Here is a 55,254-nt window from a genome sequence, read left to right as displayed (position 1 = left end):
GGCGAGACGGCCGAACTCAAGGGCTTTGACCTCAACACCTGGACGGGTCTGTTCGTGCCCGCCAAGACACCTCAGGCCGTGGTCACGCGGCTGGCCACCGAGCTCGATGCCGTGCTCAAGTTGCCCGATGTGCGCAAGCGCCTGGAAGACGGCGGCGCCACGCCCGGCGCCGGCACCCAGGCCAGCTTTGTCCAGTTCCTGAAGAAGGAAAAAGCCGGCTATGCGCAGATCGTGAAGTCGGCCAATATCCAGGCGGAATAAGCCATGGCCGCGCCTTTGAACCCGGTGCATGCCGAGATCCACCCGCCCGTGCTGCCCGAAGTGGCCGCTGTGGCGGCCGAGATGCTGGCCCTGCGCCATGATCTGCACGCCCATCCCGAGCTGGCCTACGAAGAGCACCGCACCGGCGATATCGTGGCCGCCAGGCTGGCCGAATGGGGCTATGAGGTCCATCGTGGCCTGGGTGACACCGGCGTGGTGGGGACGCTGCGCTGCGGCGAGCATGCCCATGGCAAGCACATCGGCAAACGTCTTGGCCTGCGCGCCGACATGGATGCGCTGCCTATCCGCGAAACCACAGGCCTGCCCTATGCCAGCCGTCACGACGGCAAGATGCATGCCTGCGGCCACGACGGACACACGGCCACCTTGCTGGCCGCAGCCAGGGTGCTGGCCGGGCGCAAGGACCAGCTCCAGGGCACGCTGCATCTGATCTTTCAGCCCGCCGAGGAAGGCCATGGCGGCGCGCAGAAGATGGTCGAGCAGGGTCTGTTCGAGCTGTTTCCCTGCGACGCGCTCTATGCGTTTCACAACGAGCCCGGCTACCCGGCCGGGCAGTTCGGCTTTCGCCCGGGCGTGATGTATTCCAGCTCGGACACGGCCATCATCACCATCCGCGGCAAGGGCGGCCATGGCGCCATGCCCCATGTGGCCGTGGACCCCATCGTCGTGGCCTCGCATCTGGTGCTGGCGTTGCAGACCATACGCTCGCGCGAGATCGACCCCAACGATATGGCCGTGGTCACCATCGGTGCCATCCATGCGGGCGATGCGCCCAATGTGATTCCCGAAACCTGCGAGCTGCGCGTGACCATCCGCGCGCGCTGCCCCGAGGTGCGCCAGCAGCTGCGCGAGCGCATCACGGCCATGGCCCATGCCCAGGCCGCCGTGCACCGCGCCACGGCCGAGGTGGACTACAAATGGCGTTATCCGCCCGTCATGAACGACAGGGCTGCGACGGATTTCGCTGTCGGTGTGGCGCGCGAATTCCTGGGCGAGGAATGGCTGATTCCCGATCTGCAGCCGCTGCAGGCCAGCGACGACTTCGCCATCATGCTCAACCAGGTTCCGGGCAACTATTTCATCGTCGGCAACGGCATGGGCGAGGGCGGCTGCATGGTGCATAACGCGGCCTATGACTTCAACGACAACCTGCTGCCCGTCACTGCCTCGTACTGGGTCAAGCTGGCCGAGAGCTATCTGCGCCGCGACTGAGTTTTGTATGAGTGAAATTGCATCCGTGGCCGACCTCTGCGGCCAGAACCTGCCCGGCTTCGATGCCACGACCGACTACTGGCAAGCCACCGTCACCGAGGCCGAGCTGACCCAGTCGCCGCTGCCGCCCTATGCCAGGAGCTACCCGGCCCGATTGCCCGACGGCCGCTATCTGCTGCTGCCGCTGCGCGGCATGCCCACGGCCGATGGCTCGGCTCCGGATCGCTGCGTGGCCTCCCTGATTGCCAATCAGGCATCGATGGAGGTGGTGGAGGAGCTGGCGCTGCACATGGCGCAAGCCGCCGGGGCGCATGACTTTGATGCGGTCATCGGCCTGCCCACGCTGGGTCTGGCCTTTGCCCCGCTGGTTGCCAAGCATCTGGGCCACAGCCGCTATGTGCCCCTGGGTTATTCGCGCAAATACTGGTATCGCGACGAGCTCTGCGAGCCCGTCAGCTCCATCACCACGCCGGGCAAGGGCAAGCTGCTCTATATCGACCCGAATCAGCTTGGCCTGATTGCCGGCAAGCGCGTGCTGGTGGTCGACGATGCCGTGAGTTCGGGCACGACCATGGTCTCGGGCCTCAAGCTGCTGGAGCGCTGCGGCGCCCACGTGGCCGCCATTGCCGTGGCCATGCGCCAGGGCACGCAATGGCAGCAAAAGCTGGTGCGCGCCGATGGCAGCGCCATCCCCGTGGTTGCGGCCTACGACTGCCCGCGCATGGAGCGCCGTGCCGACGGCTGGTGGCCTGAAGGTCTGTAAAAAAGAGAGCTGTTGACGCCTATCAGGCATGAATTTCAGACTGTTTATGCCTTGAAATCATTGCATGAAAGGCGCTGAATGCTATTATTTATATAGCATTCAAAGACCGATGCAAGAGCGCATCAGGTCAGCGCACCGCGCCCGTCGACCGTGAAGATGCGCTCGACCACGCCCTTGAGCCGCCCGCCGCGCACGCCGATCAGGTGGTCGTGCAGATTCACGGTGGGGTCGCAGTGGCCGGGAATCAGCCACAGGCTCTCGCCCAGCGCGGGCAGCCAGCCGCTGTGGTTGCCGGCGTCGGCATCGGGGTGCAGCACGCCATGCTCGTCGCCGCCGTTGGCAAAGCGCAGCGCGTTTTCGGGCGCCAGCGCATGCAGCCTGGGCAGGCCGGAGTCTATGGCATGGGCCTTGTGCCCGGCGTCGCAGACGGCGTGATCGGAGCTGAGCGACATGACCTGGGTCTTGACGTAAAGCGCATGCTCGAACAGGGGCTGGGCCGCATCGCGCTGGTTGGCGGCGTAGTCGGCGTCCATGAAGAGGAAGGAGCCGGGCTGGATTTCGCCATAGATGCCGCTGGCGGCCTCGTTGACCATGGTGCCCGTGCCGGCACCCGTGATCAGCGGGATGACCAGGCCGGCGCGATCGAACTCGTGGCGCGTGCGGTTGACGAGCTTGAGCACCTGGTCGATGGCTGTCTTGCGCTCCTCGGCGCTGCGCAGATGCTGGGCGCCGCCGTGATAGGCCTGCAGACCCGCAAAGCGCAGCGTGGGCTGGGCGGCAATGGCCTGTGCCAGGCGCAGGGCGGCTTCGCCGGGCTCTGCGCCGCAGCGGTTCTGGCCGACATTGATCTCCACCAGCACATCCATGGCCGCGTCGCCGGCCTGCGCATCCTGCAGGGCACGCGCCAGCCGCGTGATGCCTTCCTCGCAATCCACGGCCAGGGCCAGCCGTCCGCCCTGGGCATTCAGTGCCTTGGCCAGAGCTGCCACGCGCGCCAGCTTGGTCAGGGCAATGACTTCGTTGCTGATGAAGATATTGGTGATGCCGCCCTCGGCCAGCGCCTCGGCCTCGCTGACTTTTTGCACGCAGTGGCCGCAGGCACCGGCATGCTCGAGCAGATGGGCGATATGCGCGCTCTTGTGCAGCTTGGCATGCGGGCGCCAGAGCACGCCATGCTGCTGGGCAAAGCGGGCCATGCGCTCGATATTGCGGTCCATGGCGTCCAGGTCGATGACCAGGGCGGGCGTGTCTATGCGTTTGACGGCCTGGCCGACAAGGGTCTGCAAATGCTCAGGAATGTGCTTCATCTCGGCTGCCTTGCTGAAGGTGTGCGGTATCTGCCCAGCCTACCAAAGACAGGCCGTCAGGCGTCCAGAGCAGGCGATTGATGGCGCAGTTGCTCAGCTCCCAGGTGCGTGGCGTCTGGAAGTCCTGGCGCGTGGCCAGGCGGTAGAGCACATCCATCACGCCGCCATGGGCGACCAGCACGATCTGCTCGCCCTCGTGATGGCGCGCAATCCGGTCCACGGTGGCGAAGATGCGTTCGCGCAAGGCCTGCAGCGAGTCGCCGCCGCCGGGCGGGGCATAGGCCGGGTTGCGCGTGCGCCAGAGCTGCGCGTCCTCGGGCTGGGTGGCTTCCACATCCTTGAAGGTGCGGCCCTGAAAATCACCGAAGCAGCGCTCGCGCAGGCCGGTGGTGGTGTGCAGAGGTGCACCGGATCTCTGGGCGATCGCCTGCGCCGTGACATGGGCACGCTGCAGGTCGCTGCTGTAGATGGCGGCAATGCTCTCGTCGGCCAGCGCCTGGGCCGCCTGCTCGGCCTGCCACAGGCCGGTGTCGTTCAAGGGGATATCCAGATGCCCCTGGATGCGTCCATCGACATTCCAGGTTGTCTCTCCGTGCCGGATGGCAATGATGCGCGTGGCGTGCATGTCTTGGCTCGTTCAGCGTAGGTTGTTTTATTGAGCAGTCATTGTCTTGCAAACAAAGTGTGCCTGTACCCCGGTCTGTTGTTACAGACCTTTTGAGACTCGGCATTCACCCGCCAGGCGCAGCGGGCTATGGTGCGCGAATCACCAGCTTGCAAAGCGCAGCCTGGCAGGGCGGACCAGGGGCATGGACGGCAGTGCTCAGTTCGGGAGGCGTGATGATTTCGGTGCAAAGCCTTGCTTCTTCCTGGGCAAATGGTGCTGCAGCCAAGAAAAAAGGCCTGCAACCATGGTTGCAGGCCTTTGGACATTGCAGCACTTGCGCTTCAAGCGCCGGCTGCCATGTCTTTCGGTGTCAGATCAGTGACTTGGCATTGTCCAGCACAAAGTCGCAGGCCTTTTCCTTGAGGTTGCTCTTGACCTTGTCCAGGCTGAAGCTCTTGCCGTCGGCGCCCGTGACCATGCCCATCAGACCGTTCTTGTAGCCCTGGTCCTTGGGCTCTTCCTTCTGGCCCAGGCCCAGCTTGCCCAGCAGCTGATTCTTGACCTGGGCGGCCTTGTCGGCGTTGAGGTAGTTGTTCTTCATGCAGTAGGTGAGGACGCCGGCGGCATTGCTGGCCGTGCCGGAGCTCAGGTTGCCCAGGCCCAGGGCCGACAGTGCCGAAGAGCCTCCGGAGCCGCCGAGCATGCCGCCCAGGCCCGAGGCGCTGGAGCTGCTCTCGGCTGCGCCGCCGCCCAGCTGGCCGCGCAAGGCGTCACCGAGGCCGCTGGCATGGGCGCTGAAGGAACCCGCAGCCACTGTGGCGCAAAGCAGGGTGGAGAGAGCAAATTTCTTCATGACAGTCATCCTTTTCATAGCGGGGCCCAGGCAGGAGGCCCCGGTTCAAGCCGAGCTGCACGTTAGCACGCGCCAGGCCCGGCAACTGTTGAAGATTGCAAATCAACGTGCCGGCGCCACGGCGGCCGGTGCTGCTGGCGCAACCGATGCGGCGGGCTGTGCAGGTGTTGCCGGCGTGCCGCTGGCAGGCTGGGCCCCGGGCGGCTGGATGACGGTGCGCACGTTGCGCTGGCCCTGCGGCGGCTTGGGAAAGCCCGTCAGCGCCGCATCGAACAAAATGCCGAAGATGGCCGGGTCGTCGGTCCATACATCCTGGCGCTGGGCCGAGGTTTCGTAGACGATCTGCTGGGTCTTGATATCGCGCATGACGATGCTCACGGCGCGGTAATACTCCAGCGGCGGCTCGTTGAACATCATGCCGCCGCCAAAGCCCCAGCCAAAGCCGCGGCCGTAGCTCATGCCCCAGCCCCAGCGCGGGCCCCAGTAGGGGTCGTAGTAGGGCCAGCTGGCCCAGTCGCGCGCATAGCGCGCCATGGCGCTGATCTGCACCACCAGGCTGGCGTGCGAGTCATCGCGCGTCAGGCCGACGCGGGCCAGCGCATGCTGGGCCTGGGCTTCCACGGCCGCGAAGTTCACCTGGCCCTGCTGCGAGGGCAGGGTCTCCAGCCGGTAGGTGGCCGGCACGGGAATGGTGTTCAGTGCGGAAAAGCTCTGCACCGTGCTGTTGACCTCGCGCACCGTGCTGCAGCCGGCCAGCAGAGCCGTCGCAGTCAGGGCCGCAAGGCCGATCCAGCGTAAGGAGGTTTTGCGCAGGTTCATGATGATTTCTCTGAAAACGACAAAGGCCCATGAGATGGGCCTTTGATAGGACTGCAGGGTCCGGCTTTAGTTCAAAAGTCCGCTCAGGACAGTTGTACCACTTGCACTCCGCCGGGCAGGGCGGCCATGGTTGGCAGCTCTTCATGGTCAAAGGCCATGTCGCCGTTGGGATCGGCAATGCCCGTGGCCTTGGCGTTCCTGAAGTCGTGCAGCTGGGGGTCCATCATGTGCGTGGTCACGATGTTGCCCATGGCGCGGAACATGCTCTCGATGCGGCCGGGGAACTTCTTGTCCCACTCGCGCAGCATATTGCCCACGGCCACGCGCTGCAGGCCGTCCTGGCTGCCGCAGAGGTTGCAGGGAATGATGGGGAAGTTCTGGTACTGGGCCCAGCGTGTCGTGTCCTTCTCGGGCACATAGCACAGCGGGCGGATCACCACATGCTTGCCGTCGTCGCTGACCAGCTTGGGCGGCATGCCCTTCATGCGGCCGCCGTAGAACATGTTGAGCATCATGGTCTGCACGATGTCGTCGCGGTGATGGCCCAGGGCCACCTTGGTGCAGCCCAGCTGGTCGGCCACCTTGTACAGGATGGCGCGGCGCAGGCGCGAGCACAGGCCGCAGGTGGTCTTGCCTTCGGGCACGACGCGCTTGACGACGCTGTAGGTGTCCTGGTTCTCGATGTGGTAGTCCACACCGATGCTCTGGAAGTACTCGGGCAGCACATGCTCGGGGAAGCCGGGCTGCTTCTGGTCCAGGTTCACGGCCACGATGTCGAACTTCACGGGCGCACGCTTTTGCAGCTTGCGCAGAATGTCGAGCAGGGTGTAGCTGTCCTTGCCGCCGGACATGCAGACCATGACACGATCGCCTTCCTCGATCATATTGTAGTCGAGGATGGCCTTGCCCACTTCGCGGCACAGGCGCTTTTCGAGCTTGATCTGTTCGCGCTCGATCTTGATCTTGCCGGGCTTGGCGGCTTCTTCGCCGTTGGCGTTCTCTGCGGCCGCAGCATCGGCGGCTTCTGCCTCTTCGGCAATCCAGGGGTTGTCGTTTACTGCATTCATGGGGTTCACCATTGTCCGGTTTCGATGCGAATGGCTACTTCGCAGTCGTCAAAAATTTCCAGCTTCGCAATTTTCACACGCACGCCGCGCACGCCGGGCAGCTGCAGCAGGCGCTGGGCCAGCTTGCCGATCAGGCTCTCGAGCAGGTTCACATGCTCGGAGGTGCATTCGTCGATGATGATCTGGCGCACCTTGCGGTAGTCCAGTACGTGGAGGATGTCGTCATCGCGCGGAGCCAGGGGCTGGGGGCCGAGGTTGAGTTCGGCGTCGACCTGGATCGGCTGAGGCTCTTGTTTCTCATGCGCGAGAATCCCGAGGCTGGCGTCAAAGCGCAGGCCGGTGAGCGTGAGAATTTGTTGTCCGGAAGTGGAAGTCATGAGAGAAGGTGCGGCCTCGGTGGGCTCACATCATCGAAAAATCGCGCTCGAAGCGCTGTAAATGTTGGCCGCCGTCCACCAGCATGGTGGTGCCCGTCATGGAGCGGTTCTCCAGTGCAAAGCACACGGCGGCGGCAATGTCCTCGGGCGAGGAGGAGCGGCCCAGCGGGCTCATGGCGTGCAGGGCCTCGAACTTTTCCTGACTCAGCATATGGCTGGTCAGTGTCAGGCCCGGCGCCACGCCCACCACGCGCACGCGTGGAGCCAGCGCCAGGGCCAGCATGGTGTTGGCGGCTTCCAGGGCCGCCTTGGAGAGGGTGTAGCTCAGGAAATCGGGGTTCTGGTTCCAGAGTTTCTGGTCCAGCACATTGACCACGGCACCGTGGGCGGACTCTTCGCCTGCCGCCACGCGCTCCTGCACATGGGCATGCAGAGCCTGGGACAGCAATATGGGCGCGCCCGTGTTGCTGCGCAGATGCGCTTCCAGGGCCACATAGCTGAAGCTCTGGGCATCGTCATGCTCGAACAGCGAGGCGTTATTGACCACGGCGTCGATCCGGCCAAAGCGCTCCACCACACGCGGCACCAGCGAGCGCACCGATTCCTCGTCAAAGAAATCTGCATCAAAAGCGGCGCTATCGCCCGCCAATTCTGCGCAAGAAGCTACGGTTTGCATAGCTTGATCGCGGGAGTCGCGGTAGTGCACAGCCACTTGCCAGCCCGCGCGGGCCAGGGCCAGGGCCATGTCACGTCCAAGGCGACGGGCGGAACCGGTCACCAATACTGTGCGTGGTTGGGCGGGTGAGGACATTCGTGGAAAATGCGGGTTGTGACGACAGAACCCTCAAGTTTAACGAGCGCCTTGCAATCCCGCATTGCCAAGGAGATTGCCGCCGTGGGCGGCTGGCTGCCTTTCGACCGTTTCATGGAGCTGGCGCTCTATGCGCCGGGCCTGGGCTATTACGCCAATGAGACGGCCAAGTTCGGTGCCATGCCGGAGTCGGGCAGCGACTTTGTGACGGCACCGGAGATTTCGCCTATTTTTGGTCAGTTGGTGGCATCCCAATTGCGGCAAGCGCTGCAAAAAACGAATACCCGCGAGATCTGGGAATTCGGTGCGGGAACGGGCGCGCTGGCGCTGCAGATCCTTGACGAGCTGGCGGCCCAGGGCGCGTTGCCTGAGCGCTACACCATCGTCGATCTCTCGGGCACGCTGCGCGCGCGCCAGAAGCTGGCGCTGGCCAAGTACGAGCATCTGGTGCGCTGGGTGGATGCGCTGCCGGACGCCATGCAAGGCGTGATCATCGGCAATGAGGTGCTGGACGCCATGCCGGTGCAACTGCTGCAGCGCACCCAGGGCCAATGGCATGAGCGCGGCGTGGTGCTCGCAGGTGACTGTGATGAGGCGGCCTTTGCCTGGGAAGACCGGCTCACCGAACTGCGTCCGCCTGTGGATATCGGCGGCCCGCATGACTTTCTGACCGAAATCCACCGCCAGGGCGAGGCGTTTATCCACACCCTGGGCGAGCGCCTGACCCGGGGAGCCGCTTTTTTCATCGATTACGGCTTTGGCGAGAGCGAGTACTACCACGAGCAGCGCCATATGGGGACCCTGGTCTGCCACTACCAGCATCAGGTGGACAACGACCCTCTGGTGCTGGTCGGCCTCAAGGACATCACGGCCCACGTCAATTTCACGGGCACGGCCGTGGCGGCCCAGGATGCGGGCTTCGACGTGCTGGGCTACACCAATCAGGCGCACTTTCTCATCAACTGCGGACTTGCGCCCAAGCTCGATGCGGCGGGCATCAAGGCCCGCTCCATGGCCTCCAAGCTGGTCATGGAGCACGAGATGGGCGAGCTGTTCAAGGTCGTTGCCCTGTCCAAGGGCGTGGAGCCCTGGACGCCGCTGGGCTTTGTGCAGGGCGACCGCACGCACCGGCTATAGCGTCTGCGTGCCTGGCGCGCTTACTGCTTTTCCAGTCTGGCGGCCTGGATGATGCTGCCCCAGTGCTTGTACTCGGTGCGCGTGAAGTCGCGGAACGCGCTTGAGCCGAGCAGGCGCGGTTCGCCGCCCAGGGCCGCGACCCTGGCCTTGAACTCGGGGCTGCTGGCCACCTTGAGCGTGGCCGCTTCCAGGCGCTGAACCACGGCGCGTGGTGTCCCCTTGGGGGCCAGCACGCCGTTCCAGGTGGCGGTCACAAAGGACGGAAAGCCGCTTTCCTTCATGGTCGGGACCTGCGGCAGCTGCGGCAGGCGCTCGGCGGAGGTCACGGCCAGCGCCTTGAGCTTGCCGCCCTGGATGAAGGGCAGCGCCGGCGTGATGTTCTCGAAGATGAAATCAATCTGGCCTCCGATCAGATCGGTCAGTGCCGGAGCGCTGCCCTTGTAAGGCGCGTGAACCAGGTCCAGTTTGGCGGCGCTCTTGAGCAGCTCGCCCGACAGATGCACGGTGGAGCCCATGCCCGGCGAGCCATAGCTCATCCCGGCGCGGCGCTCGCGCGCGTAACTCACCAGCTCGGCCACCGATTTGACCGGCGTTTTCGACTCGTTGACCACCAGCACATTGGGAATCGAGGTCACCAGAGCTACGTACTCGAAGTCGTCCAGGCTTTTCTCGCTGAGATTGCGGTACAGGCTGGGATTGATGGCCTGCGTGCCCGCCGTGCCGAACAGCAGGGTGTAGCCGTCATTGGCGGCGGCTGCGACGCGGCTGGCACCGATGGCACCGTTGGCTCCGGGGACGTTCTCCACCACGACCGGCTGGCCCAGCGCCTCGGCCAGACCCTGGCCGACCAGGCGCGCCACGACATCGGTATTGCCACCGGGCGAGAAGGGCACGACCAGCTTGAGCGGGCGATTGGGGAAGCTGTCGGCGGCAGCAGGCAGGGCCAGGCAAGCGCCTAGCAGCGCTGCACTCAGAAGAATCTGTTTGCGTGAGAAGGTCAGGGGCACGGTATGTCTCGTTGTTTGTAGTTCGCGGGCCCTGACGGCAGACGCACGGGCCCGGTCCCTGCATGGCACAGGGCGTGGACATCATGGGCAGAGGGGGGAGTTGAGGTCAATCAATCTTTGGGAAGCATGTCATGCATAAACGGAATGGCTGTCTGCCAGCATGGGCGCTCAGACCGTCAGCGCGGCAGGCCTCTATACTTGCGGCCTCATGATTCGCTGGTTGATCGTCATTTTTCTGGCCCTGTTGCTCGTCAACGGGCTGCACGGCTGGCTGCAGCGCATAGGGCTGGGGCGTCTGCCCGGCGACTTCCGCTTTCGCCTGTTCGGCAAGGAGTTCTTCCTGCCGGTGGCCAGCACCGTGCTGCTCAGCGTGGTGGCGGCGCTGATTGCCCGCTTTGTGAAGCTCTGAGATCGTAGACACGTTCTGAGGCCGGCCGACTTGAATCTGCAGGCTTTGGCTGCACATACGAGCCTGAGCCTGAGCCTGAGCCCGAGCAGTGCCTGCTGGCACCGTCAGGCATTGCCAAAGAAAGCACGACTTACGCAAAGCGGGTTCAGGCAAGGCGACAGCCTCAGCAGGCAGGCCGTTGTCGCATTCCTGTTTGCGTCAATCCTAGAAAGGTTGCCCCTGTGTCCGAATCCCTGCACTACGTCTGTCCTCATTGCCACACCACCAATCGCATCGCCAAAGAGCAGCTGGGCAATCAGCCTGATTGCGGTAGCTGCCACCAGGCTCTTGTGACGGGCGAGCCCGTGGCACTGGACAACGACAGCTTTGCCAGACACACCGGGCGCAGCCAAGTGCCGGTGGTCGTGGATTTCTGGGCCCCCTGGTGCGGCCCCTGCCGCATGATGGCGCCGGCCTTTGCCCAGGCGGCGCAGCAGCTGGCAGGACAGGCGCAGTTGGCCAAGCTCGATACCGAGGCTTACCCGCAGGCCGCCGCACCCTTGGGCATCCGCAGCATTCCGACCATGGTGATCTTCAGGGAAGGCCAGGAACTGGCCCGCATCTCCGGGGCACTGCCTGCCTCGGAGATCGTGCGCTGGGTGCGATCGGTGATCTGAGCACCGTCTTCGCGGGAGCCGGGCCCGCTCACCCGGCCCCGTGGCGGGGCCGGTCAGGCGCTCAGGCGGCGATGTCCAGCACCACGCGGCCTTCGATCTTGCCTTCGTGCATGCGGGCAAAGATGTCGTTGATGTTTTCCAGCTTGTCGGTGGATACGGTGGCCTTGACCTTGCCCTGAGCAGCAAAGTCCAGCGACTCCTGCAGGTCCAGGCGCGTGCCGACGATGGAGCCGCGCACGGTGATGCCCTTGAGCACCATGGAGAAGATCGGCAGCGGAAAATCGCCGGGCGGCAGGCCGTTGAGCGAAATCGTGCCGCCGCGGCGCACCATGCCCAGCGCCTGCTCGAAAGCCTTGGGCGACACAGCGGTGACCAGCACGCCATGGGCACCTTCAATCTCTCTTTGCAGATAGGCCGCCGGATCGGTGGTCTTTGCGTTGACAGTGACGGTGGCGCCCAGCTGACGCGCCAGAGCGAGCTTACTGTCATCGATGTCGACGGCCGCGACGTTGAAGCCCATGGCCTTGGCATATTGCACGGCCATATGGCCCAGGCCGCCGATGCCGGAAATCACCACCCAGTCGCCGGGCTTGGCATCGGTGACTTTCAGCCCCTTGTACACCGTGACCCCGGCGCAGAGCACGGGAGCGACGTCGATAAAGCTCACGTTGGACGGCAGATGGCCCACATAGTTGGGATCGGCCAGTGCGTAGTCGGCAAAGCCGCCGTTGACCGAATAACCGGTATTGGTCTGAGACTCGCACAAGGTTTCCCAGCCACCTATGCAGTGGCGGCAGAAGCCGCAGGCGCTGTGAAGCCAGGGCACGCCCACGCGATCGCCTTCCTTGACATGCTTGACGTTCTTGCCCACCGCCGCCACATAGCCCACGCCCTCGTGGCCGGGAATGAAGGGCGGATGAGGCTTGACAGGCCAGTCGCCTTCGGCTGCATGCAGATCGGTGTGGCAGACGCCGGAAGCAGCGATCTTGACCAGGATCTGATCGTCTGTCGGTCGGGGCACCGGCATTTCTTCAATCGTGAGCGGTTTCCCGAAGGAACGCACCACGGCGGCTTTCATGGTCTGGGGTAAGGACATCAGAGCACCTCCTTGAAGCAAGAGGGCAAGGCCGTGGCCTGTGGGCCGGACACTTGCCCGTCAAAGAACCATGCCGGTATGGCATGGGTGTTGCAGCAGGTTTCGTGACCCGCTGCATGGCTCGGGCGGAGCGAACCGCCGCAGCCATCTCGTACTGTGCAATGGCTGCAGCATACCTTCTTTGACTTAACTCAAGCCGTGCCCATCCCTGTCGCTAGCACCTCGGCGCGCGCACTGCTAGGCGCAGCCTTCCAGATAGGCGGCAATCGCCTGCTCGCGCGCCTTGCTCACGGCATCGCCAATGGCCTTGCCCTTGAGGCCGCGCTGCGCTGCGGCCTGGGCCACGGGGGCGGTTTCCACGGCCAGGGCCGCCTTCAGGGCATTGCCCAGGCGCTGGCGCTGGGGGTAGGCCGCCTCTTCAAAGCCCAGACGCCCGCGTGCGTCGCATTCGCAGGCCAGCAAGGCTTCCTCGAAGCGCTGGGGCTTGCGTATGGCATCGCAGCGCTCCAGCAGGCGCAGCAGGGCGGCGGCATTGAGCTCGTGGCTGCGATGGATGTTGCCATGCTCGCGCGCCACGACCTCGGCCAGCTCCTTGCAGTCGTTGGGCACGCGCCAGCGCTCGCAGACCTGAAGCAGCAGGCGGGCGCTGCGCTGTTCGTGGCCGATATGGCGGGGCAGCACATCGGCCGGCGTGGTGCCTTTGCCGAAGTCATGGCACAGGCAGGCAAAGCGCACGGACAGCGGTGCCTGCAAGCGGGCCGACATGTCCAGCACCATCATGGCATGCACGCCGCAATCGATCTCGGGGTGGTATTCGGCGCGCTGGGGCACGCCCCAGAGCTTGTCGAGCTCGGGCAGCAGCCGGGCCAGAGCTCCGCATTCGCGAAGGATGTCGAACATGCGAGAGGGCTGGGCCTCCGTCAGGCCACGGCTGATTTCCTGCCACACGCGCTCGGGCACCAAGGCATCGACCTCGCCGGCCGCCACCATCTCGCGCATGAGTTCCATGGTTTCGGGGGCGACGGAGAAATCGGTGAAGCGCGCCGCAAAGCGGGCCAGGCGCAGAATGCGTACCGGGTCTTCGCGAAAGGCAGCGGTCACATGGCGCAGGACGCGATCCTTCAGATCCTGCTGGCCGCGATAGGGATCCACCAGGTCTTCGAGGCCGCCGTTGCCTGTCCAGTCGGCAGGAGCAGCGATGGAGTTGATGGTGAGATCGCGCCGAGCCAGGTCTTCTTCCAGCGTCACATCGGCAGCGGTGTGAACCACAAAGCCGCGATAGCCCATGCCGTTCTTGCGCTCGGTGCGAGCCAGCGCATATTCCTCATGGGTCTGGGGGTGCAGGAACACCGGAAAGTCGCGCCCCACGGGCACGAAGCCGCGCGCGCTCATCTGCTCCGGTGTGGCTCCGACCACCACCCAGTCCGTGTCGTTGACGGGCAGGCCCAGCAACGCATCGCGCACGGCGCCGCCTACCTTGAAAACCTTGAATTCACTCATGCTGCAATGGTAGTGGCTGCGAGCCGGCCTGCAGATACCGCAATCGCGGGATGGCGGACTCAGCGCTGCTGGCGATAGGGCTCTTCGAACTGCAGAAAGTCCTGCTCGGCCAAGGCGGCCTGAATCCATTCCTGGGTGGCGGGCAGCTGGGTGATGCGCTGTATATAGGCGCGTACCGGTGCCGAGGTCGGCAGGCCGTAGCCGTTGATACGCATGCACACCGGCGCAAAAAAGGCATCGGCAATGCTGAACTGGTCAAACAGCATGGGGCCGCTGGCGGTGCTCAGCAGCGGGGTCCAGAGTTCTTCGAGCTGCTGGACATCGCTGCGCAGATCGGCATGCTCGGCCCATAGCCGGGCACCGGTCTCCTGCAACTGGGCTTCGATATTCATGGGGCAGAGGCTGCGCAGCGCACCGAAGCCGCTGTGCATCTGTGCCACCAGACTGCGGGCACGGGCACGCTGGGCTACGGTCTGCGGCCATAGGTGCTTGTCGGGAAAGCGCTCGGCCAGGTATTCGCAGATGGCCAGGCTGTCCCAGATGATCAGTCCCCCATCGACCAGCAGTGGCACCTTGCCGGTGGGGGCGAGTGCCAGCGCCTGCAGCTTGAAGCTGGAGTTGGGCGCAAAGCTGTCAAAGCGCAGTGTGAGCTCTTCGAAGCTGATGCCGCTTTGGCGCATCAGCACCCAGGGCCGCATGGACCAGGACGAGTAATTCTTGTTGCCGATATAGAGCTTCATGGCGGACTCCTGTGTGGTTTGCCGTGCAGCTTATCAAGCTTGGGGCGGGCGGTCTGTGTGTTTTGATTCCCCAGTCATGCCGGGGCGGCGCGGCGGATGATGTAATCGCAGCACTATGGCAAATACTTCGACTTCTTCTGCAAACCAGGCCGCGCATGTGGCAGGGGCTGGTCACCACAAGGGCGCGCTGGTGCTGTTCTCGGGCGGCCAGGACTCGACCACCTGCCTGGCTCAGGCCCTGGCCATGTTCGAGCGCGTGGAGACGCTGGGCTTTGACTACGGCCAGCGCCACAGCGTGGAGATGCAGGTGCGCGCAGGCGTGCGCGAGCAGCTGTCTGAGCGCTTTCCCCAGTGGGCGCCGCGTCTGGGCGAGGACCATGTGCTGTCACTCGATGTGCTCAAGCAGATTGGCGGCTCGTCCCTGACCGAGGATGTGGCTTTTGCCATGCAGGCCGACGGCCTGCCCAACACCTTTGTGCCGGGCCGCAACCTGCTGTTTCTGACGCTGGCCGGCGCGCTGGCCTATCGGCGCGGCCTGACGGTGATCGTCACTGGCGTCTGCGAGACCGATTATTCGGGCTACCCCGATTGCCGCGACGACACCATGAAGGCCCAGCAGCTGGCGCTGAACCTGGGCCTGGAGCGCCGGCTGCGCATCGATACGCCGCTGATGTGGCTGGACAAGGCCCAGACCTGGCAGCTGGCCCAGGATCTGGGCGGCAGCGATCTGGTGGAGCTGATCCGCACCGAGACCCATACCTGCTACCAGGGCACGCGCGATGCGCTGCACGAATGGGGCTATGGCTGCGGCAGCTGCCCGGCCTGCGAGCTGCGTGCATCGGGCTGGCACAACTGGCGCGCCAGTCAGGCCGCAACTTGAAATTGATAGCTGCTTGCGCTTGATAAAAAAGGACTTCAGGCTGATAAAGCGCTAAAGTCCTTTGATTGAAGGCGGTAAATGCTCCTTAATAAGGAGCATTTTTTCGATGGGCCCGATTCAGGCGCCGGGGCGTGTGGCGATCTGCCCGGCCTGAATCTGCGCCGTCATCTGGCTGAGCCAGGTCTGGCTTTCCGGGCGCTCGAACAGAAAGTCCCAGATGGCATCGTGCTGGCGCGGTGTCAGGGCGAGCGCGCCATGGCGGCGCATATGGGCTTGCAGCCGCTGCAGCTCTGCCGCAGTCAGCGGCAGCTGCATCACGGTCAGCGGGGGGCGCGGGCGGTAGCGGCGCTGGGGAATGTTCTTGCGGGGACGATTCATGGCAAAGCGATCAAAGCGATTCAAAGGTTAGACGGGCCAGACCACGCCGTTGTCGTTGAGGATGGCGTCCAGCGGCAGGTCATGGGCCTCGGGCTGGAAGTCATCGACATAGCCATTGGTGTAGCCCAGGCCCACGGTAAACGGGCGCGGGCTCAGCTCGGCCAGCGTGCGGTCATAGAAGCCGCCGCCATAGCCCAGGCGGTAGCCGCCGGCCGCATAGCCTACGCAGGGGACAAACAGCAGCGTGGGCACCAGCAGTTCGGTATCCTTGGGCTTGGGAATGCCATAGGCGTCCTCCTCCATCGGGCAACCGGGGTACCAGGCGTGAAAACTCAGCGTCTTGCGCTGTTTGTCTATCACCGGCAGCCCGATCCTGCGCCTTTGTGGAGTACCCTGTAGCTCGCCATCTTCCTTCCAGCGATGCAGGGCTGGCAGCGGGTCGAACTCTCCCTTGATGGGCCAGTAGGCACCAATCACGGTATCGGGCCGCTCCATCAGCCAAAAGCGCATCACCTGCTGCAGCGCATCGGCGCGTTGCAGGCGATCTGGAAGGTTGAGGCGCAGTTCAATCAACTTGCGGCGTAACGCTGCTTTGTCCATCGGATAATTTCCTCCATGCACTGGCTGAAGATTTTGACACCGCTTTGTGCGGCTTCCCTGCTGACTGTAGCTGCTCCGTTTGCGCAGGCACAAAACCCGGGCGATGCCGTGTTGCTGGACATGCAAAAAGCATTCCGCAGCCGCAATCAGGCGGCGCTGACCCAGCTCCTGCCCCAGGCGGCCGGTCACCCCCTCGAACCTTGGGCCGCTTACTGGGAACTCAAGAACCGGCTGGAGAGCGCATCGCCCGATGAAATCCAGGGTTTTCTGAACCGCTATGCCGGCACCTACCAGGAAGACCGCTTGCGCAACGACTGGCTGCTGCTGCTGGGCAAGCAGCGCGACTGGAACACCTTCAGCCAGGTCTATCTCAAGTTCCGCATGCGCGACGACAAGTCCGTCACCTGTTACGCCCTGCTGGCCGACGCCTTGCAAGGCCGGGGTGCGCCCAATGTGGGCCAGCAGGTACGCGATCTGTGGCTGGCGCAAAAGGATGCCGATGACGGCTGCACCACGGCCGCCGGCCAGCTGTATGCGAACAAGCTGATCACCGACGCCGATGTCTGGCGCCGTGCCCGTGTGGCCACCGAAGCCAATCGCCAGAAGGCGGCCCGTGATGCGGTGGCCATCGTCGCCCCCGAAGCGGTCGACCAGGTGGCGCAGGTGTTTGCCTCGCCCGCCAAATACCTGTCAGGCCAGAGCAAGGCGCGCGGTCGCGAGCGCAAGGAGCTGGCCCTGCTGGCGCTGATCCGCATGGCGGCCAGCGACCCCGATGCGGCAGCCACGCAGATCGACGGCGGCTGGGGCGCCCAACTCAACGGCGAGGAGCGCAACTGGGCCTGGGCCGTGGCCGGCAAGCAGGCCGCCTTCAAGCTCTCGCCCGATGCCAATAGCTATTTCGGCAAGGTGCGCCGCAACGAAGACCTGAGCGACGACCTGCTGGGCTGGAAGGCCCGTGCCGCGTTGCGCGCCGGCGACTGGAAGGCCGTGCGCCGTGCCATCGACGCCATGGGCCCGGAACGCACCGACCCGGCCTGGGCTTACTGGAAAGCCAAGGCCATGCTGGCGGGCCGCCCCAATGCCGAGGAAAAGGCCGAAGCCCGCCAACTGCTGGAGGACACGGCCGGCAGCCACAGCTTCTATGAACAGCTGGCGCTGGAGGAAATCGGTCAGCGCATCACCGTGCCGCCCGCGCCCGCGCCGTTGACGGCGCAGGAAAAGGCGGCGGCGCGCAGCAACCCAGGCCTGAGCCGCAGCCTTTATGCCATCGGCATGGGGCTGCGCAGCGAAGGCGTGCGCGAGTGGAACTACTCCACCAATCTGCATCAGCCCGGCGGCATGGAAGACCGCGAGCTGTATGCGGCAGCCGATCTGGCCTGCGAGCGCCAGGTCTGGGATCGCTGCATCAACACCAGCGAGCGCACCAAGACCTTTGCCGACTGGACGCAGCGCTTTCCCATGCCCTATCACGACACGGTGCTGGCCAAGTCGCGCAATATCGGGCTGGATCCGGCCTATGTCTATGGCCTGATCCGTCAGGAGAGCCGCTTCATCATGGATGCCCGCTCGGGCGTGGGCGCTTCGGGGCTGATGCAGGTGATGCCGGCCACGGCGCGCTGGACGGCCAGGAAGATCGGCATGGCGGGCTTCACGCCCGACATGATCAACGACCGCGACACCAATATCACCATCGGCACCTCCTATCTCAAGCTGGCGCTGGACGACTTCGAGGGCTCGATGGCGCTGGCGGCCGCGGGTTACAACGCCGGCCCGGGCCGCCCGCGCAGCTGGCGCAACGGCCCCACGCTGGACGCCGCCATCTGGGCCGAGAACGTGCCCTTCAGCGAGACCCGCGACTATGTGAAGAAGGTGCTCTCCAACACCACCAACTATGCGGCACTGATCACCGGCCAGCCACAGTCGCTCAAAAGCCGTCTGGGCACCATAGGCCCGCGCCCGGCCAATGATCCCGAGACCATGAAGGACTTGCCATAAGCGGGTGTCTAGATGAGCTGATTGCTCATTTGACGATAGTAAAAAGCGCTCTGCCCGAGAGGGTCAGAGCGCTTTTTTGTTGAATTCGGCAAGGGCTGGCGTTGTTGCATCAATCCAGCTTGTACCCCACATCTATACGAGGCCTTCCGTCTGAGCATGGCCAAGCGCATCCAACTGATTCAAGAGAGCTGTTCCCCTGCATGAGCTGGTTTTTTGCCAAAGGCTTCATCACCTGTCAGGGCTCTCTGGCGTTTCATCCTCCGACAGCTGTTGTAGCAAGCGGGTCAGCACGGATGCATCACGCATATTGTTAGACACCACACAAAACGCATTGAATCTGCAATGTTCAAGCAGCGTTTTCAATGTGCAGTTTGCGTTACTGTCGTCGGCGCTCAGCGCCATAGTTTTGCATTAGCGCTCAGAAACCTCATGCCGGTTAATTCCTTCAGCAGCTATAGCCAGGTAGCCAGGTCTGACAACATGGGTATGGGACTTGAATATTGAGCTTGAACTGCGGTCTGCAACGCATGCTGAAGTCTGGCGATGGACTGTGAGTCCACACCGTTGCATCACCGGCTGCACAGGGCTCGTGGTTTGTCGAAGTGCCAAGCCAAACAGTTTTTTGAGCGTCAAGAAAAACAGGATGGCTACATCTGAGAACCGAGGGTGACGCCCATGTTTGCGGCTGACAGCGGCAAGACAGGATGGCGTTCTTCCAGCCAGATTGACAACGAGTGTCGTTGTACAGCTTGCAGCGGGTCGTGCGCCAGCGGAGCGAATCAGGCCGAGAGCCTTTGGCCAGTTGCTCATCGATTTATGCAAGAGCATCCTTGATCTTGTGACTTTCCGGTGGTCAGGCGCTTAGATCGACGACTGAATCGGCATTTCTTTGGCGCACGCGCAAGTCCCATTGGCTCGGTTTCCGATTAAAGCGCCCTGCGAGTTGATCGGCCTCTCGGGCTGGTTCGGTGATTGACGACACGGGTTGATCAGGTGCTCTCTAGTGACTTTCCCTTGGTTCACGATTACCCGCTAGCGTTTAAATAGCTTTTTAAATAAGCTTTCTATGTTTGCGAATTTAGCAAGTAAATTGGGTGCTGGTGCAAGCCGCTTTCAAATAGGAGACAACGATGTCAACATGGTCGCGATTCAAGATTTCGTTCGGTGCAGGGGTGCTGTGTGCGCTGTCGGTCAGCGCCTCAAGCGCAACCGCCCAGACTGTCAAAGTGGGGATGGTTGTTGGTGTGTCGGGCCCCGGCGCAGATATTGGCGAAAGCATGGTCCGTGGCGCAGACTTGTACTTAGCGCTGCATAGTAAAGACCTGCCTTCAGGCACGAGAGTCGAACTAATTAAGCGTGATGATGGTAGCAATCCGGATCGCACAAAGCGTCTGGCACAGGAGCTGGTCGTGCGCGACAAGGTCCAACTCCTGACTGGCGTGACTTTGAGTCCTCAGGCATTGACTATTGCGCCGGTTTCGACAGAGGCCAAGGTGCCGACGTTGATCATGAACGCGACTACTGGAGCCTTGACGCGCTCCTCCCCATATTTTGTGCGCTTCTCTTATGCAAACTGGCAGATGGCCTACACGATGGGTGCTTGGGCTGCCAAACACGACATCAAGAGCGCCTACACATTGGTAGCCGACTACGCAGCGGGCCATGACATGGAATCAGGCTTCAAGCGCGGCTTTGAAGACAACGGCGGCACCATCGTGGGCTCAGACAGGACCCCGATGGGGACGACTGACTATCTACCTGCTATGGCGCGTATCAAAGCGGCATCGCCAAAGTCGCTATTTGTTTTTACGCTAAGTGGTGCACCGAGTATTGCAACGATGAAAGCGTTCCGTGACTCAGGTCTACAGGCTGCAGGTGTCCAGTTGCTCAGTACTGCACAGAATGTCTCGGATCAGCAGTTGCCCCAGACAGGGCCAGCATCGGTGGGGATGATTAACAGCGCTGTGTACATCGCGACCGATTCGCGTCCAAATGCCAAAGCGTTTCTGGCCGCATATCAAAAGGCCTATGGTCAAAACGCATACCCAGATCTACCTGCGGTCGCTGCTTGGAACAGCATGGAGGCGGTATTCGGGATCATCAAAAAGCATGGCGCGAATTTCACCTCTGATCAAGCTATGGGTGTCTTGAAGAATTGGAAATCTTCAAACACGCCTGCGGGCCCCATTGCGATTGACCCAGTTACACGAGACATCGTCCACGAGGTCAGTCTCGCAAAGATTCAGAAGGTTGGAGACAAGTACGAGAACGTCGCGTTCGATGTAGTTAAGGACGTCAAGGATCCTTGGAAATTGGTCAACCCTGAAAAGTGATCACGTTCCTCGAATCGGTTTACTTTTAGGAAGCAGAGCGTGGACGTTCTCAACATACTTGTTGGCATCGCCTTTAGTGGTGCCGCTTACGCCATGGTCCTGTACATGACCTCTGTGGGCTTGTCTGTGACCATGGGCCTGCTGGGTGTCGCAAACCTGGCCCATGGCGCTTTTGCAATGGCTGGTGGCTATTTTCTCGTGACCTTCATGGACCAACTGGGACTGCCTTTCGGTTTGTCTGTGCCATTGGCCTGTGTCTGCGTTGGCTTGATCAGCTTGATCCTTGAGCGAGCCCTGTACTCCCGCGTATATCGAGGCACTGAACTGGATCAGGTGGTTCTTAGCATGGGCCTGATTTTCATGGCTACCGCAGTGGCTCATGTCGAGTTTGGTGCTCAGCCCGTCCGTGTTGTTCTGCCGGATTTGCTAGATGGGCAGCTCACGTTGGGTGGTTACTCGTTCCCTGTGTATCGGCTGTTCTTGATCTGTGCTGGTCTATGTGTTTTTGGTGCGCTGTGGGTAGCTATTGAAAGAACCTTGATGGGGGCGCGCATCCGGGCCGCAGTGGACAACCGTGCGATGGCCGAAGCCACAGGGATGAACAGCAAGAGGATGTTTGCAATCGTTTTTGCGCTGGGCAGCGTACTGGCAGCTCTCGGTGGCTCACTCGGCGCAGAGGTGATGGCGATCGAGCCAGAGTACGCACTAAAGCACTTGGTGTACTTCCTCATGGTTGTTGCAGTTGGCGGTTTGGGTTCTGTGAAGGGGCCGTTTTTTGCCGCACTGCTTTTGGGTGTTGGTGACTCGGCTTGCAAGATTCTTGCGCCTGAGTTCGGAGGCATCTTCATCTATGTCGCGCTTTTCATTCTTCTTCTGATCCGCCCGAACGGCTTATTTGGACGCGTATGAGCTCCCATCCTGCAATCAACGATCTTCTGTCGATCCGCCGCTTTCGGCCGATCGAGGCACTGCCCTGGCTGTTGGCCATTGCGGCCTACTTTGTCTTTCCGCAGTATCTGCAGCTTGGTTCGCAGATTCTGATCATGGCGCTCTTTGCCCTTTCGTTTGACCTCTTGCTGGGGTACGGGGGCATTGTGACCCTGGGTCATGCTGCCTATTTCGGTGCAGGAGCCTATACGGCAGGTCTGCTTGCGAAGTATGGCTGGGGTGAGCCGATGTCGGCATTAGCAATTTCTGGTCTTGTCGCTGGCTTACTGGGCGCTATTGCAGGTGCGGTGATTCTGCGCACCAAAGGACTAGCACTGCTTATGTTGGGGATGGCTGTATCACTGCTGCTACTGGAGCTGGCCAACCACGCTGTAAACATTACGGGTGGTGCCGATGGACTCCAAGGGATGAATGTGGCGGCCATTTTTGGCAAGTTCGACTTCGACATGTTCGGAAAGACCGCCTATGTCTATGCCCTTGTAGTTCTATTTTTCGCTTGGCTTTTTGTTCGTCAACTGGTGAACGCGCCGTTCGGCAGGTCACTTGTCGGAATTCGCCAGAATCCAGCGCGGATGAGTGCTCTGGGGGTTTCTGTGTGGACGCGTCAGCTAGTGGCATTTGCAATCAGCAGTGCTCTTGCCGGTCTTGCCGGCGGACTCTCTGCCCAAACCAATCAATTTGTTTCTCTGTCTGTGTTCGGCTTAGAGCTGTCCGGGATCGTGATCGTGATCTTGGTGCTGGGCGGAGTTGGTCGACTCTACGGCGGGTTTATTGGCGCCTTCGTGTACATGGTTGCTCAAGACACTTTGTCGAAAGATCAACCAGCGTTTTGGCTGTTTTGGATTGGTCTGTTGCTGGTTTTGACAGTGCTATTCAATCGGGGTGGCTTGCTTGGTATAGCTGACTTGATTTGCCATAAATTGAAGCGCTCTGAGGTCGAGCGCTTGGAGGTGGCCAAATGAAGCAACCAATTATTCAAACCAAAAATTTGGTCAGGAAGTATGGAGCCTTTGTAGCTACCGATAACGTCACTTTCTCAATGAGTGCGGGCGAGCGGCGAGCTCTGATTGGTCCGAATGGTGCTGGCAAAACTACATTTCTGAACTTGCTCACTGGACAGATAGCTCCAACGAGCGGTAGCGTTTTGCTCGCTGGAGAGGACATAAGTAAGGTGCCAATGCACCATCGCGTGCGCAGTGGCATCGTGCGAACTTTCCAGCTCAACACGTTGTTGAGGGAATCGAGCGTCCTGGAGAACGTGCAGTTGGCGGTACTTGAGCGGCGTGGGTTTGGCTCTCGCATGTTTGGTGGTGCTCGCGAGCAGCGCGAGGCTGCGGAAGTGGCCATGGAAATCCTCCAGACGCTTGGAATGGCCTCGCACGCGGGCCATCGGATCTCATCCCTTGCTTACGGGCGGCAGCGCTTAGTAGAGATTGCCATCGCGCTCGCGTTGCAGCCTAAAGTGCTGTTACTAGACGAGCCTGCAGCAGGGGTTCCGCCCGCAGATTCTCATTTGGTGATGGACACCATTGCGAGTCTGCCAGGTGATATTGCCGTGCTGATCATTGAGCACGACATGAAGCTCGTTTTTCGCTTTGCACAGCAAATCAGCGTTTTGGTGCGAGGACGGCTTCTGACAGACGGAACGCCGGCGGAAATTGCTGCGGACCCACAGGTTCGAGAGGTCTATCTGGGGAGGGCGCACCATGCGTGATTCGATTTTGACTTGTGCCCGGCTCTGCTCCGGTTGGGGTGATACCCAGGTTCTATCAGACGTTTCTCTCTGTCTTGGTGCTGGACAGGTTTTGGCGCTGCTTGGGCGCAACGGCGTTGGAAAAAGTACCTTGCTTTCAAGCGTTGTCGGCCGAGCTTCACACAAGAGTGGGTCCATCGTTTTGGCGGGAACCAACATCGAGACGCTGCCTGTGTACGAGCGCGCCAAACTTGGCATCGGCTTTGTGCCGCAGGAGCGGGAAATATTTCCATCGCTGTCAGTACGTGAGAACCTGCTCGTAGCGGCCAAGCCGGCAGCGGTACCTGGTGCGAAGCCCTGGAATCTGGATCGAGTTGTCGACTTGATGCCTCGCTTAGGGGAGCGTATCAACAACGGGGGCAACCAGCTTTCCGGAGGGGAGCAGCAAATGCTCAGCATCGGTCGGGCACTCATGGGGAACCCGTCTGTTCTTCTGCTTGATGAACCCATGGAAGGGCTTGCGCCCGTAATCATCGATGGTCTCGTTCAGGCTCTGCATCGGCTGCGTGCTGAGGGTGATCTGGCGATCTTGCTCGTTGAGCAGCACGTCTCCTTGGCACTGGAATTCACTAACAGGGTCATCGTTCTTGATCGTGGAGTGGCGGTATATGACAACGCGGACGGTCGCGAAGTCCCCGACCAGGCTCGGTTGGAGGCCCTTGTAGGGGTTTCCGAGCATTAAAAACACGACCATATATCTTACCAGCTTAGCTAAATTGGTAATATAATTGACTCAAAGATTGATGCGAACGATTCATGAGTTTTAGAAAGCAGGGCTACATGAATCGGTCAAAACGCAAGAACAAACCAATGGAGATATGGACATGTTGAAGACTGGTGCTGAACATCTTGAGTCACTGCGCGATGGTCGCGTGGTTTTCGTTGGTGGCGAGCGTGTGATGGATGTGACGACACACCCTGCGTTCCGCAATGGTGCGCAATCGATTGCAGCCATTTATGACATGAAGGCGGCGCCTGAGAACCGTGATTTCATGACATATGAGGAAAACGGTGAGCGTTACAGCGGCTACTTTCTGCGTGCCCGTAGCAAGGCAGACCTGGAATTCCGCAGCGGCGTGCACCGTGCCATCGCCGATCAGACCTATGGAATGTTCGGACGTTCGCCAGACCACGTTGCCAGCTTCGTGACTGGCATGAGCCTGGCGCCTGAAGTTTTTGGTAAATACGCCGACAACTTGATGGCTCATTACGAGCACATGCGAAAGAATGACATCTATTCGACGTATGCCATCATCCCTCCGCAAGCAGGCCGCAATCCTGAGCCCTACAAGAAGCTCAATATTCCGGTGCCGACCTTGCGTGTGGTTCGCGAGGAGGATGATGGTCTGGTGATCTCCGGCCAGAAAATGCTGGCAACAGGTGCGGCATATACCAACGAGATCTGGGTCGGCAACATTACGCCACTGGCACCTGACCAAGCCGAGCAATCGATCACCTGCACCATACCTTGCAACGCACCAGGCTTGGAGCTGTGGTCGCGCAAGCCGCTGTCTCGTGATGTGAAGGCAGAGTTCGAGAATCCGTTGGCCTATCGCTACGATGAATCAGATTGCATGCTGCTTTGCAACGAAGTCAAAGTGCCATGGGAAAAGGTTTTCGTACACAACGATGCCGCGCTGGCAAGCCAGATCTATGTGAAGACTCCGAGCCACACCTATGGCAACCACCAGTCCAATGTGCGCTTCCATTCAAAGCTGCAGCTCATCGTGGGTCTGGCGAGCAAGATCACCAAGGCTTCGGGAGCCGACCAGGTTCCGGCGGTGCGAGAAACACTGGGCAAGCTAGCGGCTTGGGAAGGCATGCTTGACGCTGCAATCCATGGCCAGATCCAAAGTGCCGAGAAATGGCCCACAGAAGGCTTCTTGTGCTTCAACCGCCGTTTCCAGTATGCGGCGCTGAACTGGTGCACCGAAAATCATTCAATCATCATCGATCAACTGCGTGAACTATGCGGCGGCAGTGTGTTCCAGATGCCCGCAGACATCTCGGTCATGGGTGACGCTCATATGCGTTCTCAGTTTGAAAAGTACTGGACAACGCCCCAAACCGAAGCTGTCGAACGTATGAAGCTCTACAAGCTGGCCTGGGATTTGACTGGCTCGGAGTTTGCCGGTCGCCATCAACAGTACGAGAAGTTCTATGCGGGTGCTTCGTTTGTCGTGCGCAATTACAACTATATGCACGCAGACTGGAAATCCTTGGAGGGCGTGGCAGAGCATTTGATGTCCAGCTATGGCGCTCCTGCGGAATATCTGTAAATAGATTTGGCGCACGCCTGTCCGCATTGTTAAGGAGACATTTTCATGAATTCCTCGTTTACACCTTATCCGGAAATTGATCGCAAAGACTTTCGCTCTGCACTTGGCTTGTTCCCCACAGGCGTGGCGGTAGTTACTGCAAATGATGAAAAAGGCGAATTTCGGATTGGAATGACTATTACGTCGTTCAATTCGGTCTCGCTCGACCCTCCGCTGGTTCTTTTCTCTATCGATAAAAGAGCAATGAGCTTGCCGGCTCTTTGTAAATCCAAGATGTTCAGTATTAATGTACTGGGTCAACAGCATGAACACATCTCAAACCGATTTGCAACGGCAAAAGGTGATAAATGGGGTGAAACGGAGGTGGAATTGCATGATGGGCTTCCATTCACGTTGGCCAATTCCATTGTTGCTTTTCAATGCGCTCCTTACGCCGAATATGACGGTGGTGATCACGTGATTTTTGTTGGCCGTGTATTGCGTATTCACAAGCGTGAAGAGGGTTCGCCTCTGGTTTTTTTTAGTGGGCGATATGCCTCCCTGCAACAGCCGACGATCTCAGCGTCGATCTAATGTTTTTTTAACCTAGGAGTAAGTGAAATGGCTGTTACCAAAGCTCATCACGAGTTTCACAAAATTGACCTCAATGCGCCAGGCTGGAAGTTGCCTGAAGGCTATGCCCCTGATTCCGGTGCGTTGGAGATCATCATCTCCGGCTCGCTGGACACGGAGAAAAAGCAGGGTAGTCGTACTCGTATCCTGCGCTTCCCGGCCGGCTTTGCGACATACAAGCCCATCGTCCATGACTACTGGGAAGAAGTGTTCATGTTGGAAGGTGACATGACCGTCGGTGCTGATGACAGTGGCCATGGTGGCGAGTCCTTTGAAGGCTACACATACGCCGTGCGTCCACCCGGTGCGTGGCATGGCCCCTTCCGTTCGAAGAACGGATGCTATCTGCTGGAAACCCACTACTACGATCCTGCTTGACAAGCTAAGGATCAAGATGCGTCACAATCTCCGGCTGTTCATAGAACTTCTGGAGTTTCTGCATGCAGCGTCGCCCAGCGAAATCGAGCGAAAGCGCTACGAAGAAAGACAAGGAAAAAAAGTTGACCTTGGGTCCTACAGTCTCTCTTCCAGCGCTTCTCGACAAAAGTCCCCAGACCGATAGCAAGTTTCGTCAATTAATCTATGACATTTATGTCGTCGCAGATCTTCTTGAGTCGGCTCGTGAGTATTTGGCGGAGCACTTAGGGGTTTCCTCGTCTCAATACAACATTATTATGGTGATTGCGAGGCAAGGTTCAGAAAATGGGGTGAACGTCAGCGACGTTGCAACCAGACTCAACGTAACAGGCGCATTTGTTACCAATGAGGTAAAGAAGCTTGTAAAGAGCGGATTTATCCATAAGAAATCCAATCCTGATGATGGGCGCAGTGTATTACTGACTTTGACTCCATCTGGTTATGCCAAAGTACAGGCAATAGAGCCAGAAATTATTTCAGTCAATAACAGACTTTTCGGTAAATTATCAAAATCTGATTTCCAGGAGCTTTCTCGCATTGTAGGATCGTTGGTTGATGGGTTTGGCCAAACTGTGGCCTTATTAAAAGCCCTATCCTCGGAGTCCGAAAAAAGTGGAAAGGTGATTGCAGGAATTTCAGGTGGATAGCTGCTGAAATAGGCTTGGCTGATCGGTTGGTGGAGTGAGAATAGTTGACGGCGCTCAGATACTTAAACTTTATCGACAGCCATGATTTATTTTTCTTGCATTGCTGATAATTCTGATGGAAATTCTGAAAGCCGCGTCATTGGAGTTAATCCGCATCGCTTTATTGTTGCAGGTTGGACAGGGCGCGATGCAAAAGCCATTGAGCACCATATCGAAGAACTCGCAGAGCTCGGTGTGCCTCGCCCATCTTCTGTACCGCTGTATTACCGCGTTGGGAAAAATCTACTTTGCCAAGACTCCGTACAGGAAGTTATTGGCTCAGAGAGTTCTGGTGAAGCCGAGCCTGTGATGTTCTTTGCCGAGGGCGAGTGGTGGCTCACGGTTGGCTCTGACCACACGGACCGAAAAGTCGAAGGCTATTCGGTTGCTGTGTCCAAGCAGATGTGTCCGAAGCCTATAGCAAATGCAGCTTGGCGCTGGTCGGAGATTGCAAGTTACCAAGACGAAATTCAGCTCCAGTCGAGCATTTTGGAAGGTGACAAATGGGTGATGTACCAAGGCGGCACACTTGCCTCAATACGTCCTCTGACATCTTTGCGCGATGGCTTCTTCGCTCTAATGAATGAGCAACTTGAGGGAAGCTTCATGTTCTGCGGAACCTTAGGTGCAATTCCTAATGAGCAAGGTACAAGGATCCGTCCCGCAACACAAATGCAGATAGCGTTGCACGATCCGCGCAGGAACCGCTCTATCGTGCATCGCTACACCGTAGAGATGCTTCCGCTTGTGGCCTGACAGTTGGTGGGGATCGATGATCATGAGCCACAACATCTCCGAAATTAGAGTGCGCATACTGCGTGGTGAAACGACTCACGAGCGTGTGGTTGCGAGTGCATTGGAGAAGGCCGGGCAGTCTTCCGCTCAGCATGTCTTTACTGCTTTGTATGCAGATGCCGCGTTAGCGGCTGCACGATCGGCCGATCAGCTTTTGGCTGCGGGAGCTGAGATCCCAGCGCTTGCTGGTTTGCCTGTTTCTGTGAAGGATTTGTACGACATTGCTGGGGAGGCAACACAAGCCGGTGGAATGGTTTATTGCGATGAGAAGCCGGCTTTGGTTGATGCTCTAGCCGTTTCTCGATTGAGAAAAGAGGGGGCAGCGATTGTTGGAAAAACGAATATGACAGAGTTCGCGTTTTCCGGCGTAGGCATCAATCCTCACTATGGAACTCCAGTGAATCCTGCAGATTCCAATGTTGCGCGAATCCCCGGAGGCTCCTCCTCGGGAGCCGCAGTGTCAGTGGCACTAGGTTTGGCCATTGCAGGGTTGGGTTCAGATACGGGTGGATCGATACGTATACCTGCAGCCTTGTGCGGCCTGGTTGGGTTTAAAAGTACCCAGTCTCGAGTCCCTAGGCTGGGAGCGTTTGAGCTCTCTCGGACGTTGGATACTGTTTGTGCCATGACGAGAAGCGTTGCGGACTGCATGACTGTGGATGCTGCTCTGTCTGGTGCTCCACTTGATGTGAAACGGCTGCCGCTTGCAGGCATGCGATTGGCCGTGCCACGCTCAGTCATGTTTGATGGCGCTGATACAGCTGTAATCCAGGCGTTCGAGCGAGCATTGTCATGGCTGTCCCAAGCAGGGGCTCACATCACGACAATTGCGTTTGAAGAGCTTGCTGAGATTCCACGTCTGAACTCGCCTGGCGGTTTTTCAGCAATTGAAGCGTACGCAGTTCACAAAGCAAAGTTTACGCATCAGCAACAGAGCTTTGACTCCCGAGTAGCACAGCGCATTGCGCTGGGTTCCACTGTGAGCGCAGCAGACTACATTGAAATGCAGGATGCCAGAAAGCGTTGGATTGATCGATCGGAGGCTGTACTGGCTCCCTTCGATGCCTTGATCTGTCCTACCGTACCCATGATTGCTCCTGAGATTGCAGGTTTGGTCAAGAGTGACGATGCATTCTTTAAGGCCAACGGACTGCTGCTGCGAAACACTTTCGCGATCAATTATCTGGACGGATGTGCTTTCAGCATCCCTTGCCATCTGCAAGGCGATCTACCCGTTGGACTGATGCTGGCTTCCACAAATGGCAACGATGCTGAACTAGCAGCTGTTGCACTCGCTGTAGAAGCTGCCTTGGACGCAAAGCGCGAAGTCGTGTAGTGCAATCAATGGCGTCCTGCCTCTTTATAGCCAGAGACTGCTCAATCCAGATCCTCTATTGAACGGAGGATGCCTGGGGGGCATCTCTGGCATTTTCAATGGCTAAAAGCCTTTCATAGCAGCGTCCTTTTGAAACCGCCAGTTCGGGTAAGGATGGCATTGCCCGTTCATCAGTTCATCTCAGCTTGTCAGCATCCGTTCGGCCTCGTTGCGTCTTGATCAATCTGCCAAACCTTGAGCTGGAAGTCCATACTTTTTGAGGGTGCATTTTGCTTACTTAAAAAGCTTTTTTTTATAATTAAAAGCCTTGAAAGATTCTTGATCATGACAACTACTCCTTCACGCTTGCCGGTGTACCTGGACTACAGCGCTACGACGCCTGTTGATCGACGCGTTTTTGATGCGATGGAGCCCTACTTTTGCAGCATCTTCGGCAACCCTGCCTCTCGAAGCCACTCTTATGGATGGGATGCCGAGAGTGCTGTCGAGGAAGCACGGAGATTTGTCGCTGAGCTCTTAGGTGCTGACCCGCGTGAGATTGTTTGGACCTCGGGTGCAACCGAGGGCAACAACCTGGCAATCAAAGGTGCAGCAAATTTCTTGAAGGAAAAAGGCAAGCACCTCATCACTCAGGCAACGGAGCACAAGGCTGTTCTCGACACATTCAGAGAGTTGGAACGTCAAGGCTTCACTACTACCTACTTGCCCGTCAACGAAGATGGGCTTGTTACGTTGGAGCAAGTGCTAGAGGCAATACGTCCTGACACCACGCTGGTGTCCATCATGATGGCCAACAACGAAACGGGCGTGGTTCAGCCGGTTGGGGAAATTGGCAAGGCATGCCGCGAACGCAAGATTGTTTTTCACTGTGACGCAGTTCAAGCAGCGGGGAAAATCCCAGTCAACGTCGATGAGATCTACGCGGATCTTCTGACGGTGACTGCTCACAAGTTGTACGGCCCAAAGGGGATTGGAGCACTTTATGTACGACGCAAGCCCCGCGTTCGATTGGAAGCACAGATCCACGGTGGAGGGCATGAGAGAGGGATGCGCTCAGGTACATTGCCTACCCACCAGATCGTTGGGATGGGGGAGGCCTTCCGGATCGCTAAGATTGAGATGGCAAGCGAAGCTCCGCAGCTTCATGTGCTACGGGAGCGGTTGTGGAAAGGCCTGCAGGCAATTGAGGAGATCTATGTGAATGGATCTTTGGAGTCGCGCGTTCCCAACATTCTTAACGTCAGCTTTAACTATGTTGAAGGCGAGTCGTTGATCATGGCGGTTCGTGACCTGGCTGTATCTTCGGGCTCTGCCTGTACTTCCGCCTCATTGGAGCCTTCGTATGTTCTGCGCGCAATGGGGCGGAATGACGAGTTGGCCCACAGTTCCATTCGGTTCTCTTTGGGGCGATTCACAACGGAAGCCGAGATTGACTTTGCGGTCAACCTGCTTAAAGAGAAGGTTGCCAAACTTCGTGACATGAGTCCTTTGTGGGAAATGCATTTGGAAGGTGTTGACCTTTCCAAAATTGAATGGGCTGCCCACTGAATGAGAGCGAAAAGGCTTCCTTAAGCAATTTTGCGTGGTGTTGTTGTTGAGGATCTAGGGCGGCCCACCGCGTTTGTCGCTTGCAGAGGTTGCACAAGACCTGAGTTTGTCCCACCATTTGCCGATGATCCCGAAACCATGAAGGACCTGCCGTAGGCCTTGGGCTCCGATGCGCTGGTGGCGCGCGGACCTATCGCTGCTAGCGCTCTGCCCGAAAGGGGCAGGGCGCTTTTTTCATGGTGCTCCGGCTCTCGCGAAACCGCTCGTATTTGCCCAGGCGCGCCGGGGCGCGCGCGAGATAGCACGCAAAGTCCCATGTAGGTGAATAACCTACAAACAGATGGCGAATGAGATTGGTTTGCGTTTACAAAAGTACATAATTGCAACCGTCAGAGCCCATAACGTCACATACAACCTCGGCTTTGTCTCCCTTTAGCTGCCTGCCAGCTGTCCAGAAGGCCCACCGGGCCGCCGCTTCCTACCCGTATCTGTGAACGACCTGCCCTAGGCAGGCCGAGGAGTCATCATGTCCAACGCAGCTCTCAGCCGTGCCCGCCATATTCGCTGGCAACCCCGTCTACTGGCCCTGGCCGCTGCCGCCGCATGCGCCGGCAATGCTTTTGCGCAAGCCAGGGAGTCCACCATGGAGGAGGTGGTGGTCTCTGCCTCCGGCTTCGAGCAAGAACTGAAAAATGCCCCGGCCTCCATCTCCGTCGTGACGCGCCAGGAGCTTGAGACCAAGAACTTCCGCGATCTGGCAGAAGCCCTGCAGGGCGTGGAAGGCATTGATGTGATGGGCGGCACCGGCAAGACCGGCGGCCTCGATATCAGCATCCGTGGCATGCCCAGCGACTACACGCTGATCCTGATCGACGGGCGCCGCCAGAACGTGGCGGGCGACGTCACGCCCAACGGCTTTGGTGCGGCGCTGACCAGCTTCATGCCGCCCATGTCGGCCATCGAGCGTATCGAAGTCATTCGCGGCCCCATGTCCACGCTTTACGGCTCGGACGCCATGGGCGGCGTGATCAACATCATCACGCGCAAGGTCGGCAAGGAGTGGGGTGGCGAAGTCAGCGTGGGCGCCGGTATTCCGCAAGACAGCGAATGGGGCAACCAGTACAAGAGCAGCTTCTACATCAACGGCCCCATCAAGCAGGAGCTGCTGGGCCTGGCCGTGCGTGGCAGCACCTTCAACCGCGATGCCTCGGACTGGGTGCTGGCCCCTGGCGCCGCACAGCCCGCCGGTTCACGCAACCCCGCGCCGGCGCAAAGCCGCCAGCACAGCCTGGGTGCCAAGCTGACGCTGACGCCCAGCCGCTATCACGATATCTGGCTGGACGTGGACCAGGGCCGCACCTGGTACAACAACGAGGATGGCCGTCTGGGCAATCGCGATGCGGTTGCCAAGCCTGGTTCGCAGCCCGGTTATCGCGATGCGCTGCGTTTCAACCGCGATCAGGTCAGCATCGGTCATACCAGCCGTCTGGGCTTTGGCACGCTGGAAAGCAGCCTGATGCATACCGAAACCGAGACCATTGGCCGCACCATCCCCGGCGCGTCGGTGCCCAAGGGCGACCCGCGTGCTGGCGCCGATCGCGAGCTCAAGACCACCAATCTGGTGCTGGACAGCAAGCTGGTGGCCCCCCTGGGCGATGCCCATATGCTGACCGTAGGCGGCCAGTTCTGGGATGCCAAGCTCAAGGACGGGCTGCTGCCGCAAAGCCACAAGCAGACCATGTGGTCGCTGTTCGTGGAAGACGAGTGGCGCCTGCGCCAGGGACTGACCGCCACGCTGGGCGGCCGCTATGACCACCATGACGCCTTTGGCGGCCAGTTCAGCCCGCGCGCTTATCTGGTCTGGGATGCGACGACGAACTGGACCTTCAAGGGCGGCGTGAGCCAGGGCTTCAAGGCGCCGCGCCTTAACCAGCTGATCGACGGTGTCAGCGGTGTCAGCGGCCAGGGCACGACCATCAGCATCGGCAACCCCAACCTCAAGCCCGAGACCAGCACCAATGTGGAGCTGTCGGCCCTGTTCGACAACAAGGCGGGCTGGACCAGCGCGGCCACGTTCTTCCACAACGATGTCAAGGACAAGATCGCCTCGGGCGGCTCCTGTGCCACGGCAGTCATCTCCAGCTGCGCCTACAACCCCACGGCCGATTACTCCATCAATGTGGACAAGGCCAAGACCTGGGGTCTGGAGCTGAGCAGCCGCGCCCAGCTGGCCAAGGACTGGGCCGTCAAGGCCGGCTATACCTGGACCAACAGCGAGGTGATCGAAGGAGGCCGCAAGAACGGCCAGCTGGCGAACACCGCCAAGCATATTGCCAGCGCCCAGCTGGACTGGACCCCGAGCAGCCAGTGGCGTCTGTGGGCGCGCGGCGAGTACCGCAGCAAGAGCCCGCGCTTCAGCGGCTCCTACGACAATCTGAGCTCAGCCAACAAGGCCGTGTTCGATGCCGTGGGCGATATCAAGGGCTATGCGCTGTTCCATCTGGGCGGCAGCTATCAGGTCAACAAGAGCTTGAGCCTGAACGCCAGCATCTTCAATCTGTTCGACAAGGATTTCCGCAAGTACCAGCAGGTGAGCGTCAACGGCACGCCGACCTGGGTGAACAGCTATTTCCAGGGCGGCTCCTCGGTGTCCGGCGTTACCCAAGCCGGCCGCACCTTCTGGATCACGGCGAACATGAAGTTCTGAGGCTGAGCGCTTCACAAGCGGCATGAGCTTCTGAATCAGGAGCTGTCAGCGTATTTTGCTCATGGTTTTCACACTGTTTTATGTCTGAAACCAATGATGAAAAAGCGCAGGCAGCTCCTGTTTTCATATCTCTGATGATTGGATACACTTCTTTACAAATACGGGTTCTGCGCATGGCAGACCCATACCGAGTGAGGGAGAAAGTCGCAATGTCAGCAGCAAGAGGCCGCGTGCTCATCGCCACGCTGGGACTGGTCTGGGTCGGTGCCCTGATGGCGCAGCCCGTCTACAAATGGGTGGATGCGCAAGGGCAGACGCATTACGGCTCGCAACTGCCGCCGCAGCAGGCGGATGCGTCGCAGGTCAAGGTCTCGCCCAACGGCAGCTCGGGTGCGGGCGCGGGGCGCTTTGGCGAGGGAGCTGAGGCACGCAATCCCGACGGCACCAAGAAGCTGCCCAAGGGCGCTCAGGAAATGGCCGACGGTCTGGCCCAGGGCCTGAGAAAGGTCGACGGCAAGGAAGTGGCGCTGAACTGCGCGCTGGCGGTGGACAACATCCGCAGCCAGATCGAGACCATGCTGGAAAACGGCCAGAAAAACCTCAAGGGTGGCTATATCACCCAGGCCCAGTACGACAGCTCGGCGGGCAACTTCGTGAAGCTGCGCTCGCAGGCCACGGTCGGCGACTGCAAGGCCGCCACGGGCCGCTCGCGCGATATGTACCAGTGCATGACCAGCATGCACAACCACCTGGTCGGCTGCGCCGAAAAGCACAGGCCCTGAGCAGTTCGGCCGCTTTCAGAACACGTTCTCAGGTCTTGGCGCACATGCACAGCAGGTTGGGATCGTGGCCGGTCAGGCTGACGCACTCCTCGGTTTCGCCGAATTTTCCGTGCAGGCCGATATTGGGCGAAGTTCTGGCGGGCTAAAGCGTGCTCGGGTACGAATTCATCAAATGATAATGATTCCCAATATTGCTTTGCGGAAGTTTATGGAGAATCATGTCTGACGTTGTTGCACAGCAAAATTGCCAAGGGGGCGGGCACTCGCTTCACTCCGAATATGAGAGCGAATATCGCCTTTCATATATGTATTTCAAGGTGATAGAGCGTTGAAATCATTGATTAGCATGCGCTGCATGCTTCTTTTTTAAGAGTCTTTACGGTCGCGTGGCCTGGGCGCTGTCCTTGGCCTGCAGCAGCAACTCGTGCAACAAGCCCTGCTGGGCTTCGGGAAAGTCGCTGAGCAGCTCGGTGGCTATCTGCTCGCGCCGGTGTCTGAGCTGATCGAACAGTTGCTGTCCCTGGGCGCTGAGCTGCAGGCAGCGCACGCGCTTGTCGGCTTCGCTGGCCGAGCGCTCCAGCCAGCCCTTGTCCTGCAGCTGAGCCAGGGTGCGCGCCATCTGGGCCTTGTCGGTGTGGCTGTGCTCGACCAGTTCCTTTTGCGTGATGCCGGGGTGACGACCGGTGTGCATGAGGATGCGGAATTCGTTGAAGGTCAGCCCCGGTTGCACCGCTTCAAGCGACTCAAGCAGGCGCGCGCGAAACAGGTGCAGCAGATCGTGCAGCACCTCGAACACTTCGGCAGCGATGGATGAACTCATGGTGGGAAAGGTTGTTTGTTGACTTAGTCAACTTATTAATGGATATTTCGTGGACTTTATCAACTTAATGAAAATCATGTCCAACACCGAGACAGTGTCCATCATGCAGCGTGTACGCCACGAATTCCGCTCGCGCCATGTACAGCTGCTGGCGCGCGAGCAGCTCAGCCCCGGCTTTATCCGCCTGACCGTGGGCGGCCCCGAGCTGGCAGGCTTTGTCAGCGCGGGCTTTGACGACCATACCAAGCTCATCCTGCCCCAGGCCGGGATGGACAGGCCCAATCTGCCGCAGATGGTCGACGGCCGCCCCCATATCGACGGCGAGCGTCCCACCATGCGCGACTACACGCCGCTGAACCATGACGTCGCCCGCAACACGCTGCAGCTGGAGTTCGCCGAGCATGGCTCGGGCCCGGCCGTGGAATGGGCGCGCACGGCACCCATCGGTCAGTGGCTGGGTCTGGCCGGCCCGCGCGGCAGCCTGGTCGTGCCCGCCGATCTGGACTGGCATGTGCTGCTGGGCGATGAAAGCGCCATGCCCGCCATGGAGCGCCGTCTGGCGGAGCTGCCGGCCGGCAGCCGCGCCATCGTGCGGGTGCAGATCGCCAATCCGGCTGACCAGCGCCGCTGGGGCAGTGCTGCGAAGCTGGATCTGCAGTGGGTGCCGTCCCTGGCCGTGGCCGTCGATGCCCTGGAGCTGCCCGAAGGCGAGGGCTTTGTCTGGGCGGCTGGCGAGAATCGTGCCATGGCCGATCTGCGCAAGCGCATTCTGGCCAAGCCCGGTGCCAATCCCAAGCGCATGCGGATTGCGTCCTACTGGAAGCAGGGCGAGGCTGCTCACCACGAGGAACTGAGCGCGAATGACTGAAGCGACAAGTCCGCCTTCACGGCTGACTGCAATACTGCGCCGCAAGCTGCACAAGCGCTACACGCCCCTGGTGTTTGCCTTCTACATGGCGCTGATCATGGCATTTCTCATGTGCTGCATCATCGTGGCTGCCAACGGCGGTCTGGGCGCAGGCTACGGGTGGCGGGTGCTCAAGGCCTATGCGCTGGCCATGCCTTCGGCCTTTGCATGCGTGGTGTTGGTGCGTCCGCTGGTCATGCGGCTGGTTGCCGCCACAGTGCAGCCCTGAGCGTGCTTCATTGATTGAGCAGGACGGGGGCGCCGGTCGCATCGCGCCGCAGCTCGGCCGCGCCGCTGGCAACCAGGCCTGCGATCAGGCCGTCCAGCCATTGCTGTTCCGTTTGGCCACCGAAGTAGCTTTGGTGCAGGATGCCGAAATAGGGGGTGGCATGCACCCAGCGCTGCAGATCCTGCACTTTGATGCTTTGCCACTCCAGCAGCTTGTATTTGAGCAGCACCTTGGCGGCATAGCTGGCATGGCGCAGCGGTGCCTGGACAAAGCCGGCCAGCCGCTTGCGGGCAATGCCCAGAGCCGCCTGCACATCGCCAAACAAGCCGCCGTGTCCGGGCACGACAAGGCGAGGCTCAAGGCGCTCGATCACGTCCAGGGTCGCGGCGACCTCGTCAAAGGCGGCAATGCCTTCGATCTCGGGGAAGACCACGCCAAAGCCGTTTTCCCATAGCGCATCGGCAGAGATCAGGATGCGGCTGTCGGGCTCGAACAGAATCACCGAATGCGGATCATGGCCGGGGGCTGCGTGGATCTGCCAGTCGCGGCCCGACAGGCGCACCGTGCTGCCCGGCTGCAGCAGGCCCGTGATGTCAAAGCGCGGGCATTCCTGCCCCGTGGGAGCGTAGCTGAGGGCTGCCTCGTCCCAGCTGCGTACCAGCTCGGCCTGGCCTGGTGCGATAAAGGTCTGCACCTGTGGATAAGCCTGCTGCAGTGCGGCATTGCCGCCGCAATGGTCGCTGTGCAGATGGGTGTTGAGAATGCGCGCCAGCGGCTGACCTGCCAGCGTGCTTTCGATCAGCGCCAGGGTTTGCGCGCTATGCGTGACATAGCCGGTGTCGATGACGGCAGCGCCTTCGGCATCGCCGGCCTGTGCGGCAAAGACGATGTTGTTGGCCGACAGCCAACCGCGCTCCAGCACGGTCATGCCGGGCGGCAGTGGGACATGCATTGCCGGGGATGCATTCATCGGGCTGGTCTCCTGTGCAGTGCTTTGTGTTTTGCTCAAGCCTAGCAGGCCGCTCATCATGCAGCTGTCGCGCGGGCGGGCTGCTCAGTGCTGCTCAGTGTGACTCGGCCGAAGACAGGATGCGGCGGCGAATCACCACGGGCTTGCCGCCAAAGCGCTGCTTGGACAGCCAGTGCGCCAGGGCCGAATCGAGATGCGTGGCGTGGCCCGGAAACCAGTCCACCAGGGCTTGGGTCAGATCGCGGCAAAGGGCGACATTGCCTTCGGCGAGCTTGACGCGGACTTCTGCCACGGACTTGAGCACGGCCGCATGCTCGTCGATATGGCAGTCGCGTGGCGGGAAGCTGGTGCTCAGCATCCACTGGTCCTCTTCGGCAAAGTGGTGCTGCAGATGGGCCTCCATGGTTTGCAGCAGACTGGGCAGCTCGCTGTCTTCGGCGGTTTGCAGCAGGGCAATCAGCTCGACGAATTCCTCGTGCAGCTCGTCCATGGGCCCGTGGCCCATGAGCAGATGGTCTCCCCAGACCAGGGTGGCGGTGTGGCTCATGGCAATGTCTTCTTGTGAATGCTGCGGAGTGTGCGCAGCTTGTCTCTGAAGACCATTATGCAAGCCGTATCGGTGGGCAGGCATCCTGCAAAAGAGGGAGGCGGTCTGCCATGCGGGCAAAGAAAAAGCCTCTTGAACCGAAATTCAAGAGGCTTTGTCTGGTGCGCGATACATGGATCGAACATGTGACCCCTGCCGTGTGAAGGCAGTGCTCTACCGCTGAGCTAATCGCGCTTTAACTGGTGGGTGATACATGGATCGAACATGTGACCCCTGCCGTGTGAAGGCAGTGCTCTACCGCTGAGCTAATCACCCGAAGACCGCAATTCTAGCAGCAACTTTGGAAGTCTTCGGGAAAACTCGTAAATTTTCTGAAAAAACTCAGTTCGACCGCAGCTCGCGCCTCAGGATCTTGCCCACATTGGTCTTGGGCAGCTCGTCGCGGAACTCGATATGGCGTGGCCGCTTGTAGCCTGTCAGCTGCTCCTGGCAGTAGCGCATGACCCGGTCTTCCGTCAGCGAGGGGTCGCTGCGCACCACATAGACCTTGATCGATTCGCCCTGCTGATCGTCCTTGACGCCCACGGCTGCGCATTCGAGCACGCCGGGGCACATGGAGATGACGTTTTCCAGCTCGTTCGGATAGACGTTGAAGCCGCTGACCACCATCATGTCCTTTTTGCGGTCGATGATGCGGGTGTATCCCTCGTCGTCCAGCACACCGATATCGCCGGTGCGCATATAGCCATCGGCCGTGAAGGCCTTGGCGGTCTCTGCAGGCTGGTTGTAGTAGCTGTGCATGACGTTGGGGCCCTTGATGCACAGCTCTCCCGCCTGGCCGTTGGGCAGGGTGCGGCCTTCATCGTCCTTGATGGCGACCGAGATGCCGGGCAGAGGCAGGCCTATGGTGCCGGTGAACTCCTTGTTGGTGACGGGATTGTTCGTGCCTATGGCGCAGGTCTCGCTCATGCCCCAGCCTTCGATCATGGCGCAGCCCGTGGTCTGCTGCCACTGACGCGCCGTGCCTTCGGACGCCGCCATGCCGCCGGCCTGGGAGATAAACAACTGCGAGAAATCGAGCTGGCGGAACTCCGGGTTGTTGAGCAGCGCATTGAACAAGGTGTTCACGGCAGGCAGCACATGGAAGGGCCGCTTTTTGAGCACCTTCACAAATTTCGGGATATCGCGTGGGTTGGGGATCAGACTGAGGCTGCCGCCCAGTCGCATGGCGAACAGGCTCACGGTGAGCGCGAAGATGTGATAGAGCGGCAAGGCCGCCACGATATGGGTTTCATTGGCCTTGACCCTGCCCTCCAGCGCAGGGGTGAACCAGGTATGCGCCTGCAGCGTGGCGGCGACGATATTGCGATGGGTCAGCACTGCCCCCTTGGACAGGCCTGTTGTGCCGCCCGTGTATTGCAAAAAGGCCATCGAGTCCAGCGTGGCCGTGCTGGGAATGAGCCTGCGTCCAGCGCCCTCGGTCAGGGCCTTGCTGAACAGGGTGACCTGGCGCGGCTGGCTGCCGGCGCCTGAATCCGAGCCAAGGGGCAGGTCAAAGGCCGGCACCATCTTGGCCAGGTGGCGCACGGCAAAGGTGATCCAGCTGCCGTACAGGCCGCCGAGCAGATCGCCCATGCTGGTCAGGCAGATATGGCGGATATGGCTGCGCTCCAGCACCTGGGCCAGGGTGTGGGCAAAGTTCTCCAGGATGATGATGGCCGTGGCACCCGAGTCCTTGAGCTGATGCTCGAGTTCGCGCGCGGTATAGAGCGGGTTGACGTTGACACAGGTAAAGCCTGCGCGCAGCACGCCGGCCATGCTGACGGCGAATTGCGGCACATTGGGCAGCATGATGGCCACGCGTGCCCCCGGCTCCAGACCCAGGCCCTGCAGCCAGGCCCCCATCTGTGCGGATAGCCTGTCCAGCTCGCCATAGCTCATCCAGCGGTCCATGCAGACGGAAAACGGCCGCTGCGCATGCTGGGAAAAGGCTTCTTCGAGCAGATGTACCAGCGAGCGGTACTGCTCGGGCTGTACTTCGTGCGGCACATTGGGCGGATAGTTCTTGAACCAGGGAGCGGCAGCGTCCATAGAAGAGGTACCTTGCAGAAGCCGCTCGTCGTCCAGGGAAGCGGGCGGCGGGTTGAACAAAGAAGGCCAGCGTGCAAAACCTGCGCTGCGGCTGATTCTGCGGATGCCCTCTGTCAGGGTCTACGGGGGCTTGTCCTAGGCGCTGAGCGGCATGCTTGCTACGCTAGCGCCTGGAGGTGCAGGCTTTGAATACCTGGTTCTGGCGCGCAGTGGTGATGGGCAGCTGGCTGGCGCTGCTGCTCTGGTGCGGCTATTGGTGGCCGCGCTCGGTCGCGACGGCCTTGGCCGGTGCAGCCCTGATTGCGGGCGGTGCCGGACTGCAGCTGGGCACGCAGATGCTGATGATGCGCAGGGTGCTGCGCCGCCGCGGTGTGCCGCTGCCGTCTGCCATGGTCGCGCTGCGGGCCTGGCTGTCGGAGTGGCGCTGGGCCTGGCGGTTGTTTGGCTGGCAGATTCCTTTTGGCGAACATGCCGAGCCCGATGGAGTGTCTGTCGAGGGCAAGCAGGTGCAAGGGCCAGTGCAAGGGCAGGTGGGCGTAGTACTGGTGCACGGCTATTTCTGCAACCGTGGCGTGTGGACCGTCTGGCTGCGCAGGCTCAAGTCGCGCGGCATTGCCGGCATGGCCGTGACGCTGGAGCCCGCGCACGGCAGCTCCGTCAACGCCATGGTGGACGATCTCGACCGATGCGTGAAAGCCATGGTCCAGCAAACCGGCTGTGCCCCTCTTCTGGTTGCGCACAGCATGGGCGGTCTGGTGGTGCGGGCCTGGCTCAAGCGGCTTGATGCCGGTGAGCGCGTGCGCCATGCGGCCCATGTGGTCACCGTGGCCACGCCGCATGGCGGCGCGTGGCTGGCGCGGTTTGCGCAGCGCCTGCCGGCCGTGGAGATGCGCGAGGGCAGCGACTGGCTGCAGCGGCTGGGGCCGCCGCCCGAGGATGTGCCATTCAGCTGCTGGTGCAGCAGCAGCGACAACATCGTCTTTCCCCCCGATCTGGCTGTCCTGCCGAATGCGCAGCGCCATCAGGTCGACGATGCAGCGCATATGCAGCTGCTGTTTGATGCGCGGGTCTGGCAGCACTGTCTGCAGCTGCAGGCGCAACTACAGGAGCGACTGCAGGAGCGACTGCAGGAGCGACCGCAGCAGCGGTATCAGGCGGCAGACGGAGGTGCCTCGGCAGCCGATGCCGGGGCACGGGCCTGCGGGTCCTGAACCAGGTGGATGTCGGTGGCGGAGACCAGGGCGATCTTCTGCTCGGCACAGCGCTGCAGCAGGCCGAACAGCAGGTCGCTGCGCGTGCTGTAGACATTGCGCGAGCTCGAGACATGGCCGAAGCTGGTGATGTTGACCACGCTGCCATTGATGGAGTCCACATACATTGAAGGGGCCGGGGTGCTCAGCACGGCCTCATGCTCGGCATAAAGGCCCAGCAGCACCTCGCGCAGCTTGACGATATCGGTGTTCAGCGGCACCGAGAACGCGATCGAGATACGGCCCAGCGCGCCATCCATGGTCAGGTTCTGCACGGACTTGGTGATGAACTCCGAGTTGGGCACGATGACGGTGGATTTGTCATCGGTCTGAATCTCGGTGGCGCGCACGCTGATGCGGCGGATGTCGCCGACCTGATCGCCGATGCGCACGCGGTCGCCCAGCTTCACGGGGCGCTCGGCCAGCAGAATCAGGCCCGAGACAAAGTTCTGCGTGATGGCCTGCAGGCCGAAGCCGATGCCGACGGACAAGGCGCTGGCCAGCAGAGCCACTTTTTCGAAGCCTATGCCCAGGGCCGCCAGCGTCCACAGGCCGGACAGCAAAATGCCCGTATAGCGGGCCACGGTGCTGATGGAGTTGCGTGCACCTATATCCAGCTCGGTCTTGGGCAGAAAGGTCTCCACCAGCCAGTGCTGCAGGGCCCCAAACAGCGTCAGCCCCGCCACCAGCACCAGCAGGCCGCGCAAAATCGTCATGGGACGCAGGAAGGAGTCGCCCACGGGCAGGCCGTTGGTCAGCGTATCGGCCAGCACGATCAGGCTGCTGGAGTTGCCAAAGGGCGCGATCAGCGCCATCAGCCCCAGCAGCAGCAGACAGACACGCGTGAAGGCCGACAGCAGCACGCCGACCTGCTCCAGGCGCGAGGGCTTGAGCCCCGTGCCGGCAGCAAAGCTCTGGCCGATACGGCTCTCGCTGGAGCACAGCCAGGTAAAGAGGTCGTCGACAAACTTCATCAGCAGCGAGGTGGCCAGAACCACCACGGTGATCCAGACCATTTGCGTGGCTGCGAATACCGAGAAGTTCAGATAACCGATCAGCGCTGCGATCAGCGCGGCCAGCACCGTCAGATGCCCGCCCAGCCAGGCCAGCATCAGCCAGCGACTGGTTGCAGCAGGCCGGTAATCGTCACCATGGTGAGCGGCTTTCTCGCGCTCGGCCAGTTGCTGGCGCTTGCGTTGCTTGTTGATGACCATCAGCACCGACATGATGAGCAAGGCATAGACGAGCGCAATCAGTCCGTCCAGGGCTACGCTGCTGACGGCGCTGGTGCGTGCGGCAATGTCCACCGCGTTGAGCATCATGGAGAACCAGGTCAGACCGGCGGCTCCCCAGGCAAAGCGTGTGAGCGCAGGAGCTGCAATGTCGTCGATGTTGAGCAGTCGCCAGGTGGGGCGCTTGGGCACCAGCAGGCAGGCGCTGACGGAGAGGAAGAAGGCCGCGACAAATGAGGATTGAATCCAGGCATCGGCCACGGTCTGCAGGCGAGGTGCAATCGCGTCTATGGAGCGCAGGCTCTCGATGAATACCAGACTGGCCAGGCCGGGTAGGGCGGTGCCCACGACCAGCATCCAGACGGCCAGACCCGTGCGGCGCAACCGCCCGTTGGGTGCGCGTTCGGAGGCCGCAAATTTTCGGCCCGCATAGCGCAGGCCGATGCGCAGCGGAAACATCACAAACAGCGCCAGGGCAATGCCGGTCAGCGTGGCCGACCAGCCATGTTCGGCAATGGCAGCGTTAAAGCTGGTATGGCCCTGGCGTGTCAGGGCCGCAATGCGTTGCAGGTCGGTTGGCAGATGCTCGGCAAACTGCTTCCACAGCGAAGGCGACAGCGGCGATGCCACCTTGCGGGCGATCTGTGCGTTGAACTGCTGGGTGCGGATTTTCTCGATGCTGTCCGTGGTCTGCTTGGCCTCCATGGACAAAAGCTTGCCGCGCTTGAGTGCGGAGTCCAGCTCGCTGTGCTGCTGCGCCAGATCCTTGCGCTGCAGGGTCAGTTCGGGGGATTCCTCGCTGCCTTCGGCCACCGGCCCCAGCTGGGCAATGCGGGCATCGATCTGCTTGAGCAGCGGCTCCAGTGCCGTGACGGCATTGTCGGCATCGCGTTTGGACTGCAGGGCTTTTTCGGACAGGGCCTGCAGCGTTTCGGAGGTGTCGGCATCGTCCAGCGACTGGCGTACCTTGTCCAGCGTGTTCGATGCCTGTTGAATCTGGGCGATGGACGTGGTCTGGATATCGCCATTGGCAGGCAGCTCGGCCGCGACGGCCAGACCTATGCAAAGTTGGAGCGCTAAAAGCCAGCGCAGCAGTCGGTTGCAGCGGTAATGCATTGTGAAGAAGTGAGTGGGCGGCAGTTTGCCTCTGGCGCTCACTATAGGTGCAATGCTGCGGTCAGGGTTTCAGGGCGCAGCCAAGTCCTGCAGGGCTTGCAGCCTGAATATTCTGTATCGATTGCTATTAAAAATGGAGCTTTATGCGCTTCTCAGAAAAGGTGTGGCGCCGGATTTCCATCTGGAAATTCGGCGCATGACCTCGCGCGTTCCGGGGCGCGTGCCGGTATACATCCGCTGACTAAATCAGCTGCTCGCCGGGCAGCAACTCCTTGGCGCCAATGGTGGGCAACTGACCCAGCTGCTCATACAGAGGCGCAAAGTCGGTATCGGCCAGGTTCAGCAGATGGGGCATGTCGTCGATCACGAAATAGGTCTGCTGATAGGTGTCGATCTTGTAGAGCGTGCGCATGGTGCGCTCCAGCTGCAGCGGCAGACGATGCGGCTGCGGGCTGTTGACGCTGTACTCCAACTCCCCCACGGAGCTGAGAATGCCTGCGCCATAGGCGCGCACGCCGCCGCTCTCGCGGATCAGACCGAATTCCACCGTGTACCAGTACAGGCGCGACAGCATCTCGCAGGCGCCGAGCTCGGCGGCCTTGAGACCGCCCTGTCCGTAGGCCTGGATGAAATCGGCCATGACGGGGTTGAACAGCAGCGGCACATGGCCGAAGAGGTCGTGAAAGATGTCGGGCTCGACGATGTATTCGAACTCTTCGGGCTTGCGTATCCAGTCCGTGACCGGAAATTTGCGCTGGGCCAGCAGCGAGAAGAACGGCACCTCGGGAATCAGGCCCGGAACGCCGACGATCTCCCAGCCTGTGGCCTTGAACAGTCGCTCGTTGACTTCCTCGAAGCGCGGGATGCGCTCCTTGGCGCCCAGCGAGGGCAGGGCATCGATGAAATGCTGACTGGCGCGGCCCGGCAGCAGCGCGGATTGACGCTCATAGAGGCGGTGGTAGGTGTCATGCTCGGCCTCGGTATAGGCGGCATAGTCCTGCGTGCAGGTGTAGTCGGCATGGGCACGCGTGTAGTCGCCGCGCGGCGGACGATCGGACTGGCCATAGACGACCGGGGCTGCGCCGATGCCGCCGGTCATGGCGGTGCTGTTCTGGATGCTGTTCATAAGGCACTCCCTGAAATGAGGGGTCGCGAAGGCTGCGGCCAGAGCTTGTGGCCGGGGCGCAGCAGGGAAAAGGAGAAGCGAGCCGGAAGCTGGCTCAGTGCATCTGTATCTGGGCGCGCTTGACGAGCTGTCCGTAGCGCGCATGCTCGGCCTGCACCAGACGGGCAAAGTCCTGCAGACGCAGGTCGTCGCGCACCACGCCCATGGCGTCGAAGTACTGCTGTATATCGGGCCTTTGCAGCGTCTGGGCAAAAGCGTCCGACCAGCGTTTGGCCTGGCTGTCCGCAATGCCGGCAGTGGCAAAGATGCCGAACCAGGTGCTCAGATTCATGCCCTTGATGCTGTCGTCCAGGCTGGGCACCTCCGGCAGAGCCGGCAGCGGCGAGCGCCAGGTCACGCCAATGGCCTTGAGCCTGCCGGCGCGCAGATGGGGCAGGGCCGAGGCGATGTTGTCGAACATCAGATCGGCCGTGCCCTCGAGCAGTGCCGACAGGGCCGGCCTGGCCCCGCCGAACGGTAGATGCTGCAGCGGCACCTGGGTCAGCGACTGGAACCACTGGCCCGCGATATGGCCGATGCTGCCGTTGCCCGCCGAGGCATAGCGCAGGGGCTGCCGGTGCTTGGACATGAAGCGCAGCAAATCTTCGGGCGTGTAGATGCGCCACTGCATGGCCAGCTCGCTGCGCATGACCAGCACATGAGGCATACGGGCCACGAGTATCAGCGGCTGAAAGTCGCGCAGCGGATCGTAGGGCAGTTGGGGATTGAGCCAGGGCAGGATGGCATGGGTGGCCACGGCGCCCATCAGCAGCATGGGCTCGCGCGCTCCCGCCCTGGCCACCATGGCTGCACCCGTGGCTCCCCCCTCGCCCGCGACATTGAGCACATTGATGTTGCCCAGGGCCGTGGTTTCCTGCGACAGCTTGCGCGCTGAACGGTCCAGCGGGCCGCCCGCTGTATAGGGCACGACCAGAGAGAGCTCGTTGCGGCTGCGGCTGGAATTCGACGGCAGAACGCTGGCATCCCTGGCCGCATGCGCGCTGCTCGCGATCAAGGTAGTCGCGGAGGCCACCGCCAGCGACAGGGCCTGGCGACGGGAAAGCACGGACGCGTCCAGCCTCGGTGCTCTGCAGTCCTCGGGGGCTGTAGCGGGGGGCTGATGGGGGCGCGACACTTGATCCTTCCGGGCGTTGAAGCTGGCCGCGCCGACTCACGCCAGGCGTGGATGCGGCAGTGCAGCATGACGGAAAGTATAGGGACGGAAAGCGATCGCCACATGGTCCGTTTGACGGAGTGGTAACCATTGGTATCTTTTTGATGCAAGTCGTAGCGCCAGAGCCCAGGCCGGCCACGCGGCAAGCGAGCGCAAGTGGCAGGTGCTGGGCGGGGTGGCGCATGATCGACTCCGTAAGCGGCTCAGGTCTTGAGCACGCCGCGGCGCATCTGGTCGAGCTCCATGGTCTCGAACAAGGCCTTGAAATTGCCCTCGCCAAAGCCGCTATTGCCCTTGCGCTGGATGAACTCGAAGAAGATGGGGCCCAGCTGGTTTTCGCTGAAGATCTGCAGCAGCAGCTCGCCGGGCTGGCCGTCCACCAGGATATTGCGCGCCAGCAGCTCGGCAATGGGCTCCTGCAGGTCCGGGATGCGCTTGGGCAGCAGTTCGTAATAGGTCTCGCTGGTGTTCAGCAGCTTGATGCCGTTCATCTGCAGACCGTCCACGGTGTCATAGAGATTGGTCGAGCCCAGCGCGATGTGCTGTATGCCTTCGCCGTGGTACATGTCCAGATATTCCTGGATCTGGCCGGCCTTGTCGTTGCCTTCCTCGTTGATGGGAATGCGGATCTTGCCGCAGGGGCTGGTCATGGCCTTGCTCTTGACGCCTGTGGCCTGGCCTTCGATGTCGAAGTAGCGGATCTCGCGGAAGTTGAAGATGCGCTCGTAGAACTCGGCCAGCTCGGCCATGCGGCCGCGATAGACGTTGTTGGTCAGGTGGTCGATATAGGTCAGGCCCAGGCCCTCGGGGTGCAGATCGGCACCGGGCAGGGGCTCGAAGTCCACGTCGAAGAAGCTGATATTGCCCAGATCACCGTCCTTGGCGCCATTCTTGCCGCGCCATTTGTCGATGAAATAGATCAGGGAGTCGCCAATGCCCTTGATGGCGGGAATGCTCAGTTCGCCGGGGGCGGCCTGCTGGGCATAGCCCCAGGCACCCAACGAGGTGGCGCGCTCATAGGCGTACTTGGCGTCATTGACGCGCACGGCGATGGCACAGACGCTGGGGCCGTGCAGACGCGCGAAGCGCTGAGCAAAGCTGTCGGGCTCTGCATTGATGATGAAGTTGATCTCGCCCTGGCGATACAGGGTCACGTTCTTGCGGCGGTGCTTGGCGATGGCCTGAAAGCCCATGCGCTCGAACAGCAGACCCATGGCCACCGGATCGGGGGCGGCGTATTCGACGAACTCGAAGCCGTCCGTTCCCATGGGGTTGTCCCAAGTCTGGAAGGTGCTGGCGTTGCTTTGGGTCAGTGGGGCGTTCATGGCAGAGGTCTCCATCGGGTAGGGCTGCAACACATGAAGAACAGGTGTCGACGATGGATGCACTGTAGGATGGGGCGCGGACAAGCTTCATGCAAAAATGCCTTGGCTGCAAACAGCTTGACGCATGAAAATTGCATGAAAAATCGATTTCATGCAATTTAAATGGTTATCAAGGGTTAACCATTAATAAAAACTGCGCTGTTTTTATAATCTGCCGCCATGAGTCCCATGCACACCATCGACAAACTGGATAAGGCGATTTTGCGCCGATTGCAGGCCAATGGCCGAGAAACTTATGACGTCATCGGTGAGCAGGTTGGCCTGTCGCCCAGTGCCGTGCTGCGCCGTGTCAAGCGTCTGGAGGAAAACGGTGTCATCGACCGTTATGTGGCTCTGGTGCAGCCCGAGTCTGTGGGCCTGGGGCTGACTGCCTATATCAATGTGCGTCTGGAAAAATACACCGAAACCAGCAAGCGCAACCCCATGGATGTGTTCCGCGCCAGCGTGCAGACCTGGCCCGAGGTGGTGGAGTGCGTCTCCCTCACTGGCGAGATGGACTATCTGCTGCGGGTGGTGGTGGCAGACATGCAGCATTACAGTCGATTCATCATGGATACCCTGCTCAAACACCCCAGCGTGCAGGATTGCAAAACCAGCTTTGTCATGGACCGGGTCAAGGTCACGACGGCCGTGCCGCTGTAGACCTTCAGGGCAGTCCTTCATACGGACCATGACCTAGCGGGAAACAGGCGCTAAGGTGTTGAATTAGCGGAAAATCCTTACAGAATTGTTGCAATGCAACATGTGGCTTGTGAAACTTCGGGTTTTTACCTATATTTCAAGCTATGAACCTCCCCAAAGACTGGTTGAAATCGCCCTGGCAGGCCGGCTCCGGCTGGCTGCGAGACATGGGCAAGTCCCATGGCGCCGAGCGTCGCTCGCCGTCCTTGGTTCCCATCCGTTCGCTGAGTCCGCGCCATCGCGACCGCATCATCAAGCATCTGCTCAAGCTGGATGCGCGGGACCGCTATCTGCGCTTTGGCTATGCGGCCAACGACGAGCAGGTGCGCCGCTATGTCGAGCAGCTCGATTTCGATCGCGACGATATCTTCGGCATCTTCAACCGCCGCCTGGAATTGATCTCCATGGCGCATCTGGCCTTTGCCGGCCATCCCGAGCATCAGAAATGCGCGGAGTTCGGCGTCTCCGTGCTCAAGAGTGCACGTGGCAAGGGTCTGGGGGGGCGTTTGTTCGAGCGTGCCGTGCTGCATGCACGCAGCAAGAACGTGAGCATGATGTTCATCCATGCGCTGTCCGAGAACACGGCCATGCTCAAGATTGCGCGCAACGCAGGTGCCACCGTCAAGCGCGAAGGCTCGGAATCCGAAGCCTATCTGGAGCTGCCGCCTGCCGACTTCGAGACCCATGTCAGCGACCTGGTGACCGAGCACCTGGGAGAGATGGACTACCAGCTCAAGAAGCAGGCCGTCAATTTCTGGGCTTTCCTGGCAGGCGTGCAGGAAGTGCGCAAGGGTGTGCAGGAAGGCCGCCATAAATCAGGCGAGTAAGTCGGCTTGTGAAGCTGGCAATGCTGCAGCCCAATAAAGACCAGTGCAAGCAGCTATCAAAATAGCTTTGACTGAGCGACCTCGGTGACAGCTGATCATGGCTTTTGTGAGCTAGCAAGCCGTCTGTCAACACAATCCGTTATTCTTTGAGACTTGTTTGACTACCGCACGTCCTGCACTCCAAGACAGTGTCTGACCCCCATCAAGCGCGCCTTCCCGAGAAGGAAGACAAGCGAAGCTTCCTGCAAAAGGTGGCTGAGTTCATCCATCCGGCACCGGAATCTACCGATGAACTGATCGAAACCCTGGCCGAAGCCGAAGACAACCAGGTCATCAGCACCGAGTCCCGCGTCATGCTGGAGCGCGTGATCCGCATGGCCGACATGAGCGCCGGGGAAGTCATGGTGGCTGCGCCACGCATGGATCTCATCAATATCGACGCTCCGTACGAAGAAATCCTGCACCAGGTTCTCACCACGGCGCATTCGCGCTTTCCGGTCTACCAGGGCGAACGCGAGAACATCATTGGCATTCTCATGGCCAAGGACTTGCTCAAGCTGCAGCGCTCTCCAACCCTGAATATCCGCGCTCTGGTGCGTCCGGCGGTCTTTGTGCCCGAGAGCAAGGGCCTCAACGATCTGCTGCGCGAGTTCCGCGCCAATCGCAACCATCTGGCGGTGGTCATCGACGAGTTTGGCCGTGTGGCCGGCCTGGTGACGATTGAGGATGTGCTGGAAGAGATCGTCGGCGAGATCGAGGATGAGTTCGACATCCCCGAGGACGAGGGCGATATCTTTGCCCTGGCCGACAACAGCTATCGCGTCGCGGGCGATGCCCGCATCGAGCATGTGAGCGAGGAGTTCGAGACCTCGCTGCATGCCAGCGACCCCGATGCCGAGTTCGACACGATTGGTGGATTGATCGCCCACGAGATCGGTCATATGCCCAAGCGCGGCGAGCAGATTCACCTGGGCGGGCTGGAGTTCACCGTGCTCCACACCAAGGGCGGCGCGGTGCGCTGGTTCAAGGTGGTCCGGGATCCCTCGCCGGACAGCCTTGTTCGTAACTGATCGCGATTTGCGCCAATCCGGCTCGGGCCTGGTGTGATGCCGGTGGAAATACCGGTTGTGCCTCTTTGTTTGCGCAAGGCCTGCCGATACCTCGTATGCTTGAATTCACCCAACCACCCGGTTGGGTGTTTTGTTGGTACCCGTTGATTTCTATGACCTCCACTGCCTCTTCCGTTCAGACTGTTGCTGTCAGGCCCCAAGGCTGGATGCGCTGGCCTTTGCTAGTGATTGCAGGCAGTTTGCAAGCGCTTTCCCTGGCCTGGCCATGGGCTCGTGACCAGGGCGACGGCTGGTTGAGCCTGGCCGGAGGCTATGGCCGTCCGCTGTGGTGGCTGCAGATTCTGTCGCTGGCGGTGCTGGCTCATGCGCTGCTGGCTGCCCGCTCTGCCGCTCAGGCGGCAGGCCGGGCCTGGTTGTTTGGCACGGCATGGCTTGTGGCCACCTTCTGGTGGCTGTTTATCTCCATGCACGCCTATGGCGGGCTGGCGGCGCCGCTGGCCGTAGCTGCCGTGCTGGCGCTGGCGGCCTTTCTGGGGGGCTATTACGCCGTAGCTGCATGGTGCTTCAAGCGTTTGGCAAAGACGCCGGATGCGTTGTCAGCGATGGTCTTTGCTGCACTATGGACGCTGGCCGAGTTGGCGCGCGGCTGGTTGTGGACCGGTTTTCCCTGGGGCGCCGGCGGCTATGCCCATGTGGAAGGCCCGCTGGCTGTGCTGCCGCGCTGGATTGGCGTCTACGGCACGGGGTTTGTGGCGGCCTGGGCGGCGGCCTGGCTGGCGCTGCTGGTCTGGCGCATGCAGACCAGGTCGGCGGTGCTGAAATTCAAGCCGGCCCTTGCATCTGCCGTGGCCCTGGGTCTGGTCTGGGGCGGGTTGTGGTGGTCGCGTGATGACGCCATTGAAGCGCCTGGTCAGCAGCCCGGCATGAGCGTGGAGCTGCTGCAGGGCAATATTCCTCAGGACGAAAAGTTTGAACTGGGCTCGGGCGTGGTGGTGGCGCTGCGCTGGTATGCCCAGCAGCTGCATGACGCAAGGGCCCAGTTGGTCGTGGCACCCGAGACCGCCATTCCACTGCTGCCCCAGCAGCTTCCTGAAGGCTATCTGGACTTTGTGCGCGCACCTTTTGTCGCCAAGGAATCCAGCCGCGCGGCTCTGGTGGGTCTTCCGCTGGGCAACTGGGATCAGGGCTTTACCAATACGGTCGAGGGCTGGCTGCCGGGGCAGACCCAGGCCTATCAATACGACAAGCACCATCTGGTGCCGTTTGGCGAGTTCATTCCGCCCATGTTTCGCTGGTTCACCGAACTCATGAATATTCCGCTGGGCGACTTCAATCGCGGCGCACTGGGCCAGCCTTCCATGAGCTGGGCGGGTGAACGCCTGTCGCCCAATATCTGCTACGAAGACCTGTTTGGCGAAGAGCTTGCGGCCCATTTCGGCAATGCGGCGACGGCACCCACGGTGCTCGTCAATCTGAGCAATATCGGCTGGTTTGGCGACTCCGTGGCCATCGATCAGCATCTGTCCATCAGCCGCATGCGCGCGCTGGAGTTCGAGCGCCCCATGTTGCGCGCAACGAACACCGGTGCCACAGTGGTGATTGATCACAGGGGGCAAGTGGTGAAAGCACTGGCGCCTTTCGAGCGCGCGGTGTTGCAGGGCCGGGTTCAGGGACGCGACGGACTGACGCCTTATGCGCGCTGGGTGCATGCTTTGGGCCTGTTGCCTCTGACGCTGTTGTGCCTGGCGTTCTGCGCCCTGGCCGGTATCACCTTGAGAAAGACCGAGGAAGGCGTAGTGTCCCGCACGGAATAAGCCACATCGGCATCAGCGGCTGTGGCATTTGTGGCAGAGTCTTGGGCCTGAAAACGGGTATTGTGTCCCGGGTAGGTCTGCGAGCCTTGATAATCCCCGGTTGTACCGCCCGCAGTGGGCGCGCGCAGTGGGCGCGGGTCCCGTCACCCAAAATACACAGTAACAGGTAGCTTGCACAGGCTGCCGCGGAGCAATTGAGAGAATGGCTGAATCTTTTTCCTACGAACAACTGATCGCGTCCGGCGAAGGCAAGCTGTTTGGTGCCGATAGCGGACGTCTGCCCCTGCCTCCCATGTTGATGTTCGATCGCATCACACATATCTCCGAGGACGGCGGTGCCCACGGTCTGGGCAAGATTGTTGCGGAACTGGACGTCAAGCCCGACCTGTGGTTCTTTGATTGCCACTTCCGTGGAGACCCCGTCATGCCCGGCTGCCTGGGCCTGGACGCCATGTGGCAGCTGATCGGCTTTTACCTGACCTGGCTGCGTTTGCCCGGTCGCGGTCGCGCCCTGGGTGCAGGTGAAGTCAAGTTCACAGGTGAAGTAGGTCCCGATGTCAAACTCGTGACATATGAAATTGATATCAAGCGAGTAATCAAGCGCAAGCTGAACATGGCCATCGGCGATGCACGCCTGCTGGCCGACGGTAAGGAAATTTACGTGGCCAATGACCTGCGCGTGGGTCTGTTCCTGCGTGAAGGTGATGCCAAGGGAACGGCAGCATGAGCAAGAAGCGGGTAGTGATCACCGGCGCGGGCATTGTCTCGTGCATCGGCAATGACCTGGCAACGGTGGAGGCCTCGCTGCGCGAGGGCAAAAGCGGTATCAAGGCCATGCCCCAGTTCACGGAGCTGGGCATGCGCTCGCAGGTGGCAGGTATTCCCGAGATCGATATCGAGGCGCGCATCGACCGCAAGCAGTTGCGTTTCATGGGTGATGCTGCGGCTTATTCGCAGATCGCCCTTGAAGACGCGATCAAGCAAGCCGGTCTCACGCCCGAGCAGGTGAGCAACCCGCGCACCGGTCTGATCATGGGCTCGGGCGGCGGCTCGCCGGCCAATCAGATCGAGGCAGCCGATACGCTGCGTGAAAAAGGCATCCGCCGCGTGGGCCCTTACCAGGTCACACGCTGCATGAGCTCCACGGTGTCGGCCTGCCTGGCAACCAACTTCAAGGTCAAGGGCATCAACTACTCCATCACCTCGGCATGCTCCACCTCGGCCCACTGTATCGGTGCTGCGGCTCAGCAGATCGCCTGGGGCATGCAGGATGTGATGTTTGCCGGCGGCGGTGAAGAGCTGTCCTGGGGCATGTCGCTGCTGTTCGACGGCATGGGTGCCATGTCCAGCAAGAACAACGAGACGCCAGAGAAGGCCTCGCGTGCCTACGACGCCAACCGCGACGGCTTTGTGATCGCCGGTGGTGGTGGTGCCGTGGTGCTGGAAAGCCTGGATCATGCGCTGGCGCGCGGCGCCAACATCCTGGCCGAAGTGGTGGGCTTTGGCGCCACCAGCGACGGTGAGGACATGGTCGCCCCTTCGGGCGACGGCGCCATCGCCTGCATGAAGCAGGCCATGGAAACCGCGGATGCGCCCATCGACTACATCAACACCCACGGCACATCGACCCCCGTGGGCGACATGCAGGAAGTTCGTGCCATGCGCGAGCTGTTCGGTGACCAGGTGCCTCCGTTCTCGTCCACCAAGTCGCTGACCGGCCACTCGCTGGGCGCAACCGGTGTGCAGGAAGCGATTTACTGCCTGATCATGCTGAACAAGGGCTTTATCGCAGGTTCCGTGAACGTGGACACACCCGATCCGCTGCTGGGCGATATGCCTCTGGTCACCCAGACCCGCGATGCCGAACTCAAGACCGTGCTGTCCAACAGCTTTGGTTTTGGCGGCACCAATGCCTCCCTGGTGCTCAAGCGCTGGGAAGGGCAGTAAGCGCTGGAGTCCTGGATCGCGAGCCCGCTTGGCCTTGAGGTAAGCGGGCTTTTTTCTGTCGTCGACTACCGTCTCCCCCATGAAGATCGCAATTCTTGACCGTGATGGCACCCTGAACCAGTGGGGAGCTCAAGGCTTCATTGGCCGGCCCGATGAATGGGTAGCAGTCCCCAGCGCGTTGGAGGCAGTTTCGCGCCTGAACCGTGCCGGCTGGCATGTGGTGGTCGCCACCAATCAACCTGGGCTGGGCCGCGGGCTGTTCGATGTGATCGAGCTCAACGCCGTGCACGCCAAGATGCACCGGGAGATGGCAGCCGTCGGCGCGCGGGTGGAGGCAGTGTTTTTTTGTCCGCACGCTCCTGATGAAGACTGCCAGTGCCGTAAACCAGGCGTAGCGCTGTTCGAGCAGATTGCCGATCGCTACGGGGCGGAAGGCCGTGAAATCTGGGCCATTGGCAGCGGTGTCGAGCATTTGCAGGCGGGCAAGGCTCTGGGCGCTCATCTGGTGTTCGTGGAGTCCACCGCCAGGCCCGAGTGCAGCAGCGATGCCGTCCTGCCTGAAGGCAGCGAGCGCTATCCAGATCTGGAGGCCGTGGTGAATATGTTGTTGCCGCTGGGAGGGGGCGAGGATGCTCACCCCCCGGATTCGGCGCCTGCCCCGCATTGAGCTCGGGTTTCAGGTCAAAATAGACTCAACTGCTTGAAAGAGCAGCGCAAGCTGCTATGTTTCTTGTTGATAACCGTGCCAAATCAACGGGCCAGGCTTCAGGTCTGTGCTCACGTCATTCGATTGCTGTCATGTCCCTGATTCGCTCCGTCCTCCACATGTTGTGGATGGCTATTACCGTCATTCCCTACACTTTCGCGGTGCTGCTGGCCAAGTGGACCAGCGGTTCGTCGGCCAAGGCATACCGCGCTGCCCGCGCCTGGCTGAAGCTCTCGGTGGACAGCGCCCGCGTGATCATGGGGGTCCGGTATCAGGTGCAGGGCATGGAGAACCTGCCTGTGGACCCGAATCAGGGGGTGGTGCTGCTGGTCAAGCACCAGTCCACCTACGAGACCTTTCTCATGCCTGCCATCATGCCGCGCCCGTTGGCCTATGTGTTCAAGAAGGAGCTGCTGAAGGTGCCATTTTTCGGTTGGTCCATCGGTGCACTGGACATGATTCACATCGACCGAGCCCAGCGCTCGCGCGCCTTTCACAAGGTGGTGGAGCAAGGCAAGCGCCTGCTCGATCAAGGCATCTGGGTCATCATGTTTCCCGAGGGTACACGTGTGAATCGCGGAGAAGTGGGCGAGTACAAGAGCGGTGCCACCCGTCTGGCCATCATGACGGG

The 55,254-nt window shown here is 60.7% G+C and carries 55 protein-coding genes and 2 tRNA genes (2 of these 57 only partly in view); 33 read left to right on the top strand and 24 right to left on the bottom strand.

Annotated elements, in window-relative coordinates:
* The 3 genes in view from AC1RTQ_RS03115 to AC1RTQ_RS03105 are tightly spaced (at most 7 nt apart) and all read left to right on the top strand, a layout consistent with a single transcriptional unit that may run on beyond the window.
* Positions 1-261, top strand: the 3' portion of a protein-coding gene (locus AC1RTQ_RS03115) for a Bug family tripartite tricarboxylate transporter substrate binding protein (RefSeq protein WP_492874203.1). It extends 732 nt beyond the left edge of the window; the window shows 261 of its 993 coding nt (coding positions 733-993); its start codon lies beyond the left edge, outside the window; its stop codon occupies positions 259-261.
* A 3-nt stretch (positions 262-264) separates the two neighbouring features.
* Positions 265-1,494: a M20 aminoacylase family protein gene (locus AC1RTQ_RS03110; protein WP_302088924.1), complete on the top strand. Its 1,230-nt coding sequence runs from the start codon at positions 265-267 to the stop codon at positions 1,492-1,494.
* 7 nt (positions 1,495-1,501) lie between these two features.
* The gene (locus tag AC1RTQ_RS03105; RefSeq protein ID WP_492874202.1) at positions 1,502-2,257 is read left to right on the top strand and encodes a phosphoribosyltransferase; all 756 of its coding nucleotides are present in this window, start codon (positions 1,502-1,504) and stop codon (positions 2,255-2,257) included.
* Positions 2,258-2,379: 122 nt separating this feature from the next.
* On the opposite strand, the gene AC1RTQ_RS03100 is transcribed toward AC1RTQ_RS03105, so the two are convergent.
* From AC1RTQ_RS03100 to AC1RTQ_RS03070, 7 genes are all read right to left on the bottom strand, one after another.
* Positions 2,380-3,564, bottom strand: a complete 1,185-nt coding sequence (locus AC1RTQ_RS03100) for a DSD1 family PLP-dependent enzyme (RefSeq protein ID WP_492874201.1) — start codon at positions 3,562-3,564, stop codon at positions 2,380-2,382.
* The gene (locus AC1RTQ_RS03095) at positions 3,548-4,189 is read right to left on the bottom strand and encodes a histidine phosphatase family protein (protein WP_492874200.1); all 642 of its coding nucleotides are present in this window, start codon (positions 4,187-4,189) and stop codon (positions 3,548-3,550) included. Before AC1RTQ_RS03095 ends, AC1RTQ_RS03100 begins: the two co-directional genes overlap by 17 nt.
* A 352-nt stretch (positions 4,190-4,541) precedes the next feature.
* Complete coding sequence (locus tag AC1RTQ_RS03090; protein ID WP_492874199.1) at positions 4,542-5,024, bottom strand: YjjA family protein; 483 nt, start codon at positions 5,022-5,024, stop codon at positions 4,542-4,544.
* A 102-nt stretch (positions 5,025-5,126) separates the two neighbouring features.
* The gene (locus AC1RTQ_RS03085; RefSeq protein ID WP_492874198.1) at positions 5,127-5,843 is read right to left on the bottom strand and encodes a DUF4136 domain-containing protein; all 717 of its coding nucleotides are present in this window, start codon (positions 5,841-5,843) and stop codon (positions 5,127-5,129) included.
* Positions 5,844-5,926: 83 nt separating this feature from the next.
* Positions 5,927-6,922 (bottom strand): tRNA 2-thiocytidine(32) synthetase TtcA, encoded by a 996-nt coding sequence (ttcA, locus tag AC1RTQ_RS03080; RefSeq protein ID WP_053283233.1) that lies wholly within the window; start codon positions 6,920-6,922, stop codon positions 5,927-5,929.
* Positions 6,916-7,287: a dihydroneopterin aldolase gene (locus tag AC1RTQ_RS03075; RefSeq protein ID WP_003050921.1), complete on the bottom strand. Its 372-nt coding sequence runs from the start codon at positions 7,285-7,287 to the stop codon at positions 6,916-6,918. The genes ttcA and AC1RTQ_RS03075 overlap by 7 nt, the downstream gene beginning before the upstream one ends.
* Positions 7,288-7,312: 25 nt before the next feature.
* Entirely contained in the window at positions 7,313-8,098 is a 786-nt protein-coding gene (locus AC1RTQ_RS03070) for an SDR family oxidoreductase (RefSeq protein ID WP_302088927.1), read from the bottom strand.
* Between the two features lie 9 nt (positions 8,099-8,107).
* On the opposite strand from AC1RTQ_RS03070, the gene AC1RTQ_RS03065 reads away from it, so the two are divergent.
* Positions 8,108-9,235 (top strand): class I SAM-dependent methyltransferase, encoded by a 1,128-nt coding sequence (locus AC1RTQ_RS03065; protein WP_492874197.1) that lies wholly within the window; start codon positions 8,108-8,110, stop codon positions 9,233-9,235.
* A 20-nt stretch (positions 9,236-9,255) separates the two neighbouring features.
* On the opposite strand, the gene AC1RTQ_RS03060 is transcribed toward AC1RTQ_RS03065, so the two are convergent.
* Complete coding sequence (locus AC1RTQ_RS03060) at positions 9,256-10,242, bottom strand: Bug family tripartite tricarboxylate transporter substrate binding protein (protein WP_302088929.1); 987 nt, start codon at positions 10,240-10,242, stop codon at positions 9,256-9,258.
* Between the two features lie 208 nt (positions 10,243-10,450).
* Between AC1RTQ_RS03060 and AC1RTQ_RS03055 the strand changes: the two genes are divergently transcribed.
* Both AC1RTQ_RS03055 and trxC read left to right on the top strand, forming a co-directional pair.
* Positions 10,451-10,651 (top strand): DUF2905 domain-containing protein, encoded by a 201-nt coding sequence (locus AC1RTQ_RS03055; RefSeq protein WP_012839950.1) that lies wholly within the window; start codon positions 10,451-10,453, stop codon positions 10,649-10,651.
* A 221-nt stretch (positions 10,652-10,872) separates the two neighbouring features.
* Positions 10,873-11,307, top strand: a complete 435-nt coding sequence (gene trxC / locus AC1RTQ_RS03050; protein WP_304350154.1) for a thioredoxin TrxC — start codon at positions 10,873-10,875, stop codon at positions 11,305-11,307.
* 61 nt (positions 11,308-11,368) lie between these two features.
* Here the strand turns inward: trxC and adhP are convergent, their stop codons facing one another.
* The 3 genes from adhP to AC1RTQ_RS03035 all read right to left on the bottom strand — a co-directional run bounded on the left by adhP (position 11,369) and on the right by AC1RTQ_RS03035 (position 14,643).
* Positions 11,369-12,403 (bottom strand): alcohol dehydrogenase AdhP, encoded by a 1,035-nt coding sequence (gene adhP, locus AC1RTQ_RS03045; RefSeq protein ID WP_302088931.1) that lies wholly within the window; start codon positions 12,401-12,403, stop codon positions 11,369-11,371.
* 237 nt (positions 12,404-12,640) lie between these two features.
* On the bottom strand, positions 12,641-13,903 hold the full coding sequence (locus AC1RTQ_RS03040; RefSeq protein ID WP_492874196.1) for a multifunctional CCA addition/repair protein: 1,263 nt from the start codon (positions 13,901-13,903) through the stop codon (positions 12,641-12,643).
* Between the two features lie 59 nt (positions 13,904-13,962).
* Positions 13,963-14,643, bottom strand: coding sequence for a glutathione S-transferase family protein (locus tag AC1RTQ_RS03035; RefSeq protein ID WP_409816873.1), 681 nt, complete (start codon positions 14,641-14,643; stop codon positions 13,963-13,965).
* A gap of 115 nt (positions 14,644-14,758) precedes the next feature.
* On the opposite strand from AC1RTQ_RS03035, the gene queC reads away from it, so the two are divergent.
* Positions 14,759-15,523 carry a 7-cyano-7-deazaguanine synthase QueC gene (queC, locus tag AC1RTQ_RS03030; RefSeq protein WP_492874195.1) on the top strand — a complete coding sequence of 255 codons (765 nt, stop codon included), beginning with the start codon at positions 14,759-14,761 and terminating at the stop codon, positions 15,521-15,523.
* A gap of 117 nt (positions 15,524-15,640) precedes the next feature.
* On the opposite strand, the gene AC1RTQ_RS03025 is transcribed toward queC, so the two are convergent.
* Positions 15,641-15,901, bottom strand: a complete 261-nt coding sequence (locus AC1RTQ_RS03025; protein WP_302088935.1) for a hypothetical protein — start codon at positions 15,899-15,901, stop codon at positions 15,641-15,643.
* Positions 15,902-15,928: 27 nt separating this feature from the next.
* Positions 15,929-16,501 carry a 5-formyltetrahydrofolate cyclo-ligase gene (locus AC1RTQ_RS03020; RefSeq protein WP_054073811.1) on the bottom strand — a complete coding sequence of 191 codons (573 nt, stop codon included), beginning with the start codon at positions 16,499-16,501 and terminating at the stop codon, positions 15,929-15,931.
* Between the two features lie 15 nt (positions 16,502-16,516).
* Here AC1RTQ_RS03020 and AC1RTQ_RS03015 point away from each other — a divergent pair, with 15 nt between their 5' ends.
* Complete coding sequence (locus AC1RTQ_RS03015; protein WP_492874193.1) at positions 16,517-18,496, top strand: lytic transglycosylase domain-containing protein; 1,980 nt, start codon at positions 16,517-16,519, stop codon at positions 18,494-18,496.
* A 411-nt stretch (positions 18,497-18,907) separates the two neighbouring features.
* On the opposite strand, the gene AC1RTQ_RS03010 is transcribed toward AC1RTQ_RS03015, so the two are convergent.
* Positions 18,908-19,306, bottom strand: coding sequence for a transposase (locus AC1RTQ_RS03010; protein ID WP_492874191.1), 399 nt, complete (start codon positions 19,304-19,306; stop codon positions 18,908-18,910).
* A gap of 320 nt (positions 19,307-19,626) precedes the next feature.
* Between AC1RTQ_RS03010 and AC1RTQ_RS03005 the strand changes: the two genes are divergently transcribed.
* From AC1RTQ_RS03005 to AC1RTQ_RS02940, 14 genes are all read left to right on the top strand, one after another.
* Positions 19,627-20,829: an ABC transporter substrate-binding protein gene (locus AC1RTQ_RS03005; protein ID WP_492874189.1), complete on the top strand. Its 1,203-nt coding sequence runs from the start codon at positions 19,627-19,629 to the stop codon at positions 20,827-20,829.
* A gap of 39 nt (positions 20,830-20,868) precedes the next feature.
* Positions 20,869-21,738 (top strand): branched-chain amino acid ABC transporter permease, encoded by an 870-nt coding sequence (locus AC1RTQ_RS03000; RefSeq protein WP_492874187.1) that lies wholly within the window; start codon positions 20,869-20,871, stop codon positions 21,736-21,738.
* The gene (locus AC1RTQ_RS02995; RefSeq protein ID WP_492874185.1) at positions 21,735-22,739 is read left to right on the top strand and encodes a branched-chain amino acid ABC transporter permease; all 1,005 of its coding nucleotides are present in this window, start codon (positions 21,735-21,737) and stop codon (positions 22,737-22,739) included. The genes AC1RTQ_RS03000 and AC1RTQ_RS02995 overlap by 4 nt, the downstream gene beginning before the upstream one ends.
* Positions 22,736-23,491, top strand: coding sequence for an ABC transporter ATP-binding protein (locus AC1RTQ_RS02990; protein ID WP_492874183.1), 756 nt, complete (start codon positions 22,736-22,738; stop codon positions 23,489-23,491). The genes AC1RTQ_RS02995 and AC1RTQ_RS02990 overlap by 4 nt, the downstream gene beginning before the upstream one ends.
* Positions 23,484-24,212 (top strand): ABC transporter ATP-binding protein, encoded by a 729-nt coding sequence (locus tag AC1RTQ_RS02985; RefSeq protein WP_492874181.1) that lies wholly within the window; start codon positions 23,484-23,486, stop codon positions 24,210-24,212. The genes AC1RTQ_RS02990 and AC1RTQ_RS02985 overlap by 8 nt, the downstream gene beginning before the upstream one ends.
* Before the next feature lie 142 nt (positions 24,213-24,354).
* Positions 24,355-25,809 carry a 4-hydroxyphenylacetate 3-hydroxylase family protein gene (locus tag AC1RTQ_RS02980; RefSeq protein WP_492874179.1) on the top strand — a complete coding sequence of 485 codons (1,455 nt, stop codon included), beginning with the start codon at positions 24,355-24,357 and terminating at the stop codon, positions 25,807-25,809.
* A gap of 45 nt (positions 25,810-25,854) precedes the next feature.
* Positions 25,855-26,382 (top strand): flavin reductase family protein, encoded by a 528-nt coding sequence (locus AC1RTQ_RS02975; RefSeq protein WP_492874177.1) that lies wholly within the window; start codon positions 25,855-25,857, stop codon positions 26,380-26,382.
* Positions 26,383-26,409: 27 nt separating this feature from the next.
* A complete protein-coding gene (locus AC1RTQ_RS02970; protein WP_179625899.1) occupies positions 26,410-26,799 on the top strand; it encodes a cupin domain-containing protein in 390 nt (129 codons plus the stop codon).
* A 62-nt stretch (positions 26,800-26,861) separates the two neighbouring features.
* Complete coding sequence (locus AC1RTQ_RS02965; protein WP_492874174.1) at positions 26,862-27,485, top strand: MarR family winged helix-turn-helix transcriptional regulator; 624 nt, start codon at positions 26,862-26,864, stop codon at positions 27,483-27,485.
* Between the two features lie 81 nt (positions 27,486-27,566).
* Entirely contained in the window at positions 27,567-28,280 is a 714-nt protein-coding gene (locus AC1RTQ_RS02960; protein WP_492874172.1) for a DUF2848 domain-containing protein, read from the top strand.
* Between the two features lie 22 nt (positions 28,281-28,302).
* Positions 28,303-29,655, top strand: a complete 1,353-nt coding sequence (locus AC1RTQ_RS02955; RefSeq protein WP_492874515.1) for an amidase — start codon at positions 28,303-28,305, stop codon at positions 29,653-29,655.
* A gap of 324 nt (positions 29,656-29,979) precedes the next feature.
* Positions 29,980-31,203 carry an IscS subfamily cysteine desulfurase gene (locus tag AC1RTQ_RS02950; RefSeq protein WP_492874170.1) on the top strand — a complete coding sequence of 408 codons (1,224 nt, stop codon included), beginning with the start codon at positions 29,980-29,982 and terminating at the stop codon, positions 31,201-31,203.
* A gap of 526 nt (positions 31,204-31,729) precedes the next feature.
* The gene (locus tag AC1RTQ_RS02945) at positions 31,730-33,910 is read left to right on the top strand and encodes a TonB-dependent receptor domain-containing protein (protein WP_492874168.1); all 2,181 of its coding nucleotides are present in this window, start codon (positions 31,730-31,732) and stop codon (positions 33,908-33,910) included.
* 209 nt (positions 33,911-34,119) lie between these two features.
* Positions 34,120-34,692 (top strand): DUF4124 domain-containing protein, encoded by a 573-nt coding sequence (locus AC1RTQ_RS02940; protein ID WP_409816860.1) that lies wholly within the window; start codon positions 34,120-34,122, stop codon positions 34,690-34,692.
* 376 nt (positions 34,693-35,068) lie between these two features.
* Here AC1RTQ_RS02940 and AC1RTQ_RS02935 read toward each other — a convergent pair whose 3' ends face one another.
* On the bottom strand, positions 35,069-35,512 hold the full coding sequence (locus AC1RTQ_RS02935; RefSeq protein ID WP_302088939.1) for a MarR family winged helix-turn-helix transcriptional regulator: 444 nt from the start codon (positions 35,510-35,512) through the stop codon (positions 35,069-35,071).
* Positions 35,513-35,579: 67 nt separating this feature from the next.
* On the opposite strand from AC1RTQ_RS02935, the gene AC1RTQ_RS02930 reads away from it, so the two are divergent.
* Both AC1RTQ_RS02930 and AC1RTQ_RS02925 read left to right on the top strand, forming a co-directional pair.
* Positions 35,580-36,380: a siderophore-interacting protein gene (locus AC1RTQ_RS02930; protein WP_492874167.1), complete on the top strand. Its 801-nt coding sequence runs from the start codon at positions 35,580-35,582 to the stop codon at positions 36,378-36,380.
* Positions 36,373-36,648 (top strand): DUF2798 domain-containing protein, encoded by a 276-nt coding sequence (locus AC1RTQ_RS02925; protein ID WP_304350145.1) that lies wholly within the window; start codon positions 36,373-36,375, stop codon positions 36,646-36,648. Before AC1RTQ_RS02930 ends, AC1RTQ_RS02925 begins: the two co-directional genes overlap by 8 nt.
* Before the next feature lie 7 nt (positions 36,649-36,655).
* Here the strand turns inward: AC1RTQ_RS02925 and AC1RTQ_RS02920 are convergent, their stop codons facing one another.
* The 5 genes from AC1RTQ_RS02920 to AC1RTQ_RS02900 form a co-directional block, all read right to left on the bottom strand.
* On the bottom strand, positions 36,656-37,618 hold the full coding sequence (locus AC1RTQ_RS02920; RefSeq protein ID WP_492874165.1) for an MBL fold metallo-hydrolase: 963 nt from the start codon (positions 37,616-37,618) through the stop codon (positions 36,656-36,658).
* A gap of 94 nt (positions 37,619-37,712) precedes the next feature.
* Entirely contained in the window at positions 37,713-38,165 is a 453-nt protein-coding gene (locus tag AC1RTQ_RS02915) for a bacteriohemerythrin (protein WP_492874163.1), read from the bottom strand.
* 159 nt (positions 38,166-38,324) lie between these two features.
* Positions 38,325-38,399: transfer RNA gene (locus AC1RTQ_RS02910), tRNA-Val, on the bottom strand.
* Between the two features lie 6 nt (positions 38,400-38,405).
* A tRNA-Val gene (locus AC1RTQ_RS02905) sits at positions 38,406-38,480 on the bottom strand.
* A gap of 66 nt (positions 38,481-38,546) precedes the next feature.
* A complete protein-coding gene (locus tag AC1RTQ_RS02900) occupies positions 38,547-40,256 on the bottom strand; it encodes an AMP-binding protein (RefSeq protein ID WP_492874161.1) in 1,710 nt (569 codons plus the stop codon).
* 176 nt (positions 40,257-40,432) lie between these two features.
* On the opposite strand from AC1RTQ_RS02900, the gene AC1RTQ_RS02895 reads away from it, so the two are divergent.
* Positions 40,433-41,467 (top strand): esterase/lipase family protein, encoded by a 1,035-nt coding sequence (locus AC1RTQ_RS02895; protein WP_492874160.1) that lies wholly within the window; start codon positions 40,433-40,435, stop codon positions 41,465-41,467.
* Here the strand turns inward: AC1RTQ_RS02895 and AC1RTQ_RS02890 are convergent.
* The 4 genes from AC1RTQ_RS02890 to hppD form a co-directional block, all read right to left on the bottom strand.
* Positions 41,407-43,854: a DUF3772 domain-containing protein gene (locus AC1RTQ_RS02890; protein WP_492874158.1), complete on the bottom strand. Its 2,448-nt coding sequence runs from the start codon at positions 43,852-43,854 to the stop codon at positions 41,407-41,409. The genes AC1RTQ_RS02895 and AC1RTQ_RS02890 overlap by 61 nt on opposite strands.
* A gap of 241 nt (positions 43,855-44,095) precedes the next feature.
* Positions 44,096-44,980 (bottom strand): phenylalanine 4-monooxygenase, encoded by an 885-nt coding sequence (gene phhA, locus AC1RTQ_RS02885; RefSeq protein ID WP_492874157.1) that lies wholly within the window; start codon positions 44,978-44,980, stop codon positions 44,096-44,098.
* A gap of 94 nt (positions 44,981-45,074) precedes the next feature.
* Entirely contained in the window at positions 45,075-46,085 is a 1,011-nt protein-coding gene (locus AC1RTQ_RS02880; RefSeq protein WP_492874156.1) for a Bug family tripartite tricarboxylate transporter substrate binding protein, read from the bottom strand.
* Between the two features lie 311 nt (positions 46,086-46,396).
* Positions 46,397-47,518, bottom strand: coding sequence for a 4-hydroxyphenylpyruvate dioxygenase (hppD, locus tag AC1RTQ_RS02875; RefSeq protein WP_492874155.1), 1,122 nt, complete (start codon positions 47,516-47,518; stop codon positions 46,397-46,399).
* A 219-nt stretch (positions 47,519-47,737) separates the two neighbouring features.
* Here hppD and AC1RTQ_RS02870 point away from each other — a divergent pair, with 219 nt between their 5' ends.
* The 8 genes from AC1RTQ_RS02870 to AC1RTQ_RS02835 all read left to right on the top strand — a co-directional run.
* Complete coding sequence (locus AC1RTQ_RS02870) at positions 47,738-48,220, top strand: Lrp/AsnC family transcriptional regulator (RefSeq protein ID WP_302088949.1); 483 nt, start codon at positions 47,738-47,740, stop codon at positions 48,218-48,220.
* Positions 48,221-48,363: 143 nt separating this feature from the next.
* Positions 48,364-49,086, top strand: coding sequence for a GNAT family N-acetyltransferase (locus AC1RTQ_RS02865; protein ID WP_302088950.1), 723 nt, complete (start codon positions 48,364-48,366; stop codon positions 49,084-49,086).
* Between the two features lie 188 nt (positions 49,087-49,274).
* Positions 49,275-50,156 (top strand): CorC family transporter, encoded by an 882-nt coding sequence (locus AC1RTQ_RS02860; RefSeq protein ID WP_492874153.1) that lies wholly within the window; start codon positions 49,275-49,277, stop codon positions 50,154-50,156.
* A gap of 152 nt (positions 50,157-50,308) precedes the next feature.
* Entirely contained in the window at positions 50,309-51,970 is a 1,662-nt protein-coding gene (gene lnt, locus AC1RTQ_RS02855; protein ID WP_492874151.1) for an apolipoprotein N-acyltransferase, read from the top strand.
* A 202-nt stretch (positions 51,971-52,172) separates the two neighbouring features.
* Positions 52,173-52,697 carry a bifunctional 3-hydroxydecanoyl-ACP dehydratase/trans-2-decenoyl-ACP isomerase gene (gene fabA / locus AC1RTQ_RS02850; protein ID WP_003073442.1) on the top strand — a complete coding sequence of 175 codons (525 nt, stop codon included), beginning with the start codon at positions 52,173-52,175 and terminating at the stop codon, positions 52,695-52,697.
* The gene (gene fabB, locus AC1RTQ_RS02845; RefSeq protein ID WP_492874149.1) at positions 52,694-53,917 is read left to right on the top strand and encodes a beta-ketoacyl-ACP synthase I; all 1,224 of its coding nucleotides are present in this window, start codon (positions 52,694-52,696) and stop codon (positions 53,915-53,917) included. Before fabA ends, fabB begins: the two co-directional genes overlap by 4 nt.
* Positions 53,918-53,996: 79 nt before the next feature.
* Complete coding sequence (locus tag AC1RTQ_RS02840; protein ID WP_492874148.1) at positions 53,997-54,584, top strand: D-glycero-alpha-D-manno-heptose-1,7-bisphosphate 7-phosphatase; 588 nt, start codon at positions 53,997-53,999, stop codon at positions 54,582-54,584.
* Between the two features lie 131 nt (positions 54,585-54,715).
* Positions 54,716-55,254 carry the 5' portion of a lysophospholipid acyltransferase family protein gene (locus tag AC1RTQ_RS02835; RefSeq protein WP_304350136.1) on the top strand. Its footprint extends 202 nt past the window's final position, so the window shows 539 of its 741 coding nt (coding positions 1-539); its start codon is at positions 54,716-54,718; the stop codon falls past the right edge of the window.

It is taken from the genome of Comamonas sp. GW821-FHT11H03 (genome assembly GCF_058807955.1).
This window is presented reverse-complemented; position numbering and strand designations above follow the sequence as displayed.

Bases quoted from the DNA above. Each gene is read 5' to 3' on its own strand.
- AC1RTQ_RS03110 (WP_302088924.1), top strand. From the start codon at position 265: ATGGCCGCGCCTTTGAACCCGGTGCATGCCGAGATCCACCCGCCCGTG.
- AC1RTQ_RS03105 (WP_492874202.1), top strand. From the start codon at position 1,502: ATGAGTGAAATTGCATCCGTGGCCGACCTCTGCGGCCAGAACCTGCCC.
- AC1RTQ_RS03100 (WP_492874201.1), bottom strand. From the start codon at position 3,564: ATGAAGCACATTCCTGAGCATTTGCAGACCCTTGTCGGCCAGGCCGTC.
- AC1RTQ_RS03095 (WP_492874200.1), bottom strand. From the start codon at position 4,189: ATGCACGCCACGCGCATCATTGCCATCCGGCACGGAGAGACAACCTGG.
- AC1RTQ_RS03090 (WP_492874199.1), bottom strand. From the start codon at position 5,024: ATGAAGAAATTTGCTCTCTCCACCCTGCTTTGCGCCACAGTGGCTGCG.
- AC1RTQ_RS03085 (WP_492874198.1), bottom strand. From the start codon at position 5,843: ATGAACCTGCGCAAAACCTCCTTACGCTGGATCGGCCTTGCGGCCCTG.
- ttcA (WP_053283233.1), bottom strand. From the start codon at position 6,922: ATGGTGAACCCCATGAATGCAGTAAACGACAACCCCTGGATTGCCGAA.
- AC1RTQ_RS03075 (WP_003050921.1), bottom strand. From the start codon at position 7,287: ATGACTTCCACTTCCGGACAACAAATTCTCACGCTCACCGGCCTGCGC.
- AC1RTQ_RS03070 (WP_302088927.1), bottom strand. From the start codon at position 8,098: ATGTCCTCACCCGCCCAACCACGCACAGTATTGGTGACCGGTTCCGCC.
- AC1RTQ_RS03065 (WP_492874197.1), top strand. From the start codon at position 8,108: ATGCGGGTTGTGACGACAGAACCCTCAAGTTTAACGAGCGCCTTGCAA.
- AC1RTQ_RS03055 (WP_012839950.1), top strand. From the start codon at position 10,451: ATGATTCGCTGGTTGATCGTCATTTTTCTGGCCCTGTTGCTCGTCAAC.
- adhP (WP_302088931.1), bottom strand. From the start codon at position 12,403: ATGTCCTTACCCCAGACCATGAAAGCCGCCGTGGTGCGTTCCTTCGGG.
- AC1RTQ_RS03040 (WP_492874196.1), bottom strand. From the start codon at position 13,903: ATGAGTGAATTCAAGGTTTTCAAGGTAGGCGGCGCCGTGCGCGATGCG.
- AC1RTQ_RS03035 (WP_409816873.1), bottom strand. From the start codon at position 14,643: ATGAAGCTCTATATCGGCAACAAGAATTACTCGTCCTGGTCCATGCGG.
- queC (WP_492874195.1), top strand. From the start codon at position 14,759: ATGGCAAATACTTCGACTTCTTCTGCAAACCAGGCCGCGCATGTGGCA.
- AC1RTQ_RS03025 (WP_302088935.1), bottom strand. From the start codon at position 15,901: ATGAATCGTCCCCGCAAGAACATTCCCCAGCGCCGCTACCGCCCGCGC.
- AC1RTQ_RS03020 (WP_054073811.1), bottom strand. From the start codon at position 16,501: ATGGACAAAGCAGCGTTACGCCGCAAGTTGATTGAACTGCGCCTCAAC.
- AC1RTQ_RS03015 (WP_492874193.1), top strand. From the start codon at position 16,517: ATGCACTGGCTGAAGATTTTGACACCGCTTTGTGCGGCTTCCCTGCTG.
- AC1RTQ_RS03010 (WP_492874191.1), bottom strand. From the start codon at position 19,306: ATGAGCAACTGGCCAAAGGCTCTCGGCCTGATTCGCTCCGCTGGCGCA.
- AC1RTQ_RS03005 (WP_492874189.1), top strand. From the start codon at position 19,627: ATGTCAACATGGTCGCGATTCAAGATTTCGTTCGGTGCAGGGGTGCTG.
- AC1RTQ_RS02995 (WP_492874185.1), top strand. From the start codon at position 21,735: ATGAGCTCCCATCCTGCAATCAACGATCTTCTGTCGATCCGCCGCTTT.
- AC1RTQ_RS02990 (WP_492874183.1), top strand. From the start codon at position 22,736: ATGAAGCAACCAATTATTCAAACCAAAAATTTGGTCAGGAAGTATGGA.
- AC1RTQ_RS02985 (WP_492874181.1), top strand. From the start codon at position 23,484: ATGCGTGATTCGATTTTGACTTGTGCCCGGCTCTGCTCCGGTTGGGGT.
- AC1RTQ_RS02980 (WP_492874179.1), top strand. From the start codon at position 24,355: ATGTTGAAGACTGGTGCTGAACATCTTGAGTCACTGCGCGATGGTCGC.
- AC1RTQ_RS02975 (WP_492874177.1), top strand. From the start codon at position 25,855: ATGAATTCCTCGTTTACACCTTATCCGGAAATTGATCGCAAAGACTTT.
- AC1RTQ_RS02970 (WP_179625899.1), top strand. From the start codon at position 26,410: ATGGCTGTTACCAAAGCTCATCACGAGTTTCACAAAATTGACCTCAAT.
- AC1RTQ_RS02965 (WP_492874174.1), top strand. From the start codon at position 26,862: ATGCAGCGTCGCCCAGCGAAATCGAGCGAAAGCGCTACGAAGAAAGAC.
- AC1RTQ_RS02960 (WP_492874172.1), top strand. From the start codon at position 27,567: ATGATTTATTTTTCTTGCATTGCTGATAATTCTGATGGAAATTCTGAA.
- AC1RTQ_RS02955 (WP_492874515.1), top strand. From the start codon at position 28,303: ATGAGCCACAACATCTCCGAAATTAGAGTGCGCATACTGCGTGGTGAA.
- AC1RTQ_RS02950 (WP_492874170.1), top strand. From the start codon at position 29,980: ATGACAACTACTCCTTCACGCTTGCCGGTGTACCTGGACTACAGCGCT.
- AC1RTQ_RS02945 (WP_492874168.1), top strand. From the start codon at position 31,730: ATGTCCAACGCAGCTCTCAGCCGTGCCCGCCATATTCGCTGGCAACCC.
- AC1RTQ_RS02940 (WP_409816860.1), top strand. From the start codon at position 34,120: ATGTCAGCAGCAAGAGGCCGCGTGCTCATCGCCACGCTGGGACTGGTC.
- AC1RTQ_RS02935 (WP_302088939.1), bottom strand. From the start codon at position 35,512: ATGAGTTCATCCATCGCTGCCGAAGTGTTCGAGGTGCTGCACGATCTG.
- AC1RTQ_RS02930 (WP_492874167.1), top strand. From the start codon at position 35,580: ATGAAAATCATGTCCAACACCGAGACAGTGTCCATCATGCAGCGTGTA.
- AC1RTQ_RS02925 (WP_304350145.1), top strand. From the start codon at position 36,373: ATGACTGAAGCGACAAGTCCGCCTTCACGGCTGACTGCAATACTGCGC.
- AC1RTQ_RS02920 (WP_492874165.1), bottom strand. From the start codon at position 37,618: ATGAATGCATCCCCGGCAATGCATGTCCCACTGCCGCCCGGCATGACC.
- AC1RTQ_RS02915 (WP_492874163.1), bottom strand. From the start codon at position 38,165: ATGAGCCACACCGCCACCCTGGTCTGGGGAGACCATCTGCTCATGGGC.
- AC1RTQ_RS02900 (WP_492874161.1), bottom strand. From the start codon at position 40,256: ATGGACGCTGCCGCTCCCTGGTTCAAGAACTATCCGCCCAATGTGCCG.
- AC1RTQ_RS02890 (WP_492874158.1), bottom strand. From the start codon at position 43,854: ATGCATTACCGCTGCAACCGACTGCTGCGCTGGCTTTTAGCGCTCCAA.
- phhA (WP_492874157.1), bottom strand. From the start codon at position 44,980: ATGAACAGCATCCAGAACAGCACCGCCATGACCGGCGGCATCGGCGCA.
- hppD (WP_492874155.1), bottom strand. From the start codon at position 47,518: ATGAACGCCCCACTGACCCAAAGCAACGCCAGCACCTTCCAGACTTGG.
- AC1RTQ_RS02870 (WP_302088949.1), top strand. From the start codon at position 47,738: ATGAGTCCCATGCACACCATCGACAAACTGGATAAGGCGATTTTGCGC.
- AC1RTQ_RS02865 (WP_302088950.1), top strand. From the start codon at position 48,364: ATGAACCTCCCCAAAGACTGGTTGAAATCGCCCTGGCAGGCCGGCTCC.
- lnt (WP_492874151.1), top strand. From the start codon at position 50,309: ATGACCTCCACTGCCTCTTCCGTTCAGACTGTTGCTGTCAGGCCCCAA.
- fabA (WP_003073442.1), top strand. From the start codon at position 52,173: ATGGCTGAATCTTTTTCCTACGAACAACTGATCGCGTCCGGCGAAGGC.
- fabB (WP_492874149.1), top strand. From the start codon at position 52,694: ATGAGCAAGAAGCGGGTAGTGATCACCGGCGCGGGCATTGTCTCGTGC.
- AC1RTQ_RS02840 (WP_492874148.1), top strand. From the start codon at position 53,997: ATGAAGATCGCAATTCTTGACCGTGATGGCACCCTGAACCAGTGGGGA.